The organism is Novosphingobium sp. ZW T3_23 (genome assembly GCF_044987305.1).
Classification (GTDB): Bacteria; Pseudomonadota; Alphaproteobacteria; order Sphingomonadales; family Sphingomonadaceae; genus Novosphingobium.
The window spans coordinates 55,325-107,294 of the sequence record NZ_JBJDRF010000011.1; the positions used below are offsets into that span (position 1 = coordinate 55,325).

At 63.2% G+C, this 51,970-nt stretch carries 50 protein-coding genes, 3 tRNA genes and 1 pseudogene (1 of these 54 only partly in view); 15 read left to right on the plus strand and 39 right to left on the minus strand.

Annotated features, from left to right (window positions below; translation table 11 throughout):
• Positions 1-801, minus strand: the 5' portion of a protein-coding gene (locus ACI3K3_RS08655) for a ComEC/Rec2 family competence protein (RefSeq protein WP_404913192.1). The gene continues 1,401 nt to the left of window position 1, outside the view; only the first 801 of its 2,202 coding nucleotides appear in the window; it begins with the start codon at positions 799-801; its stop codon lies off the left edge, out of view.
• A 29-nt stretch (positions 802-830) separates the two neighbouring features.
• Here ACI3K3_RS08655 and gltX point away from each other — a divergent pair, with 29 nt between their 5' ends.
• From gltX to ACI3K3_RS08675, 4 genes are all read left to right on the plus strand, one after another.
• Positions 831-2,285 carry a glutamate--tRNA ligase gene (gltX, locus tag ACI3K3_RS08660; RefSeq protein WP_404913193.1) on the plus strand — a complete coding sequence of 485 codons (1,455 nt, stop codon included), beginning with the start codon at positions 831-833 and terminating at the stop codon, positions 2,283-2,285.
• Between the two features lie 13 nt (positions 2,286-2,298).
• On the plus strand, positions 2,299-3,582 hold the full coding sequence (locus ACI3K3_RS08665; RefSeq protein ID WP_404913194.1) for a citrate synthase: 1,284 nt from the start codon (positions 2,299-2,301) through the stop codon (positions 3,580-3,582).
• A gap of 361 nt (positions 3,583-3,943) precedes the next feature.
• The gene (locus ACI3K3_RS08670; protein ID WP_404913195.1) at positions 3,944-5,143 is read left to right on the plus strand and encodes an amidohydrolase family protein; all 1,200 of its coding nucleotides are present in this window, start codon (positions 3,944-3,946) and stop codon (positions 5,141-5,143) included.
• Positions 5,144-5,194: 51 nt separating this feature from the next.
• On the plus strand, positions 5,195-5,416 hold the full coding sequence (locus tag ACI3K3_RS08675; RefSeq protein WP_313442712.1) for a hypothetical protein: 222 nt from the start codon (positions 5,195-5,197) through the stop codon (positions 5,414-5,416).
• Between the two features lie 19 nt (positions 5,417-5,435).
• On the opposite strand, the gene ACI3K3_RS08680 is transcribed toward ACI3K3_RS08675, so the two are convergent.
• The 4 genes from ACI3K3_RS08680 to ACI3K3_RS08695 form a co-directional block, all read right to left on the minus strand.
• Positions 5,436-6,812 carry a sensor histidine kinase gene (locus ACI3K3_RS08680; protein ID WP_404913196.1) on the minus strand — a complete coding sequence of 459 codons (1,377 nt, stop codon included), beginning with the start codon at positions 6,810-6,812 and terminating at the stop codon, positions 5,436-5,438.
• The gene (locus tag ACI3K3_RS08685) at positions 6,812-7,780 is read right to left on the minus strand and encodes a hypothetical protein (protein WP_404913197.1); all 969 of its coding nucleotides are present in this window, start codon (positions 7,778-7,780) and stop codon (positions 6,812-6,814) included. Before ACI3K3_RS08685 ends, ACI3K3_RS08680 begins: the two co-directional genes overlap by 1 nt.
• 35 nt (positions 7,781-7,815) lie before the next feature.
• Entirely contained in the window at positions 7,816-8,997 is a 1,182-nt protein-coding gene (locus ACI3K3_RS08690; RefSeq protein WP_404913198.1) for a hypothetical protein, read from the minus strand.
• Positions 8,998-9,105: 108 nt separating this feature from the next.
• A complete protein-coding gene (locus tag ACI3K3_RS08695; RefSeq protein ID WP_404913199.1) occupies positions 9,106-9,408 on the minus strand; it encodes an Hpt domain-containing protein in 303 nt (100 codons plus the stop codon).
• A 69-nt stretch (positions 9,409-9,477) separates the two neighbouring features.
• Here ACI3K3_RS08695 and ACI3K3_RS08700 point away from each other — a divergent pair, with 69 nt between their 5' ends.
• Positions 9,478-12,153, plus strand: coding sequence for an ATPase (locus ACI3K3_RS08700; protein ID WP_404913200.1), 2,676 nt, complete (start codon positions 9,478-9,480; stop codon positions 12,151-12,153).
• Between the two features lie 66 nt (positions 12,154-12,219).
• On the opposite strand, the gene ACI3K3_RS08705 is transcribed toward ACI3K3_RS08700, so the two are convergent.
• From ACI3K3_RS08705 to ACI3K3_RS08805, 21 genes are read right to left on the minus strand one after another with little or no spacing between them, the layout of a single operon-like run.
• Positions 12,220-12,510: a DUF1467 family protein gene (locus tag ACI3K3_RS08705; RefSeq protein ID WP_404913237.1), complete on the minus strand. Its 291-nt coding sequence runs from the start codon at positions 12,508-12,510 to the stop codon at positions 12,220-12,222.
• Between the two features lie 11 nt (positions 12,511-12,521).
• Positions 12,522-14,147 carry a ribonuclease J gene (locus ACI3K3_RS08710; RefSeq protein WP_404913201.1) on the minus strand — a complete coding sequence of 542 codons (1,626 nt, stop codon included), beginning with the start codon at positions 14,145-14,147 and terminating at the stop codon, positions 12,522-12,524.
• A complete protein-coding gene (locus tag ACI3K3_RS08715) occupies positions 14,144-14,923 on the minus strand; it encodes a type III pantothenate kinase (protein WP_404913202.1) in 780 nt (259 codons plus the stop codon). The genes ACI3K3_RS08710 and ACI3K3_RS08715 overlap by 4 nt, the downstream gene beginning before the upstream one ends.
• A 10-nt stretch (positions 14,924-14,933) precedes the next feature.
• Entirely contained in the window at positions 14,934-15,650 is a 717-nt protein-coding gene (locus tag ACI3K3_RS08720) for a biotin--[acetyl-CoA-carboxylase] ligase (protein WP_404913203.1), read from the minus strand.
• Positions 15,647-17,110: an NADH-quinone oxidoreductase subunit NuoN gene (gene nuoN, locus ACI3K3_RS08725; RefSeq protein WP_404913204.1), complete on the minus strand. Its 1,464-nt coding sequence runs from the start codon at positions 17,108-17,110 to the stop codon at positions 15,647-15,649. Before nuoN ends, ACI3K3_RS08720 begins: the two co-directional genes overlap by 4 nt.
• Positions 17,110-18,645 carry an NADH-quinone oxidoreductase subunit M gene (locus ACI3K3_RS08730; protein ID WP_404913205.1) on the minus strand — a complete coding sequence of 512 codons (1,536 nt, stop codon included), beginning with the start codon at positions 18,643-18,645 and terminating at the stop codon, positions 17,110-17,112. The genes nuoN and ACI3K3_RS08730 overlap by 1 nt, the downstream gene beginning before the upstream one ends.
• A gap of 4 nt (positions 18,646-18,649) precedes the next feature.
• Positions 18,650-20,773 carry an NADH-quinone oxidoreductase subunit L gene (gene nuoL / locus ACI3K3_RS08735; protein WP_404913206.1) on the minus strand — a complete coding sequence of 708 codons (2,124 nt, stop codon included), beginning with the start codon at positions 20,771-20,773 and terminating at the stop codon, positions 18,650-18,652.
• 4 nt (positions 20,774-20,777) lie between these two features.
• Entirely contained in the window at positions 20,778-21,083 is a 306-nt protein-coding gene (gene nuoK, locus ACI3K3_RS08740) for an NADH-quinone oxidoreductase subunit NuoK (protein WP_054437643.1), read from the minus strand.
• Positions 21,080-21,697: an NADH-quinone oxidoreductase subunit J gene (locus ACI3K3_RS08745; RefSeq protein WP_313441227.1), complete on the minus strand. Its 618-nt coding sequence runs from the start codon at positions 21,695-21,697 to the stop codon at positions 21,080-21,082. Before ACI3K3_RS08745 ends, nuoK begins: the two co-directional genes overlap by 4 nt.
• A 12-nt stretch (positions 21,698-21,709) precedes the next feature.
• Positions 21,710-22,195 (minus strand): NADH-quinone oxidoreductase subunit NuoI, encoded by a 486-nt coding sequence (gene nuoI, locus ACI3K3_RS08750; protein WP_132262574.1) that lies wholly within the window; start codon positions 22,193-22,195, stop codon positions 21,710-21,712.
• Positions 22,192-23,238, minus strand: a complete 1,047-nt coding sequence (nuoH, locus tag ACI3K3_RS08755; RefSeq protein WP_313441229.1) for an NADH-quinone oxidoreductase subunit NuoH — start codon at positions 23,236-23,238, stop codon at positions 22,192-22,194. The genes nuoI and nuoH overlap by 4 nt, the downstream gene beginning before the upstream one ends.
• Positions 23,235-25,253 (minus strand): NADH-quinone oxidoreductase subunit NuoG, encoded by a 2,019-nt coding sequence (gene nuoG, locus ACI3K3_RS08760; RefSeq protein ID WP_404913207.1) that lies wholly within the window; start codon positions 25,251-25,253, stop codon positions 23,235-23,237. Before nuoG ends, nuoH begins: the two co-directional genes overlap by 4 nt.
• Entirely contained in the window at positions 25,253-26,554 is a 1,302-nt protein-coding gene (nuoF, locus tag ACI3K3_RS08765) for an NADH-quinone oxidoreductase subunit NuoF (protein ID WP_159830242.1), read from the minus strand. The genes nuoG and nuoF overlap by 1 nt, the downstream gene beginning before the upstream one ends.
• Entirely contained in the window at positions 26,554-27,222 is a 669-nt protein-coding gene (locus ACI3K3_RS08770; protein ID WP_404913208.1) for a complex I 24 kDa subunit family protein, read from the minus strand. Before ACI3K3_RS08770 ends, nuoF begins: the two co-directional genes overlap by 1 nt.
• Positions 27,215-27,415 (minus strand): hypothetical protein, encoded by a 201-nt coding sequence (locus tag ACI3K3_RS08775; RefSeq protein WP_313441237.1) that lies wholly within the window; start codon positions 27,413-27,415, stop codon positions 27,215-27,217. Before ACI3K3_RS08775 ends, ACI3K3_RS08770 begins: the two co-directional genes overlap by 8 nt.
• Positions 27,416-27,426: 11 nt before the next feature.
• Complete coding sequence (locus tag ACI3K3_RS08780) at positions 27,427-27,702, minus strand: hypothetical protein (RefSeq protein ID WP_404913209.1); 276 nt, start codon at positions 27,700-27,702, stop codon at positions 27,427-27,429.
• Positions 27,699-28,034, minus strand: a complete 336-nt coding sequence (locus ACI3K3_RS08785; RefSeq protein ID WP_404913210.1) for a nuclear transport factor 2 family protein — start codon at positions 28,032-28,034, stop codon at positions 27,699-27,701. Before ACI3K3_RS08785 ends, ACI3K3_RS08780 begins: the two co-directional genes overlap by 4 nt.
• Positions 28,031-29,242, minus strand: a complete 1,212-nt coding sequence (locus ACI3K3_RS08790; protein ID WP_404913211.1) for an NADH-quinone oxidoreductase subunit D — start codon at positions 29,240-29,242, stop codon at positions 28,031-28,033. The genes ACI3K3_RS08785 and ACI3K3_RS08790 overlap by 4 nt, the downstream gene beginning before the upstream one ends.
• On the minus strand, positions 29,239-29,988 hold the full coding sequence (locus ACI3K3_RS08795) for an NADH-quinone oxidoreductase subunit C (RefSeq protein ID WP_404913212.1): 750 nt from the start codon (positions 29,986-29,988) through the stop codon (positions 29,239-29,241). Before ACI3K3_RS08795 ends, ACI3K3_RS08790 begins: the two co-directional genes overlap by 4 nt.
• Before the next feature lie 7 nt (positions 29,989-29,995).
• Positions 29,996-30,577, minus strand: coding sequence for a NuoB/complex I 20 kDa subunit family protein (locus tag ACI3K3_RS08800; protein WP_404913213.1), 582 nt, complete (start codon positions 30,575-30,577; stop codon positions 29,996-29,998).
• 8 nt (positions 30,578-30,585) lie between these two features.
• Entirely contained in the window at positions 30,586-30,960 is a 375-nt protein-coding gene (locus tag ACI3K3_RS08805; protein WP_313441246.1) for an NADH-quinone oxidoreductase subunit A, read from the minus strand.
• 438 nt (positions 30,961-31,398) lie between these two features.
• On the opposite strand from ACI3K3_RS08805, the gene ACI3K3_RS08810 reads away from it, so the two are divergent.
• Positions 31,399-32,592 (plus strand): acetyl-CoA C-acyltransferase, encoded by a 1,194-nt coding sequence (locus ACI3K3_RS08810; RefSeq protein ID WP_404913214.1) that lies wholly within the window; start codon positions 31,399-31,401, stop codon positions 32,590-32,592.
• 83 nt (positions 32,593-32,675) lie between these two features.
• Here the strand turns inward: ACI3K3_RS08810 and ACI3K3_RS08815 are convergent, their stop codons facing one another.
• The gene (locus ACI3K3_RS08815) at positions 32,676-33,143 is read right to left on the minus strand and encodes an SH3 domain-containing protein (protein ID WP_404913215.1); all 468 of its coding nucleotides are present in this window, start codon (positions 33,141-33,143) and stop codon (positions 32,676-32,678) included.
• A gap of 234 nt (positions 33,144-33,377) precedes the next feature.
• Here ACI3K3_RS08815 and ACI3K3_RS08820 point away from each other — a divergent pair, with 234 nt between their 5' ends.
• On the plus strand, positions 33,378-34,670 hold the full coding sequence (locus ACI3K3_RS08820) for an ammonium transporter (RefSeq protein ID WP_404913216.1): 1,293 nt from the start codon (positions 33,378-33,380) through the stop codon (positions 34,668-34,670).
• 8 nt (positions 34,671-34,678) lie between these two features.
• A complete protein-coding gene (locus tag ACI3K3_RS08825) occupies positions 34,679-35,176 on the plus strand; it encodes a DUF805 domain-containing protein (protein WP_404913217.1) in 498 nt (165 codons plus the stop codon).
• 2 nt (positions 35,177-35,178) lie between these two features.
• Here ACI3K3_RS08825 and ACI3K3_RS08830 read toward each other — a convergent pair whose 3' ends face one another.
• On the minus strand, positions 35,179-36,354 hold the full coding sequence (locus ACI3K3_RS08830; RefSeq protein ID WP_404913218.1) for a MaoC family dehydratase N-terminal domain-containing protein: 1,176 nt from the start codon (positions 36,352-36,354) through the stop codon (positions 35,179-35,181).
• Positions 36,355-36,545: 191 nt separating this feature from the next.
• Here ACI3K3_RS08830 and ACI3K3_RS08835 point away from each other — a divergent pair, with 191 nt between their 5' ends.
• The gene (locus ACI3K3_RS08835; protein ID WP_404913219.1) at positions 36,546-37,496 is read left to right on the plus strand and encodes an NAD(P)H-dependent flavin oxidoreductase; all 951 of its coding nucleotides are present in this window, start codon (positions 36,546-36,548) and stop codon (positions 37,494-37,496) included.
• A gap of 209 nt (positions 37,497-37,705) precedes the next feature.
• Here ACI3K3_RS08835 and ACI3K3_RS08840 read toward each other — a convergent pair.
• The 3 genes and pseudogenes from ACI3K3_RS08840 to ACI3K3_RS08850 all read right to left on the minus strand — a co-directional run.
• Positions 37,706-37,987: pseudogene (locus ACI3K3_RS08840) on the minus strand (AHH domain-containing protein); the annotation flags it as partial.
• A 42-nt stretch (positions 37,988-38,029) separates the two neighbouring features.
• On the minus strand, positions 38,030-38,791 hold the full coding sequence (locus tag ACI3K3_RS08845) for a hypothetical protein (RefSeq protein ID WP_404913220.1): 762 nt from the start codon (positions 38,789-38,791) through the stop codon (positions 38,030-38,032).
• Between the two features lie 125 nt (positions 38,792-38,916).
• The gene (locus ACI3K3_RS08850; RefSeq protein ID WP_404913221.1) at positions 38,917-39,345 is read right to left on the minus strand and encodes an NAD(P)H-dependent oxidoreductase; all 429 of its coding nucleotides are present in this window, start codon (positions 39,343-39,345) and stop codon (positions 38,917-38,919) included.
• A gap of 124 nt (positions 39,346-39,469) precedes the next feature.
• Here ACI3K3_RS08850 and recJ point away from each other — a divergent pair, with 124 nt between their 5' ends.
• From recJ to ACI3K3_RS08870, 4 genes are all read left to right on the plus strand, one after another.
• On the plus strand, positions 39,470-41,272 hold the full coding sequence (gene recJ / locus ACI3K3_RS08855) for a single-stranded-DNA-specific exonuclease RecJ (protein WP_404913222.1): 1,803 nt from the start codon (positions 39,470-39,472) through the stop codon (positions 41,270-41,272).
• A gap of 139 nt (positions 41,273-41,411) precedes the next feature.
• Positions 41,412-41,486 (plus strand) — tRNA-Glu (locus tag ACI3K3_RS08860).
• Positions 41,487-41,512: 26 nt separating this feature from the next.
• Positions 41,513-41,587 (plus strand) — tRNA-Glu (locus ACI3K3_RS08865).
• A gap of 35 nt (positions 41,588-41,622) precedes the next feature.
• Positions 41,623-41,697: transfer RNA gene (locus tag ACI3K3_RS08870), tRNA-Glu, on the plus strand.
• Positions 41,698-41,726: 29 nt separating this feature from the next.
• On the opposite strand, the gene ACI3K3_RS08875 is transcribed toward ACI3K3_RS08870, so the two are convergent.
• From ACI3K3_RS08875 to ACI3K3_RS08885, 3 genes are all read right to left on the minus strand, one after another.
• On the minus strand, positions 41,727-42,419 hold the full coding sequence (locus tag ACI3K3_RS08875; protein WP_404913223.1) for an extensin family protein: 693 nt from the start codon (positions 42,417-42,419) through the stop codon (positions 41,727-41,729).
• 88 nt (positions 42,420-42,507) lie between these two features.
• Positions 42,508-42,705, minus strand: a complete 198-nt coding sequence (locus tag ACI3K3_RS08880; protein ID WP_404913224.1) for a hypothetical protein — start codon at positions 42,703-42,705, stop codon at positions 42,508-42,510.
• Between the two features lie 188 nt (positions 42,706-42,893).
• Positions 42,894-44,411 (minus strand): amino acid permease, encoded by a 1,518-nt coding sequence (locus ACI3K3_RS08885; RefSeq protein WP_404913225.1) that lies wholly within the window; start codon positions 44,409-44,411, stop codon positions 42,894-42,896.
• Between the two features lie 216 nt (positions 44,412-44,627).
• On the opposite strand from ACI3K3_RS08885, the gene panB reads away from it, so the two are divergent.
• Positions 44,628-45,497 (plus strand): 3-methyl-2-oxobutanoate hydroxymethyltransferase, encoded by an 870-nt coding sequence (panB, locus tag ACI3K3_RS08890; RefSeq protein ID WP_404913226.1) that lies wholly within the window; start codon positions 44,628-44,630, stop codon positions 45,495-45,497.
• A gap of 56 nt (positions 45,498-45,553) precedes the next feature.
• On the opposite strand, the gene prsR is transcribed toward panB, so the two are convergent.
• The 5 genes from prsR to ACI3K3_RS08915 all read right to left on the minus strand — a co-directional run bounded on the left by prsR (position 45,554) and on the right by ACI3K3_RS08915 (position 51,390).
• Complete coding sequence (gene prsR, locus ACI3K3_RS08895) at positions 45,554-46,918, minus strand: PEP-CTERM-box response regulator transcription factor (protein WP_404913227.1); 1,365 nt, start codon at positions 46,916-46,918, stop codon at positions 45,554-45,556.
• 2 nt (positions 46,919-46,920) lie between these two features.
• Positions 46,921-49,068: an XrtA/PEP-CTERM system histidine kinase PrsK gene (prsK, locus tag ACI3K3_RS08900; RefSeq protein ID WP_404913228.1), complete on the minus strand. Its 2,148-nt coding sequence runs from the start codon at positions 49,066-49,068 to the stop codon at positions 46,921-46,923.
• Between the two features lie 38 nt (positions 49,069-49,106).
• Entirely contained in the window at positions 49,107-50,492 is a 1,386-nt protein-coding gene (locus ACI3K3_RS08905) for a TIGR03013 family XrtA/PEP-CTERM system glycosyltransferase (RefSeq protein ID WP_404913229.1), read from the minus strand.
• Between the two features lie 167 nt (positions 50,493-50,659).
• On the minus strand, positions 50,660-50,833 hold the full coding sequence (locus ACI3K3_RS08910) for a hypothetical protein (RefSeq protein ID WP_404913230.1): 174 nt from the start codon (positions 50,831-50,833) through the stop codon (positions 50,660-50,662).
• Entirely contained in the window at positions 50,830-51,390 is a 561-nt protein-coding gene (locus tag ACI3K3_RS08915) for a hypothetical protein (protein WP_404913231.1), read from the minus strand. Before ACI3K3_RS08915 ends, ACI3K3_RS08910 begins: the two co-directional genes overlap by 4 nt.
• A 196-nt stretch (positions 51,391-51,586) precedes the next feature.
• Here ACI3K3_RS08915 and ACI3K3_RS08920 point away from each other — a divergent pair.
• Positions 51,587-51,970, plus strand: a 384-nt coding sequence (locus tag ACI3K3_RS08920; protein WP_404913232.1) for a hypothetical protein, incomplete at its 3' end; no start/stop codon positions are given.

Here is a 51,970-nt window from a genome sequence, read left to right on the forward strand (position 1 = left end):
CGCAGCGATACCACCCCCGGAGCCGGGAAGTTGCCGATTGATGTGCTTCGAAAGCGCCAGGCGCTGTCGCGCAATCCAGTTCCCCCCGCTACCAGAAGCCAGAATCTCAACCGGGGAGGTGATCCTTCCTGTTGCCGAAAATCCGGAAAACCATGCAGATCGCGCGAAGTCATAGCCGCCGGGAAACATAGCCGATGCCGGAGGCGAAAGCCTGCCATGGAAGCGGATGAGCGTTCCGCTCGCAACACGATCGCCAACCCATGAAGCGGGAACATTCATCCGAACTTTGATCGCACGACGGCTTTCCGGGTAACGCAACGCCAGTACCAGGCGCACGCGTTCTAAGGCCGGTTGCTGTTCCCGCTCCAGTACGCGTGCTGTAAATAGACCCGTGACGGGCCGGGAGATCGCAGCCTGCCCGATGATTTCCGATCGGGTCCAGATCGTCAGACAGCCCGCCAGCACCATGAGCGAGAGTGCGAAAATCGCCCTTCCGATATAGGGGAAACGAGAAAGTTCGTTCTGTCGGGTTCGTGAAAAAACCGCAATCAATACGCATACTACGCAAACGCCCGCCCAAGCTTCGGATTGAGCCAAGGAAAACCACGCAATTATGCCGGTTCCGAAGGCAACTGTCAGCCACGGCGCCCGCGCGAAACCGCTGTTCGAAAGAAAACGCTCGACACCGGCCAAACTCCTCGACAAGTGGCTCTGGCTGATCCATGGGCGATGCTGCAATGCAGCGCCTCCGGTTAAAGCCGGAGGCTCGAAATCGACCATCGTGGCGGCGTTGCTGACCATGGTGAGCATAGGACAGGAAGGTTTTTACAATGGCAAGCGGCAGTGCATCGGGCGAAGCGGCGGCAGGCAAGACCGTTGTAACGCGCTTTGCCCCCTCGCCCACGGGATATCTCCACATCGGTGGGGCTCGTACCGCACTCTTCAATTGGCTGTTCGCCCGGCACAACGGGGGCAAGTACCTGCTGCGCATCGAAGATACCGATCGTGCCCGCTCCACCGAGCCTGCGATCGACGCGATCTTCGACGGCCTGACCTGGCTCGGCCTAGAAGGCGACGAGCCGGCGGTGTTCCAGTTTGCCCGCTCCGACCGCCATGCGGAAGTCGCCGCCGAACTGCTCGCCAACGGCCACGCCTATCGCTGTTACCTGACCACTGAAGAACTGGCCGAACGCCGCCAGAAGGCGCAGGAAGAGCGCAAGCCCTTCCGTATCGACAGCGAGTGGCGCGATGCCGACCCATCGACGTGGCCCGCCGACAAATCCTATGTGGTGCGCGTCAAGGCGCCTCGCGATGGCGAAACCACCATCAACGATCTCGTCCAGGGCGAAGTCACGGTCAAGAACGAGGAAATCGACGATTTCGTCATTCTTCGTTCCGACGGAACGCCAACCTACATGTTGGCGGTGGTGGTCGACGATCACGACATGGGTGTCACGCACGTCCTGCGCGGCGACGATCACCTCAACAATGCCTTTCGCCAGCTCGTGATCATCCGCGGCATGGCGTGGGACGAGCCGGTCTACGGGCATGTCCCCCTCATCCACGGCGCCGACGGTGCGAAGCTGTCCAAGCGCCACGGGGCGCTTGGGGTCGACGCCTATCGCGACGAAATGGGCGTGCTGCCCGAGGCGCTGTTCAACTATCTGCTCCGCCTGGGCTGGGGCCACGGCGACGAGGAATTCATCGGCCGCGACAAGGCGATCGAATGGTTCGACATGGCGGACGTGGGCAAGTCTCCCTCGCGCTTCGACCTCGCCAAACTCCAGAATCTCAACGGCCACTACTTGCGCGAAGCCGACGACCAGCGTCTCGCGCAATTGGTCGCGCCGCGCCTCGAGAAGGCCGGCTTTGAAAATCCCGACCTCGTTCTGCTCGCGCAGGCGATGCCGGTGCTGAAGGTCCGTGCAAAGGACCTCAACGAACTTGCAGAAGGTGCAGAATTCCTGTTTGCCAAGCGTCCGCTCGCGTTCAGCGAGAAGGCGCAGGCGCTTTTGACGGACGAGGCGCGGGGGCGCCTCGCCGCCATGCACGAGCGTCTTTCCGGACAGTCCGAATGGACCCTGGAGGCATTGGAAGGCAACCTGAAGGCAATGGCCGAGGATCTGGGATTGGGCCTCGGCAAGCTCGCGCAACCCTTGCGGGCGGCCCTGACTGGTCAGACGACCTCTCCGGGTATTTTCGACGTATTGGTTCTGCTCGGCCGTGAAGAAAGCCTCGCACGCATTGGCGCGCAGGCGGACGCCACGACCGGGTCGCACATATAAGGAGTAAGAACTGGTGGGTGATCAGGTCAAACTGAATGCTGGTGGCACGGAATTCGACTACCCCGTGCTCAAGGGCAGTGTCGGCCCGGATGTCATCGATATCCGCAAGCTCTATGCCCAGACGGGCAAGTTCACGTACGATCCCGGCTTCACCTCGACGGCCAGCTGCGAAAGCGCGCTGACCTACATCGACGGTGACGAAGGCGTCCTGCTCCATCGCGGCTACCCGATCGGCCAGCTGGCCGAAAACTCGTCGTTCATGGAAACCAGCTACCTGCTGCTGAACGGCGAACTGCCGAGCGCAGCCGAACTGTCGACTTTCGAGAACACCATCACGCGTCACACCATGCTGCACGAGCAGCTGGCGAACTTCTATCGCGGCTTCCGCCGTGACGCACACCCGATGGCGATCATGTGCGGCGTGGTCGGCGCGCTTTCTGCGTTCTACCACGACTCGACCGACATCTCCGATCCCGAGCACCGCAAGATCAGCTCGCATCGCTTGATCGCCAAGATGCCGACGATCGCGGCAGCAGCCTACAAGTACTCCGTCGGTCAGCCCTTCGTCTATCCCGACAACAAGCTGAGCTACACCGGCAACTTCCTGCGCATGACCTTCGGCGTGCCCGCGGAAGAATACGAGGTTGTCCCGGCCGTCGAAAAGGCGATGGACCGCATCTTCATCCTCCACGCCGACCACGAGCAGAACGCCTCGACCTCGACCGTGCGTCTTGCCGGTTCGTCGGGCGCCAATCCGTTCGCGTGCATCGCGGCAGGCATCGCCTGCCTCTGGGGCCCTGCCCATGGCGGCGCGAACGAAGCCGCGCTGAACATGCTCAAGGAAATCGGCACGCCGGACAAGATCCAGCACTACATCGACCGTGCGAAGGACAAGAACGATCCGTTCCGCCTGATGGGCTTCGGTCACCGCGTCTACAAGAACTACGATCCGCGCGCCACGGTCATGCAGAAGACCGTCCGCGAGGTGTTCGACGCGCTCAAGGTCACCGACCCGCTCTTCGAGACCGCCCTGCGCCTCGAGGAAATCGCCCTCAGCGATCCGTACTTCGCAGAGAAGAAGCTGTTCCCGAACGTCGATTTCTACTCGGGCATCATCCTCTCGGCCATCGGCTTCCCGACCACGATGTTCACCGCGCTCTTCGCCCTCGCCCGCACCGTAGGCTGGGTCGCGCAATGGAACGAAATGATCTCGGATCCCGGCCAGAAGATCGGCCGCCCGCGTCAGCTCTACACCGGTCCGACGCAGCGCGACTACGTGCAGATCGGCCAGCGCTGAGCTTCCCGCTCGCAAGAGCGGCAGCGGCAGTTTGTCGGCTTACAGGAAGGCCCTCGCGAAAGCGGGGGCCTTTCCTTTTTCGGGCGACGCTCCGTAAAAGCCACGTATCTGACCTTCTCAAGTGTAAGTGCTTGATATGGAAAAGACCCTGTTATAGTATTTGCGAAGATCCAGAATATTACAGCGGGGGCGTTGGCGAATGATCCCAAGTGGTTTCGGAGCATTTACCGCAGTTTTGCTATCAGCATCTCTGGTTTTTCCTGCAAAGGCGCAAGACGCGAAGCCACCTCAGGCAGAGACGATATTTCGGAACGTGCGCGTTTTCGATGGCCAATCGGATCGACTTTCAAATCCGACCAATGTGATCGTCAAAGGCAACGTCATCTCGGCGATCGGCCCTGCGATTCCGACACCGAATGGCGCCAGGATCGTCGAGGGCAAGGGCGCCACGCTCATGCCGGGCATGATCGACGTACATGTCCACCTTACGTTCAGCGCCCTTACCGAACCTCAGCTTCTCGCACCCGATCTCACGCCGCAATCGGCGGAGGCGGCGGCAGCCGTGCAAGCCAAGGCGATGCTTCTGCGCGGCTTCACTGCGGTGCGTGACATGGGCGGCCCGGCCTTCGGCCTGAAAGCGGGCATTGACGCTGGAAAGTACCAGGGGCCGCGTATCTGGCCCTCAGGCGCGGTCATCAGCCAGACCTCGGGTCACGGCGATTTCCGCCTACCCAACGAACGTTCGCGCCGGTTTTTCGGAAAGCCCGCCCGAGCCGAGGAACTGGGCGCAACGTTCATCGCCGATGGCCGCGACGAAGTACTCACCGCCACCCGCGAAAACTTGCGCTTCGGTGCCAGCCAGATCAAGCTGATGGCGGGCGGAGGCTCTTCGTCCGAATACGATCCCCTCGACGTCACCCAATATCTTCCGGAAGAAATTTCGGCGGCCGTCGCGGCTGCGGAGGATTGGGGAACTTACGTCGCCGTCCATGCCTACACGCCGCGCGCCGTGCGTCGCGCGCTGGAGGCCGGGGTCAAATCGATCGAACACGGACAGTTGCTGGATGAAGCCACGATCCAGCTCATCGGCACGCGCGGCGCCTGGCTTTCGCTTCAGAACCTGCCGCCGCCGCTTCCCAGCGACCCGCCGGAGCGCCTCGCAAACAAGATGAAGGTCCGCGAAGGGTCCGATCATGCCTGGGCATGGGCCAAGAAGCATCGCGTGAAGCTTGCCTGGGGTACCGACTTCCTGTTCCGGCCGGAGGAAAACAGCGAACAGAACACCTATATCCTCAAGCTGAAGCAGTGGTTCACGCCCGCCGAAATCCTGAAGATCGTCACCCACGACAATGCCCAGCTTCTCGCCCTGTCCGGCGAACGCTCGCCCTACAAGGGCAAGCTGGGCGTCGTCGAGGTCGGAGCGCTGGCGGACCTCATTCTGGTGGATGGCGATCCGATTGCCGACATCGACCTGATCGGGAACCCGGATCGCAATTTCCGCGCGATCATGAAGAACGGTGTGTTCTATCGCGAACCGGCTTCTGCGCGGAGGGTACCTTGAAACGACCACATCGCCACGTCATTCTCTGATTATTGCTTGGGAGGAATTGTAATGCCGTTCCTCAGGATACTAGCCATCGTCGTCGGACTATCGGGGATCGTGATCGGCCTGCTCTGGGTCGGCCAGGGCACCGGCATAATCTCCTGGCCGGCACAGAGCATGATGATCGACGATCGAAGTTGGGCCGTGCGCGGAGCGATCATGGCGGCGGTCGGATCGGTCCTGCTCTGGCTTGCGCGTCGCGGCAACGGGAGCAATGACAACCGTCTCTGACGGTTGGAACTGCCCCCGATCAAGCCTCCAGATCGGCGGGAACGTCCAGGATGAACCGCGCGCCCTGCCCCGGTGCGCTTTCGACGACAAGATCGCCGCCCATCGCCCGGGCAAGGCTGCGCGAGATGTAGAGGCCGAGGCCCGATCCGCCGTCGCCACTTCGGCCAAGGCGTTCGAACTTCTCGAACACCCTGCCCTGCTGATCCTCCGAGAGGCCCGGCCCCTGGTCGGCCACGATGATCCTGGCGCGCTCTCCGATCGCTTCCAGCCTGATCCAGACCTGCGAACCTTCCGGCGAATAACGGATCGCGTTGCCGATCAGATTGAGCAAAACCTGCAAGACGCGTCGGTATTCCGCGATGGCCGGAAGATTTTCTGCGGGATGCGGGGCCTCTATGAAGATGCCTTTTTCCCGAGCCCGCACGTTGAGAATGCCCGCCGCCTGCCGCGCCAGTTCTGACAGATCCACGCGGTCGGGCGCTGTGCTGAAGCCTTCCGTTTCCACCACCTCCAGGTCCGCGAGATCTTCCAGCAGCCCCAGCAAAAGCTTCCCGGCACCCGCGATTTCGCCCGCGTACTCCGCATAGGCATCCGGCAGGGGCCCGGCGAGCCGGGTACGGATCGTTTCCGCATTGGCGATTATCCGCGAGATCGGCTGACGCAGGACCGGTGCCAGATCCTGCCCCACCAAGCTGCGGCGCAGCAGCGGCTCCATCGGCTCGCGCAAGGTCGCCGCCGAACCGGCCGGCGTATCGGAAACCAGCAGCAACTCGAAGCCCGCCGGATCGAAGCCGGGGCGCATATGCGGCACGAGAGAAATGCGCCAGGCCCGTCGCGATCCGGGAACGACCACCCGCGCGCCATCCAGCAGGCGCCAATGCAGCGGCTGCTTGTGGGCGATCTTCTCGGGCGGCAGAAATTCCGTCCAGGCACGACCGAATCCCGCGCTCATGGACGCGGCGAGAGAGGCCAGTTCCGCGCTGTCCGAAGAGACGGCCAGCAGGCGCTGCTCGGCGTCCAGCTGGGCCGACAATTCGGCGAGATGACGATCGGTCATCGTGCGCCGGCGCTCTACCGCTGCGGCGTCTTCCATGGGCGCCGGCGCCGTCTGCCAGTTCCGCACGACGATCTGGCAACCTTCGCCGAACCCTTGCGGCTCGACTTCCACCCATGCGGTTATGACGTCGTTGCCGTCATGCGCGGCCACGGCGCGGGCGAGCCGGAATCCATAGCGGCGCGCCTTGCGTACGAGTTCCAGCAGTTCCGGCACGGCAATCGCGCCAGGAAGTCCCCCCCCGCATCGTTGCTGAAGGCCGGCAAGAGGCTCGTCGGCTTCCAGCAGCCGGTCTTGTGCATCGCTGACCCCGCGAGCAAGGATCGTGCCTTCCATCAGCATCAGCCGCCCTGCCGTCCACTGGCCAGGATCGACACGGCCACATCGACTCCCAAACGTTCAAACCCTTCGGGCAGCATCGCTTCGGGATGGATGGCGAGAAACTGCTTCTCGATGTCAGGCGCATTGAGACCCGCCGCGCGCAAGGCCAGCGCAAGGCGCGCCAGTTGCGCCTCGTGGGTGGCGAGCACCGCGGCTTCCCGCCTCAGTCCCGAGCCCGTGGCGAGCGCCGTGAAGAACAACGCCACACCGGCGTGGCCCACCGACAATGCAATGTGAGATGCCCCTCCGAGACCCGTCAACAGGCGCGAGGCGAGACCCAGTCGCGTTGCGCCTTCATCGTAGCGACGGCGAATACCCGCTTCGGCGGCGGCAAGCCGTTCGGCCGCTGTCTTTCGCAAGGTTCCGGCCCTCACCGCCATCATGCCGCGAACCGCCAGCAGCACGCGATGAAGCAGATCGCCGGGAAGCTCGCCCAGGGGCAGGCTCATCCCGCGTTGCGCCTGACACCACCGCGCCTGCGCAGCCAGCCAACTGACGGCCAGTCCATGGATCGGCCCCTCTGCCGACGCGAGCATGGCCTGGACCAAAGGAGACACCACCGGATCGAGCGCCAGGCGCCCCTGAAGGCGCTCCGTCATCTGCCATTCCAAAGCCATGGAATGAATGTGCGACAGTAACAGCGCGTCCGCCATGAAAGTGCGCGAAAGGTCTTCCAGATCCTCTGCGAACTGCCCGGCGTCGGCTTCGCCCAGATAGAGCTGCTCGACGATCTGACGGGCCAGATCCGCAACCATTCCGCGCACCCGCGCCAGAATCTCGTCGCTGAACAGCGCACTGTCTTCCGCCGCGAGCAGGTACTGCAAGATGGGCAGCACACTGTCGGCCATGGCATCGCCGCGCGCCAGATCAGCACGGAGCAGAGCCTCCGCGGTCTGGTCGTCGGCCGGATGAACAGCGTTGTCGATCATCCGTCCCGTTTACCCTGTATCTGGTTAAGCCCCGGTTAGTCCTTCCGACGTAGCGGAAGAGCCATGCCGATCACAATAAGCGCGATCGCCAGAACTTCCACCACGGGCTCAACTTGCCCGAATCCTGCGGCAAAAGCCAGCAGAAGTCCCAATGTGGCACGGTCTGCCGCAAGCGATGCGACCTTACCTGTCACGTAGCGCGGAATCAGCGCCAGGAGCATCATCAGCATGGCCGCCGGGAACATCCACGAGATCAGCGATTCGCCGCCGAGCCGAGGTATGCCGGCCAGTACGGAAAGCCCGAATGCGGCATCCAGCAGCCAGCCCAGAACGTTCGCGCGCGGGATTGCCGGCGGCAACTGTCCAAGCGCGTGTCGCTCGACCGAGCGCAGCAGGCGGCTTGCCTCGACCAGCAGTGCAGCCACGCCAAGCAGGAGAAACGCGGGGACGAGAAGTTCGAACCAGGCAAGACCGCCGGCTATGGCCACCGAACCGACAACGCCCAGGCTCAGCATGTTGCTGGCATTGCCTGCATGGAGCAGCGTGGAGCCGAAGCGGAGCACGCCCCGCCGCGCTACCACGCGACCGGGCGACACATATCCGCCATCGGCAAACCGTTCGTTGAGCCAATCCAACTCCACCGCGTGCGCTTCGCTCTCGTCGCGAATCAGGCGCCAGTCCACACCGCTTCGAACGGCGGCGGGAACGTCTCGCATGGGCACTGCCGACTGCAGCGCGATTCGCGTCAAGGCCGAGTGCACATCGCAATCTGCCGGCAACTCCTGAAGATTTTCGACAAGATGTCCGGGAATGCGCATCAGGCCTGCACTTGCGCGATTGATGTCAATCCGTTCGAAACCCGCCGCAAGCCCTCCTTCCACCGGCTGCACCAGTACCGCTGGAGAGCGGCCCTCAAGCAGCGGCAAGACACCGGCCGGCTCCACGAACAGGCCCTCGCCGATGACCACCAGTTCGTCGCTGGCCGTGACCAGTCCGGACAGCGCCCTGGCTCCTGATGCGATGTAGAATTGCAGGCCGGCATCTTCCGCCATGCGCTGCACGGCGATCATTTCCGGCGATGTCCCGCGCGCCAGGCAGATGACCCGCTGGCAATCGAGTGCGAGCGCAAGCCCAAGCTGATGCTGTGCAAGCGTCGCCCCGCCGATGCGCAGAAAAGCGCGCGGCAGCGTCTGACCCGCCACGGCAGGCTCCATCATGGCGAGCAAGGCGATACGCAGTTCGATACACTCCAGCGACCTTCAACCCTTAGGCAAAGGCCTGGCCGGTGCCAAGCCGGGGCCCTCCAAATGGCTAAGGAAAACCTCTCAGGTGGGGGTCAACTCGGCAAGAAAGGCGCGCAACTGGCGCACGACCCCGGGCTCGCCCGGCGCACCGTCCAACGCACGCTCCGCCAGCGCCAGCAATTGCGCGGAATGGAAACTTGCCGCCAGCCCCTTGAGCCGCATCGCCGCAAGCTGCCAATTGCCGTCGCATCGGGATCGCGACAAAAGATCGACCTGTCGCGCCACGCTTTCCAGGAAGGATGCGCGCAACTCCGCGAAAAGCGTAGGATCTCCGCCCGCCGCAGCGGCCAGCGTCGCTTCAAGGGCACCTGCTTCATAAGCCATTTCCCCAGCTTAATGCCCAAACAGTTAAACCAGGCTTTATAGACGCCCCCTGCGTGTTATCCTGAAAGCATGGCTGGGGAACACAGGATCATCGCGTTCGGCGCGAACAGCAGCGAAGACAGTTCGGATCTTGCTTCGAACGGAAAATCGGAACACCGCATGGACGAAACCCTGGCGCTCGCCCGCTCACCGCAGGACGGCGGAGAAGACATTTCGGAAGACGCATGGCGCAGCGCGTGGGTCGCCACGGACGAGCCCGCCACGGCCTTGCAGTCCCGCGAATGGCTGGCGCCGGTCCTGGCCGGCTCCGTCGCCCTGGCCTGGACCGCGTTCTTCGTCTATGCACATGTGGCTGCCGAGGCTGCACCGATCGGCCTTGAAGCGCTTCCCGCAATGATCGCGCAATGGGCCGTGCCCATCGCGCTGATCGGCGTGGTCTGGCTGCTGGCGCTGCGAAACAGCAGCCGCGAGGGCCGGCGTTTCGGCAATATCGCACGCACCCTTGCAAGCGAATCCGCGCAACTCGAGGCCCGTCTCGTCACGGTCAATCGAGAACTCAGCCTTGCCCGAGAGTTCGTCGCCGCCCAGTCGCGCGATCTTGAGACACTCGGACGCCTGGCCGCCGAGCGGTTGTCCTCGAATGCCGAACGATTGCAGGATCTCATTCGAGACAATGGGTCACGCGTCGAATCGATCAGCGGCGTCAGCCAGGCCGCGCTCGACAATATGGAGAAGCTGCGTAGCCAACTTCCCGTCATCGCCAGTTCGGCCAAGGACGTCACCAACAATATCGGCAATGCCGGCCGCGCTGCCCATGTCCAGCTGGAAGACATGATCAATGGCTTCAACCGGCTCAACGAATATGGATCCGCCAGCGAGCGGCAGGTCGGGCAATTGCGCCAGTCTGTCGAAGGCGCCCTCGCAGAGATCCATGATCGCAGCGAACAGATCGGCGCCCTTGCCGAGACGCGTTTCGCGGCACTCGCCGAACGCGGCAGCGCTTTTCGCACGGAGCTGGACGGTCACGAAACCGCCGCGCTCGCGTCCCTCCGCTCCCGCGCCGGTATTCTGGAAGCCGAGATCAGCAACACCAGGGCTCAGCTTGACCTCCATGAGGAAGAAAGCCTCACTTCGTTGCGTGCCCGACTGGTCGCGCTGCGCGAGGAAAGCGATGTCGTTTCGCGCGCGCTCCGCGATGGCGAGGGCCGGGCTGCCGAGGCATGGCGGCAGGCGCTCGATGAAATCCACGGGGAACAGGCTGAGATCGCGCGGGGCATAGCCCAGACCCAGGAGGCGACGGTTTCCGCGCTGCGCGGCAGCCTTAACGTCATCGGCAGTGATGCCGAGGCACTGGACCGCGCAATTTCAGAGCGCCGGGAAAAACTGGCTGCCGAAACCGGCGAGCGCCAGGCCCGTCAGGCCGAGCAGGAGCGTCACGCGCTTGCCCGCATCGATCAGATGCTGGGAGACCTCGACAACGCCGTGGCCGAGCGCCTCGAACGGCATCGCCTCCAGGCCGCGGCCTTGAACGAGCGCGCCGCCGCGGTGACGGCGGAACTCGGCGATTACGAGGCACGGTTCGCGGCCATCGCCAATAGCAGCGAAACGCTCGAAGCGCGCCTGCGCGACAGTCTTGCGTCCCTGAGCGAGCGCCTGACCGCCGCGCGGGCAACCATGGCCGCCACCGATGGGGATGCCGAGAAGCTCACCGAAACCAGCGTGCGTCTGCTGGAACTCATCCAAGGCAGCGCACGCTACGCCCATCACGAACTGCCTGAAGCGCTCGCGGTGTCCGAAGGCCGCCTGGAGCGGCTGCAGTCCGGAATTACGACGGTGCTCGACGCTCTTGCCCAATCGGCGCGCAGCGGAGAGGAACTTGCGGAAGGCGTGGAGACTTCAGGCAACAATCTGAAGGATTTCGCAGACGAGCTTTCCGCCATGCACTCGGACCTTTCCGAACATGGCGCAGCGCATGCCAAGCTGCTCCAGGTGTTGCATACCTCGCTTACCGATATCGATGCCGCGACCGAGGCTGCAGCCGGCCGTGCGCGGAACGAACTGCGTGAAGCGATCGCAGCCCTTGGCGTGACGATCGATGAATCCGTGACTGCGATCGAAACCGATAGCGCCGCGCGCATCGCCAGGGTTGCCGAAAGCCTGGGCACGGAAAGCGCGCAGGCCATAGACCGATCGATGCGTACGCGCGTCGCGGAAGTGACCGGTCAGCTGGATCAGGCCGTCGCCCATGCTTCAGGCGCTACGCGCGAGGCGACGATCCAGCTTCGAGAACAGCTTTCCAAGGTGGACGACCTCGTCGGCAATCTCGAAAAGCGCGTCTCGCAGGCCCGCGAGAAGGCCGAGGAGCAAGTCGACAACGATTTCGCGCGCCGTGTCGCACTGATCACCGAGGCGCTCAACTCGAACGCGATCGACATAACCTCGGCCCTTTCCAGCGAAGTCTCCGACACCGCCTGGGCCTCTTACCTGCGAGGGGACCGCGGAATATTCACCCGGCGCGCGGTGTCACTGCTGGATGCCGGGGAAATCAAGTCTATCCAGCAGCTGTTCGAACGCGATGATACCTTCCGCGAGCATGTCAGCCGCTACATCCACGACTTCGAATCGATCCTGAGGCAGGTGCTCTCCACCCGCGACGGCAACGCACTGGGCGTGACCCTGCTCTCCTCCGACATGGGCAAGCTCTACGTCGCCCTGGCACAAGGGATCGAACGGCTGCGAAGCTGATCGACAGCGGCCGACATATCACAAGAAAAGAGGCCCGCCTTTGCAAAGGCGGGCCTCTTTTTTGTTTCAGTATCCGAGGTCTTCGACCGGCGGCTTTCCGAAGAAATTGAGATCGCCGACCGTGATCCACTGCTCGGCGTAGTTCGCGTAGTAGAGCCCGAACAGCACCACCGCCAGAACGGTGGCGCGCCGGGCGATCATCCGGGGGCGGAAATTGACCGGGGCGCTGTCGGCATGGCCTTTCTCGACCTTGTATCCTTCCACCTCGCTGGGGGTACGCAGGCCGAACGGCATGACCAGGAAGGCGCTCAAGACCCAGAACAGGCCGTAGATCGCCACCATCGAGGTCCATTGCATCGCCATTGCCGTCAATCCTCCAGCAGCATCACCTGCACTTGCGGTTTCTTGCCCGACCAGCGCGTGGCGGCGCGGCGAGCGGCAAGGCGAGCTGCTTCGACACGTACTTCGCGGTCGGACTTCTTGGCACGGCCCAGCGCATCGGCGACATCGCGCTGCGCCTCCTCGACGAACTTCGCGTAATCCTCGTCGAGCGGCAGGCCGATCGCCGCCACCTGAACATGCCCCTTGCGGTCTGCCGCGACCGAAACCACGCCGTTGAACGCGATGCGGCGGCGCATGACCATGGCATCGCCATCGGCGGGGGCGATGATATCACCGTCGAGGATCAGGCGGCCCGAATGAACCTCTCCGAACTTGCCGGGCTTGCCGGGCGCAAGACGGACGAGATCGCCGTTCTTCTGGAACACCGCATTCGGAATGCCGCTTTCCAGCCCAAGCCTGGCCTGTTCGCGCATGTGACGAATCTCGCCATGAACCGGCAGCAGGGTTTCCGGCCGCAGCCAACCATAGAGCGCGACCAGTTCCGGGCGTCCGGGATGGCCGGAAACGTGGATCATGCTCTGGCGGTCGGTGACGATGACGATCCCGGCGTCCGACAGGCGATTCTGGATGCGCCCGATCGGGATTTCGTTGCCGGGAATCTGCCGGCTAGAAAACAGGACGACATCGCCCTTCTCCAGCTTGATCGGGTGATTACCATCGGAAATGCGAGAGAGCGCCGCGCGCGGCTCGCCCTGCCCGCCGGTGGCGACGATCAGCACTTCGCCGCGCGGCAGGTCCATCGCCGTCTCGACATCCACCAGTTCGGGCAACTTCTTGAGATAGCCGCTTGCCTGCCCGGTCTCGATGATGCGGTCGAGCGAGCGCCCGGCCACGCAGAGCTTGCGGTTGGTCTTGCGCGCCACTTCCCCCAGCGTCTGGAGACGGGCGACGTTCGAGGCGAAAGTCGTTACCAGCACGCGCCGGCCGCGATGCTTCTTCACTTCTTCCAGCAGCCCGCGATAGACTTCGCCTTCGCTACCCGACGCCTCCGGGTTGAACACGTTGGTGGAATCGCAGACGAGCGCCAACACACCCTCGTCACCGATCGCCGTGAGTTCAGCCTTGGTCGCCGGGGTACCGACTTGCGGCTCGTCGTCGAGCTTCCAGTCGCCGGTGTGGAAGATCCGGCCGAACGGCGTATCGATCAGCAGCGCGTTGCCCTCGGCAATCGAGTGCGCCAGCGGCACGTAGCGAATGCCGAAAGGCCCGAGTTCGAAGCGGTCGAGGTGGTCGATGACGATCAGTTCGACCTGATCGAGAATGCCCGCTTCTTCCAGCTTCGCGGCCACCAGACGTGCGGTGAACGGCGTGGCATAGATCGGAACGTCGAGTTCCTGGGCAAAATACGGCACCGCGCCGATGTGATCCTCGTGCGCATGGGTGAGCACGATACCGAGCAGGTTCTCCCGCTCGCCTTCGATGAAATCGAGATCGGCGAAGACCAGATCGACGCCGGGATATTCGTTCATGCCGAAAGTCATGCCCAAGTCGACCATCAGCCATTTACCCTGGCAGCCGTAGAGATTGACGTTCATGCCAATCTCGCCCGAGCCCCCGAGCGCACAAAACAGCAGTTCGTTACCTGGAATCACGTCTTCGATGCCCTTTCGGCAAGAATGGCGAGGCCTTCGAGCGTCAGGTCGGGATCGACCGCGTCGAAAATATCGGAAGCCTCGTCGAACAATACGGCCAGCCCGCCGGTCGCGATGACCTTGGCGGGGCGCCCGATTTCGGCGCGCATGCGGGCGATCAGACCCTCCATCATCGCCACATAGCCCCAGAACACGCCGATCAGCATCTGGTCTTCGGTGTTGCGGCCGATCACGCTCTTGCTGGCGGGAACGGCGATGGCGATGCGTGGCAGCTTGGCGGTATTGCCCACCAGCGCGTCCAGCGAGAGGTTGATGCCTGGCGCGATGATGCCGCCCTTGTAGGCACCGTTGTAGTCTACCACGTCGAAAGTCGTCGCGGTGCCGAAATCGACCACGATCAGATCACCGCCATGGCGTTCATGCGCGGCGATGGCATTGACCGCCCGGTCCGCGCCCAGCGACTTGGGCTGGTCCACGTCGATATCGATGGCGTAGTCCGCCTTGCCGACGCCGGCCACGAGCGGCTCCACGTCGAAATAATGACGGCAAAGTATTTCCAGGTTGTGGAGCGCGCGCGGCACTACCGTGGAGATGATAATCCGGTCTATCTCGTCCGCCGCGACGCCGCGGATCGAGAGAAGCTGCATGAGCCAGACCGCATACTCGTCGCCCGTGCGGCGCGGATCGGTGGCGATGCGCCAGCGACCACGCAAGGTGCGGCCCTCGAACAGCGCGAAGACGACATTGGTGTTGCCGGCATCGATGGCAAGCAGCATGGAATTTCCTTCAGGCGAGCGAAACGTCACCGGCGTGGACGACACGTAGGGACCCGTCGGCCAGACGCAAGCGCAATGCTCCGTCCGGGTCAAGCCCGGCGAAGGTGCCAGGCACCAGCCCTTCCTCGTCCAAGGTGACCAGCAGCGGCGTTCCCTGAGGGTGCGCATGGCGCGTCCATGCGGCCAGCGTCGCGGCAAGCCCTTCCTGGCGCCACTGGACAAGGCGGTGCGTGAGACAGCTCGCGAGCCTTTCAAGAACGGCCTGTGCGTCGTTATCGTTATCGGGGTTTGCCGCAAGGAGTGAGGTGGTTGCGCGGTCGGGAAGATCGGGCGCGCTCACAACGTTCACGCCGATGCCGATGATGACATGATCGCCCGCGCGTTCCAGCAGGATGCCGCAAATCTTGGCGCCGCCGACCAGAACATCGTTCGGCCACTTCAGCTGGCAGTCAGCCCCGGACGGCAATTGCGACTGCATCAGGTCGTAGACGGCCAGTGCCGCAACGAATGCCAGCGTATGGACCGAAGGATCGTCCGCCCTCAGCGCAACGACAGTGCTGGCGTAGAGATTGCCTTCCGGCGAGGACCATTGGCGACCGCGGCGACCGCGTCCGGCGCTCTGCCTTACGGCGCGCAGCCAGAACCCTTCCGCGAGGCCCTCCCCGGCGCCGAGGCGCCGGGAAAGGTCCGCGTTGGTCGAAGCGGTCTCTTCGACGACCTCTATCAAAGGCCGGAGTAGAGTGCGGCCGCAGCCGTCTCGGTCAGGTGGCCAAGCCACTTGGTAAGCAGGAAGCCGAGCGGCGAGATGAACACGCACGACAGCACCAGGATCAACTTGTGCCAGACGTCGCTTTCACCCTTCACCACGTCAGCCGGTTCGTCGAAATAGACGACCTTGACGACCTTCAGGTAGTAGAAAGCGCCGATCACCGAAGCAGCGAAACCGATGGCTGCCAGAGCGATCATGCCGCCGTCCACGGCTGCCTTGAAGACCAGGAACTTGCCCCAGAAGCCGAACATCGGCGGGATACCGGCAAGGCTGAACATGACCATGGCGAGTGCCAGGGCGAGGCCCGGACGCGTGCGCGACAGACCGGCCATCTTGGCGAGATCCTCGACCGGGTTTCCGTCAGCGTCCTTCATCATCAGGATCACCGCGAAACCGCCTGCTGACATCGCTACGTAGATCGCGAGGTAGAACAGCATGGCCGAGACGCCCTGCGGCGTTGCCACCGCGAGACCGACGAGCATGAAGCCGACGTTGTTGATCGACGAATAGGCCATCAGGCGCTTGATGTTGGTCTGGCCGATGGCACCGAGAGCACCGACGACGATCGAGGCGAGCGCGGCGAAGACCACGATCTGCTGCCAGGCAGCGGCCTGGTCGCCGAAGGCCTCGATGGCGACGCGCATGGTCAGGGCCATGGCGGCAACCTTCGGAGCCGTCGCGAAGAGCGTGGTCACCGGGGTGGGTGCGCCCTCGTAGACGTCGGGGGTCCACATGTGGAACGGAACTGCGCTGATCTTGAAGGCAAGACCGGCGAAGACGAAGACGATGCCGAACAGAGCGCCGTTCGAGAGGCCCTGTGCCATTGAGGCACTGATACCCGCAAACGAGGTCGTGCCTGCGAAGCCATAGGTCAGGCTCATGCCGAAGAGCAGGATGCCCGAAGCCAGCGCGCCCAGTACGAAGTACTTGAGGCCCGCTTCGGCCGAACGCCCATCGGTACGCAGGAACGCCGCCAGGACATAAGCCGCGAGCGAGTTCATCTCGAGGCCGATGTAGAGCGTCAGCAAGTCGGTGGCCGAAACCATCATGCCCATGCCGATCGAAGCCAGCAGCACGAGGACCGGGTACTCGGCCCGCATCGCCCTGAAGCGGTCGAAGTAGGCCGGAGCCACCACCAGCGACACCGCCGCCGAGAGATAGATCAGAATCTTGGCATAGGACGCGAATGCGTCGGCACGGTACTGGCCGAAGAAGGCCGAAGTTTCGGCACCCATCGCGCCGCCGCAAAGCGCGGGAGCGACCAGGATGCCGGCGGCGACGAGCGCTGCCACGGCGAGAACGGAGATCAACTTCGCCGCCTTGTCACCGCCCCAGGCGGCGACAAGGAGCAAGACCAGGCTTGCGACGCTAAGCGTTTCTTCCGGCGCGATAAGGCGCAGTGACTGTGACCAGTCCATCAGTGTGCCCCCTCATGCGCGGCTGCTTCTTCATGTGCAGGCTTTTCCTTGCCCATGGCCAACTTGGCGTCTCCTTCCGGCTTTGCGCGAGCGAGCCGGGCGTCGAGCGCGGCGATGTCCGCGCGCATCGGAGCAATGAAGCTCTCGGGATAGACGCCCATCCACAGCACCGCGAGGCCGAGCGGGATCACCATCAGGTATTCACGCAGGTCGAGGTCGGCCATGGCGGCGGCATCGGCATTCTTCTGGTCGCCAAAGACGACACGGCGATAGAGGTAGAGCATGTAGGCAGCGCCCAGGATGATGCCGGTGGTGCAGATCAGCGCCGCCCAGCTCGAAACCTGGTAGATACCGCCGAGGCTCAGGAATTCGCCGACGAAACCGCTGGTGCCCGGAAGGCCGATCGAGGCCATCGTGAAGAGCAGGAAGAACAGCGCGTAACGCGGCATGTTGATGGCAAGACCGCCGTAACGGCTGATCTCACGGGTGTGCAGGCGGTCGTAGATGATGCCGACGCAGAGGAACAGCGCGCCCGAAACCAGGCCGTGGCTTAGCATGACCAGCATCGAGCCTTCGAGGCCCTGCACGTTGAAGGCGAAGAGACCGATGGTCACGACAGCCATGTGGGCGACCGACGAATAGGCGATCAGCTTCTTCATGTCGTCCTGCACCAGCGCGATAAGCGAGGTGATGACGACGGCGGCCATCGACAGGCCCCAGACCAGCGGCGCGAAGTAGGCTGAGGCTTCGGGGAACATCGGCAGCGAGAAGCGGATGAAGCCGTAGCCACCCATCTTCAGCAGCACGCCCGCCAGGATCACCGAGCCTGCGGTCGGCGCCTGAACGTGCGCTGCCGGAAGCCAGGTGTGGACCGGCCACATCGGCATCTTCACCGCGAAGCTGGCGAAGAAGGCGAGCCACAGCCAGGTCTGGACCTGCGGGTCGAAGTCATAGTTCATGAGCGTCGGGACGAAGGTCGTGCCGGCGGTGTGGACCATCCACAGCATCGCCACGAGCATAAGCACCGAGCCGAGCAGCGTGTAGAGGAAGAACTTGTACGAGGCGTAGATGCGATCCGCGCCGCCCCAGATGCCGATGATCAGGTACATCGGGATGAGGCCGGCTTCGAAGAACATGTAGAACAGGAAGATATCCTGGGCCGTAAAGACGCCGATCATCAGCGTTTCAACGAGCAGGAAGGCAGCCATGTATTCGCCCACGCGCTTCTCGATCGAGTTCCAGCTCGCACCGATGCAGATCGGCATGAGGAAGACGGAAAGCTCGATCAGGAGCAGTGCGATGCCGTCGATACCGAGGGCGTAGGAGAAGCCCGAGAACAGCTCGTACCGTTCCTGGAACTGCCACTGCGCACCGCCGACATCGAAGTTGAGCCAGAGGACGATGCCAAGGGCAAGGTTCGCAAGGGTGGCAAGAAGCGCCACCATGCGTGCCGATTTGGCATCAAGGTAGAGACATGCCAGTGCCGCCGCGAGCGGCACCAGCAACATCAGACTGAGGATCGGAAAACCACTCATCATCTTATCCCGCGATCACCCAGCTGATGGCGCCGACAAGGCCCAGCAGCATGACAAGAGCGTAGCTGTACAGATAGCCCGACTGGACCTTCTGCGCGTAAGTCGAACCCCTGGCGACGACCCAGGCGGCACCGTCGGGACCGAACTTGTCGATCACGCCGATATCCAGGACCTTCCAGAACACCTTGCCGAGCCAGAAGGCCGGGCGGACGAAGATGTTGTGGTAGAGTTCGTCGAACATCCACTTGCGGAACACGAAGGTGTAGACCGGTCCGAGTTGCTCGGCGACTGCCTTGGGGAACGAGAGGTTCTTGATGTAGCCGTACCATGCGATCAGCAGGCCCAGCGACATCACCGTGAACGGAGCCCACTTCACCCAGGTCGGAACGCCGTGCATCGCGTGGATCAGGTGTTCGTGGAACACCAGGGCGCCCTTCCAGAATTCGCCGGTCCCTTCCGAGACGAAGGCGTGGTTGAAGACGAAGCCCGCAGCGACGGCGCCGACAGCAAGGATCAGCAGCGGCAGCAGCATGACCAGCGGGCTTTCGTGCGGATGGTATCCGCCCGTGCCGTCGCCGTGCTGCGTGTAGTCCGGGCCGCGCGAACCGAGTTCAGGTGCGGCATGGGCATGCGCATCGTCGGCATGATCGTCGTGAGCATGGGCATGATCGTCATGACCGTGATCATCGTGACCATGACTGTGCGCATCGTGACCGTCCGCATCGTGAACGGCGTGCTGGATATGCTCCGACTGGATCCAGCGCGGCTTGCCGAAGAAGGTCAGGAAGACCAGACGCCAGGAGTAGAAGCTGGTCATCAGCGCGGCGGCGATGCCCATCCAGAAGGCGAAACCGCCCACTGCCGTGCCCGAACCGAAGGCTGCTTCGAGGATCGCGTCCTTCGAGTAGAAGCCCGCAAAGCCCACAAAGCCCGCGATACCGACGCCGGTGATGGCCAGCGTACCCGCCGTCATCGTCCAGAACGTGATCGGGATGTGCTTACGCAGCGCGCCGTAGAAGCGCATGTCCTGTTCGTGGTGCATCGCATGGATGACCGAGCCGGCACCGAGGAACAGCAGCGCCTTGAAGAACGCGTGCGTGAACAGGTGGAACATGGCCGCGCCATAGGCGCCGACGCCGGTGGCGAAGAACATGTAGCCGAGCTGCGAGCAGGTCGAATAGGCGATGACGCGCTTGATGTCCCACTGCGTGCAGCCGACGGTGGCGGCGAAGAAGCAGGTGCAGGCGCCGATGAAGGCGATGAAGTGCATCGCCGTCTCGCTGGTTTCGAACAGCGGCGACAGGCGGCAGACCATGAAGACGCCTGCGGTGACCATCGTGGCCGCGTGGATCAGCGCCGAAACCGGGGTAGGGCCTTCCATCGCGTCCGGAAGCCAAGTGTGCAGGCCGAGCTGCGCCGACTTGCCCATCGCACCGATGAACAGGAGGATGCAGATTACAGTCATAGTGTCGAAGCGGTGGCCGAGGAAGCCGATCGTCGAATTGGCCATGCTGGGCGCGTCGGCCAGGATCTCGGGGATCGAGACGGTGCCGAACACCAGGAAGCAGCCGAAGATGCCGAGCATGAAGCCAAGGTCACCGACGCGGTTGACCACGAAGGCCTTGATCGCGGCGGCACCGGCCGAAGGCTTGCGGAACCAGAAGCCGATCAGCAGGTACGAGGCCAGGCCCACGCCTTCCCAACCGAAGAACATCTGTACCAGGTTGTCCGCGGTCACCAGCATGAGCATGGCGAAAGTGAACAGCGACAGGTACGCGAAGAAGCGCGGCTGATCCGGCTCCTCGCTCATGTAGCCCCAGGAATAGAGGTGAACGAGCGCGGAAACCGAAGTGACCACCACGAGCATGACCGCCGTGAGCGAATCCACCCGCAGCGACCAGTCCCACGTCATGGCGCCCGACTGGACCCACTTGAGGACCGGCACGACGCTGGCTTCGGCGTTTCCGGTGAGGAAACCGATGAAGATCGGCCAGCTCAGCGCACAGGCAACGAACAGCGCGCCGGTCGTCAGGACCTTTGCGGGAACGTTGCCCAGCTGCTTGTTGCCCAGCCCGGCGATAATCGCTGCCAGTAATGGCAGGAAGACGATGAATAGGATCGGGTGCAAGGCCTTATCCCTTCATCCGGTTGACGTCGTCGACAGCGATGCTGCCGCGTCCGCGGAAATAGATCACGAGGATTGCGAGCCCCACTGCGGCCTCGCCGGCAGCGACCGTCAGCACGAACATCGCAAAGATCTGGCCCGTGAGGTCGTGCAGGAACGCGCTGAACGCGACGAGGTTGATGTTGACCGCAAGCAGGATCAGTTCGATCGCCATGAGCAGAACGATGACGTTCTTGCGGTTCAGGAAAATGCCGAGGACGCCGAGCACGAAGAGGATCGAGCTCACGACCACGTAATGTTCGACGCCGATCACAGCGAAACCCCCTTGCCCACTTCGGGCTTGACGTTGACGGTCGCCTCTTCGGGACGGCGCGCGACCTGCTTGCTGACCTTCTGGCCGCGCGTGTCACCACGCTGGCGATGGGTCAGAACGATGGCGCCAACCATCGCGACGAGCAGGATCAGGCCGGCCGCTTCGAACAGGAACAGGTAGCGGCTGTACATCAGGCCGCCGATAGCCTCGATGTTCGAAGCTCCGGCCGGGGTAGCCGCCGTACCGTCGGGCGTGCCGAGGTTCAGGGCGCCGGCCTTGTAGGCACCGATGCCGAGCACCATCTCGGCGAGCAGAACGACAGCTACCAGCATACCGAGCGGGAAGTTCTTGATGAAGCCTGCGCGCAGTTCGGCGAAATCGATGTCGAGCATCATGACGACGAAGAGGAACAGCACCGCGACCGCGCCTACGTAGACGATGATCAGCAGCATGGCGATGAACTCGGCGCCGGTGAGCATCATGAGCCCGGCGGCGTTGAAGAACGCCAGGATCAGGAACAGCACCGAATGCACCGGGTTGCGGGAAAGGATGGTGGCCGCCGCCGAAGCGATCGTCAGCACCGCGAAGAGGTAGAAGGCGAAAGTCTGGATCATGTCCGCGGCCCCCTATCGGTACGGTGCATCGGCTTCAAGGTTCGCGGCGATAGCCCGCTCCCACTTGTCCCCGTTCGCCAGCAGCTTGGCTTTGTCATAGAGCAGTTCTTCGCGCGTTTCGGTCGCATATTCGAAGTTCGGCCCCTCGACGATGGCGTCCACCGGGCAGGCTTCCTGGCAGAAGCCGCAGTAGATACACTTCGTCATGTCGATGTCGTAGCGCGTGGTGCGGCGCGAACCGTCGACACGCGGTGCGGCTTCGATCGTGATCGCCTGCGCCGGGCAGATCGCCTCGCACAACTTGCAGGCGATGCAGCGCTCCTCGCCGTTGGGATAACGGCGAAGGGCATGCTCACCACGGAAGCGCGGCGAAAGCGGGTTCTTCTCGAAGGGGTAGTTGATCGTCGCCTTGGGCTTGAAGAAATACTTCAAGGTCAGCCAGTGCGCCTTCACGAACTCCCAGAGCGTGAAGCTCTTTATGAGTTGTCCGACGGTCATTGGAAGTGTCCGGTAGCCATGAGGTAGCCGCTGACGATTACGACGAACAGCAGCGATACGGGCAGGAAGACCTTCCAGCCCAGGCGCATCAGCTGGTCATAGCGATACCGCGGAACGGTGGCCTTCACCCAGCTGAACACGAAGAAGAAGAAGAGGATCTTGAGCAGGAACCAAACGAAGCCCGGCACGAGATAGAGAACGGGAATATCGAGCGGCGGCAGCCAGCCACCCCAGAACAGCGTCGCGTTAAGCGCGCACATCAGGAGCACGTTGGCATACTCGCCCAGCCAGTAGGCAGCGAAGGCCATCGACGAATATTCGGTCTGGTAACCGGCGACGAGTTCCGATTCCGCTTCGGCAAGGTCGAAGGGAGCGCGCTGCGTTTCGGCGAGGCTCGAAATCAGGAACATCACCCACATCGGGAACAGCAGCGGGTTCGCGACGAAACCGTTGATGATGCCGAAGACGTGGCCCTTCTGCGCCCAGACGATGTCGTTCATGTTGAACGTGCCCGCCCAGAGAACGACGCAGATCAGGATGAAGCCGATAGAGACTTCATAGGAGATCATCTGCGCCGAGGCGCGCATCGCCGAGAAGAACGGGTACTTCGAGTTCGAAGCCCAGCCCGCCATGATCGTACCGTAGACACCCAGCGAGCTGATCGCGAGGATGTAGAGCAGCCCGATGTTGATGTCGGCCAGGATCGCGCCCGAGTTGAACGGGATGACCGCCCAGGACAGCAGCGCCAGCGTGAAGGTCACGATCGGCGCGATCAGGAACAGGCCCTTGTTCGCCGCCGAGGGAATGATGGTTTCCTGAAGGAAGACCTTCAGGCCATCCGCGAAGGACTGAAGCAGGCCGAACGGGCCGACCACGTTGGGACCGCGGCGAAGCGCCATGGCAGCCCAGATCTTGCGGTCGACATAGATGATCATCGCCACGGCAAGCATCAGCGGCAGCGCGATGAGCAGGATGCCGCAGATCGTGGACACGAACCATGCCCACTCGTAGCTCATCCCGAGTGTCTGGAAGAAAGCGGTCATTCCGCGGCCTCCGCCAGGTCTTCACCGTGAAGAAGTTCGGCCGAGCAGCGCTGCATGACGGCGCTCGCACGGGCGATCGGGTTGGTCATGTAGAAGTCCTTGATCGGATAGGCGATCTGGCCGGAAGCGGAACCGCCACCGTTCGGCAGAACGCTCCCGTAATCGGCAAGACCTTCGCTGCCAAGTGCAGGAACTTCCGCGATCATTGCGTTTCGCAGCTGATCGAAGGTGTCGAAACCGACAGTCACGCCGAAGGCATCCGCGAGCGCGCGCAGGATCGTCCAGTCTTCACGGGCATCGCCCGGTGCGAAAACGGCCTTGTCCGCCCACTGCACGCGACCCTCGGTGTTGACGTAGGTGCCCGCCTTCTCGGTATAGGCCGAAGCCGGCAGGATCACGTCGGCCGCGTGGGCGCCCTTGTCGCCGTGGTGGCCGATGTAGACGATCATCGAACCGGCGAACTGGGTGTAGTCCACTTCGTCGGCGCCGAGCGCGATGAGAACCTTGGGCTTGGCCGCGACGAGGTCGGCGATGCCGCCCTTCTGCGCGTAGCCGAGCATCAGGCCGCCCATCCGGGCCGCCGCCATGTGGAGGACGTTGAAGCCATTCCACTTGGTGCCGTCTTCGAGACCGCGAACGAGGTTGAACTGCGCAGCGAGCGCAAGACCCGCTTCCAGACCGCCACGGCCGAGGGCCGCACCGCCGAGGATGACGGCCGGACGCTTGGCGTTCGACAGCGCATCAAGGGCGTTCTGCGGCAGATTGCCGAGAACCGAGAGATCTTCGCCCAGGAATTCGCCGCCGAACGTGGTTTCCCACTCGGGACCGACGAGGAACACCTTGGCGCCGCGCTTCACCGCCTTGCGCAGGCGGACGTTGAGAAGCGGTGCTTCCCAACGCACGTTGCTGCCGGCGATCAGGATCGCATCGGCGGTCTCGATACCCGAGAAGGTCGTGTTGAAGTTGACCGCCGCGAGGCTGTCCGTCGCATAGTCCATCCCGGTCTGGCGACCTTCGATGAGCGTCGAACCGAGCACGCCCGCCAGCTTCTTGGCAGCGAACATCGTTTCGCAATCGACCATGTCGCCAGCGACGACAGCGATCGAATTGCCCGGGTTCAGCGTGGCGATGGCGGCGAAGGCCTCGTTCCAGCTGGCCGCGACGAGCTTGCCGTCACGGCGCAGGAAGGGCTTGTCGAGACGGCGCTTGGTAAGCCCGTCGACCATGTAGCGCGCCTTGTCGCTGATCCATTCCTCGTTGACGTCATCGTTGTTACGAGGAAGCACGCGCAGCACTTCGCGGCCGCGCGCATCGATGCGGATGTTGGCGCCGGTGGCGTCCGACACGTCGATGCCCAGCGTCTTCTTGAGTTCCCAGGGACGGGCCTCGAACGCGTAGGGACGCGAGGTAAGCGCACCGACCGGGCACAAGTCGATCACGTTGGCCGACATCTCGTGCTTCGCAGCATGTTCGAGATAGGTCGTGATCTGCATGTTCTCGCCGCGATAGAGCGCGCCGATCTCGTCCACGCCGGCGATCTCTTCCGAGAAACGCACGCAGCGGGTGCAGTGGATGCAGCGCGTCATCTGGGTCTTGATGAGCGGGCCCATGTACTTTTCAGTGACCGCGCGCTTGTTTTCGTCATAGCGCGAAGCGCCGCGACCATAGGCAACCGACTGGTCCTGAAGGTCGCACTCGCCGCCCTGATCGCAGATCGGGCAGTCGAGCGGGTGGTTGATGAGGAGGAACTCCATCACCCCTTCCCGCGCCTTCTTGACCATTTCGGAATCCGTGCGGATCTCCTGGCCTTCAGTGGCCGGAAGCGCACAGGAAGCCTGGGGCTTCGGCGGTCCGGGCTTCACTTCGACCAGGCACATGCGGCAGTTGCCGGCGATGCTCAGGCGTTCGTGATAGCAGAAGCGCGGGATTTCCTTGCCGGCAAGCTCGCAGGCCTGCAGCACGGTTGCGCCGTTGGGGACGTCGATCTCGACGCCGTCGACTTTGACCTTGGGCATTACTCGGCAGCCTCGCGGACGTTATCTGCGATCCGGCGCTCAAGCTCCGGACGGAAGTGCTTGATCAGGCCCTGGATCGGCCACGCCGCAGCGTCGCCCAGAGCGCAGATGGTGTGGCCTTCGACCTGCTTGGTCACCTGTTGCAGCATGTCGATTTCCTCGACTTCCGCGTCGCCGGTGCGCAGGCGCTCCATCACGCGCCACATCCAGCCCGTGCCTTCGCGGCAAGGGGTGCACTGGCCGCAGGATTCGTGCTTGTAGAAGTACGAGATGCGGCTGATGGCGCGGACGATGTCGGTGGACTTGTCCATGACGATGACAGCGGCGGTACCGAGGCCCGAGCCGACTGCCTTGAGGCCGTCGAAGTCCATCGGCGCGTCCCAGATGTCGGCCGCCGGAACCAGGGGAACCGACGAACCGCCGGGGATCACCGCCAGCAGGTTGTCCTTGCCGCCGCGAATGCCGCCGCAGTGACGCTCGATCAGCTCGCTGAACGGGATCGACATCTCTTCCTCGACCACGCAGGGACGGTTCACGTGCCCGCTGATCTGGAAGAGCTTGGTGCCCTTGTTGTTCTCGCGGCCGAAGCTGGAGAACCACGCGGCGCCGCGGCGCAGGATCGTCGGCGCGACGGCGATCGACTCGACGTTGTTGACCGTGGTCGGGCAGCCGTAGAGGCCTGCGCCCGCCGGGAACGGCGGCTTCAGGCGGGGCTGGCCCTTCTTGCCTTCGAGGCTTTCGATCATCGCGGTTTCTTCGCCGCAGATGTAGGCGCCGGCGCCGCGGTGGACGAAGACGTCGAAATCGTAGCCCGAACCGCAGGCGTTCTTGCCGAGAAGGCCGGCCGCGTAGGCCTCTTCACGGGCCGCGAACAGCGTCTCCGCCTCGCGGATATATTCGCCGCGAATGTAGATGTAGGCCGCGCGCGCACCCATGGCGAAGCCCGCGACGAGCGCGCCTTCGAACAGCAGGTGCGGATCGTGGCGCATGATCTCGCGATCCTTGCACGAACCCGGTTCGGATTCGTCCGCGTTGATCACGAGGAAGCTGGGCTTCGGGTTGCCGGCTTGGTCGAGCGGCGGCTGCTTGGGCATGAAGGACCACTTCATGCCGGTGGGGAAGCCCGCACCGCCGCGACCACGCAGGCCCGAGGCCTTCATCTCGTCGATGATGGCGTCACGGCCGCGCTCGATCAGCGCCTTGGTGTTGTCCCAGGCGCCGCGCGCCTGCGCTTCCTTCAGGTTCCACGGCTGATAGCCGTAGAGGTTGGTGAAGATGCGATCCTTATCGAGGAGAGCCATTACCACTCACTCCGATAGTCATGGTTTTCGGTGATCATGGCCGCCAGGTTGGTAGGCTCGCCCACCGGTTCCACGGTGTGACGGGCGGGATCCTGGGTGCCGGCCTTGGGCGTTTCACCACGGGCCAGCGCGTCGAGCACCGCGTTCAGGCGGTCAGACGTGAGGTCTTCGTAGTTGTCGTCGTTGATCTGGACCATCGGTGCCGAGGCGCAGTTGCCCATGCACTCGACCTCGGTGAACGACCACAAGCCGTCTTCCGAGATATGGCCCTTCTTCATCCCGCGCGACTTGCAGGTTTCCAGCAGGTCGTCCGAGCCGCGCAGCATGCAGGGCGTCGTGCCGCAGACCTGCACATGGAACCGGCCGATCGGCGCGATGTTGTACATCGTGTAGAACGAGGCGACCTCGACCACGCGGATAACCGGCATGTCGAGATAGGTGGCGATATATTCCATCACCGGGATCGGCAGCCAGCCCTGCGTGTTCAGCTCGGCACCGACCTGGCGCTGGGCCAGATCGAGCAGCGGCATCACGGCCGAGCGCTGGCGCCCTGCGGGATAGCGGGACACCACGTCCTTCGCCTTTTCGGCGTTCTCGGCGGTCCAGGCGAAATTGCCCCAACGGGCCCGAAGTTCGGGCGAGTCGGGTTCGATATAGCGGTCAGCCATGCTTACCCCTGCGCTTCAGCCACTGGTCCTGGCCGAAAAGAAACAATTCGAAACCGCCGATCGCGGTCACCAGCATCGGCAGCAAGGCCGTGGGCTGGAGATCGAGATAGACGGCGGCGAAGTACCAAACCGCCAGGGCCACGCCGGTGACGGCGGCCCAGATGCGGGTCAGTTCGAGCGTGTTGAACTTCATCGGACGCCCCCTCACCGGATGAACTCGACGCGAGAGCACTTGTCGCCCTCGAAGCTGTAGACAGCCAGAACGTCGAAAGGCGCGACCAGCTCGGAACCATCGGTAGCCGGGCCGCGCGTGACGTGCTCGCGAAGGACGACGTAGTTGTCGGTTTCCTCTCGCGAGACGATCTCGGCCTTGTTCTCGGGCCAGCGGACGAATGCCGTTTTGAGCCCGGAACGCGTGCCTTCCTTGCCCTCGCGAACGACGGCGCCGCGATAATTCGCCTCGCTCGCCTCGTCGGTCATGTAAGACACTTGTCGCCCTCGAAGCTGTAGACAGCCAGAACGTCGAAAGGCGCGACCAGCTCGGAACCATCGGTAGCCGGGCCGCGCGTGACGTGCTCGCGAAGGACGACGTAGTTGTCGGTTTCCTCTCGCGAGACGATCTCGGCCTTGTTCTCGGGCCAGCGGACGAATGCCGTTTTGAGCCCGGAACGCGTGCCTTCCTTGCCCTCGCGAACGACGGCGCCGCGATAATTCGCCTCGCTCGCCTCGTCGGTCATGTAAGACACGTAGAGGTCGACATCCTGCGCATTGTAGGCGGCGATCATGGCCTCGGCGATTGCGAGCTTGCTCAACGGTCGCACTCCCCGAACACGATATCCATGGCACCCAGGATCGCGGTGGCATCAGGCAGCATGTGGCCCTTGGCCATGAAGTCCATCGCCTGCAGATGGCTGAAAGCCGTCGGGCGGATCTTGCAGCGGTAAGGCTTGTTGGAGCCGTCCGACACCAGATAGACGCCGAACTCGCCCTTGGGGCTTTCCGTCGCGACGTAGACTTCGCCCGCCGGGACGTGGAAGCCTTCGGTGTAGAGCTTGAAGTGATGGATCAGCGATTCCATCGACTGCTTCATCTCGCCGCGCTTCGGAGGCGAGACCTTGCGGTCGGTGGAAGCCACCGGGCCTTCTGGCATCTCTGCCAGGCACTGCTTCATGATGCGGGCCGACTGGCGCACTTCCTCGGCACGGCACATGAAGCGATCGTAGCAATCGCCGCTGGTGCCGACGGGAACCTCGAAGTCCATGCGATCATAGACGTCGTAAGGCTGCGCCTTGCGAATATCCCAGGCGATGCCCGAGCCGCGCAGCATCGGGCCGGAGAAGCCCCAGGCCAGCGCATCGTCCTTCGACACCGTGGCGATGTCGACGTTGCGCTGCTTGAAGATGCGGTTGTCCGCAACCAGGCTGAGGGCATCCTCGAACAGTTCCGGCAGGCGCGTGTCGAGCCAGTCGGCGATGTCCGCCAGCAGCTTGAGCGGCACGTCCTGATGGACGCCGCCGGGGCGGAACCATGCCGAGTGCATGCGGGCGCCCGAAGCGCGCTCGAAGAAGTTGAGGCAATCCTCGCGGACTTCGAACAGCCACAGGTTCGGCGTCATCGCGCCGATATCCATGATGTGCGACCCCATGTTCATCATGTGGTTGCAGATGCGGGTCAGCTCGGCAAACAGCACGCGCAGGTACTGGCCGCGGATCGGCACTTCGAGGTTGAGCAGCTTCTCGATCGCCAGGACGTAGGAATGCTCCATGCCCAGCGGCGAGCAATAGTCCAGACGGTCGAAATAGGGCAGCGCCTGAAGGTAGGTCTTGTGCTCGATCAGCTTTTCGGTGCCGCGATGCAGCAGGCCGACATGCGGATCGATGCGCTCGATGATCTCGCCATCGAGTTCCATGACCATGCGCAGAACGCCGTGGGCCGCAGGGTGCTGCGGACCGAAGTTGATGGTGTAGTTGGTGATGACTTCATCGCCCGTGGTGGGCGACTGCTCGAGCAGCATGCTCATGCCTTGTCTCCCTTCTCGGACGGTCCAGTCGTCTTTTCGCTCGCCTTGTCGTTTGCCTTGTCACCGGCGCCGGTATCGGCCTTGCTTTCGGTGGTCTTGGGCTCGGCGACCGGCGGCGGAGCCGGCTGCTGTGCAACCTTCTCGTCACCCGGAAGGATGTATTCGGCGCCTTCCCAGGGGCTCATGAAGTCGAACTGGCGCAGGTCCTGCGCGAGCTGGACCGGCTCGTAGACGACGCGCTTGTCCTCTTCGGAATAGCGCAGCTCGACATAGCCGGTGAGCGGGAAGTCCTTGCGGAACGGATGGCCTTCGAAACCGTAGTCGGTCAGGATGCGGCGAAGATCGCGGTTGCCGGCGAAGATCACGCCGTACATGTCGAACACTTCGCGCTCGAGCCAGCCCGCGTTCGGCCACAGCGTGGTCACGGTCGGCACCGGCGTGTTCTCGGCGGCCGAGACCTTCACCATGATGCGATGGTTCTTCGTCACCGACAGCAGCATGTAGACGACGTCGAAACGCTCGGCCCGCGACGGATAGTCGACACCGGCCATTTCCATGAGCTGCTGGTATTCGTGATTGTCACGCAGCAGGCGCAGGGCGTTTTCGATCTGGTCGCGCGCGACGGTGAGCACGACTTCGCTGTGCTCTTCCTTGGTCGCGACCACCATGTCGCCCAAGGCAGCCGAGAGAGCTTCGATCACGCCGTCGTTCGACGCGAACCTGGGGGCGGAATGCAGAACGGTCATCGTGCCCTTACCTCTCGAGCGTGCCGGCGCGGCGGATCTTGCGCTGCAACTGCATCACGCCATAGAGCAGCGCTTCGGCGGTCGGAGGGCAGCCCGGCACGTAGATGTCGACCGGAACGATGCGATCGCAGCCGCGCACGACGCTGTAGCTGTAGTGATAGTAGCCGCCGCCGTTGGCGCACGACCCCATCGAGATCACGTACTTCGGATCCGACATCTGGTCGTAGACCTTGCGGAGCGCCGGAGCCATCTTGTTGCACAGCGTACCGGCGACGATCATAACGTCCGACTGACGCGGCGAAGCGCGAGGCGCGGCACCGAAGCGCTCCATGTCGTAACGCGGCATGTTGACGTGGATCATCTCGACCGCGCAGCAGGCGAGGCCGAAGGTCATCCACCACAGCGAACCCGTGCGGGCCCACTGGAACAGCTCTTCCGTCGAGGTGACGAGGAAGCCCTTGTCGGACACTTCCTGATTGAGATCCTTGAAGAACGCCTGATCCGGCGCGGTGATCGCGCCGTGGGCCGTTCCAGGGTGAGCGGCGGCAGCCAGGGGCTGGCCGGCGGAGTTCACGAGTGTAGAGTTCATGGCCGTGCTCATTCCCAGTCCAGAGCCCCCTTCTTCCATGCATAAGCGAGGCCGATGGCCAGTTCGCCGAGGAACACCATCATCGTCAGCCAGCCGGCCCAGCCGGTCAGCTTGAGCGATACGGCCCAGGGGAACAGGAACGCGGCTTCAAGGTCGAAGACGATAAAAAGGATCGCCACGAGATAGAAGCGGACGTCGAACTGGCTGCGCGGATCTTCGAACGCGGGGAAGCCGCACTCGTACTCGCTGTTCTTGTCGGCGCTTGGATTATGCGTGCCGGTGAGGCGGGAAACGCCCATCGGCAGCAGCACGATCACCGACGACAGCGCAAGCGCCACCGCGAGGAAGATCAGGATCGGCAGGTATTGTGACAGATCAGTCAATGGTTCTGGCCTCATACCGGATACGGCAGCCGGACTCATGCCGTGAAGACAGGGCCCGGTCGTTGCGGGCGCTCTTAGGCCAGCCCCTCCCCCTCCGCAAGGTGTCCGAAGGGAATAAATGGCGGAACTCTGCGGTGTTGCGAGCCATTCGCAACTAGCTGGATCGACGACACGCTTCGTTACAGCGTGACACCAAGCCGAAACCCGCAAAACACCGAAGGTCAGCCGATTTCAACGAGAAGATCGACCATTTGGGCACCGATGCAAGATTCGCCATCGGGGTTGCGAAAATCGACGCAGATCGCCCCCTCGAACCGCCACGGGGATGATGCATGATCCGCTCCGGCATGAAGGAGTCTGCAATTGCATTTGGTGCAGTGCAGCACTACCTCGTCTGCCAGGATACCTGATTTTCAACGCGTGAAAGGCATCATAATAATGGCCCAGATCTCGGCTTCCGACCCGATCGTCATTCTTTCCTACGCCCGCACCCCCATGGGCGGCCTGCAAGGCGCCCTTGCCGAAGTTTCCGCCACCGACCTCGGGGCCACCGCCGTCAAGGCCGCCGTCGAGCGCGCCGGCGTTTCGGGTGAAGACATCGAACGCATCTATATGGGCTGCGTGCTTCCCGCCGGCCTGGGGCAGGCTCCTGCTCGCCAGGCCGCACTCAAGGCCGGCCTGCCGAAGTCGGTCCAGGCCACGACCGTGAACAAGGTCTGCGGCTCGGGCATGCAGACGGTCATCATGGGCGCGGAAGCGCTTGCCTCTGGCTCTCTCGACTTGCTGATCGCCGGCGGCATGGAATCCATGACCAATGCGCCCTACCTGTCGAAGAAGCACCGTTCGGGCGCTCGTGCCGGTCACGATACTCTCTACGACCACATGTTCCTCGATGGCCTTGAAGACGCTTACGAGGGCGGCTCGATGGGCTCCTTCGCCCAGGTGACGGCCGACGAATATCAGCTGACGCGCGAAAATCAGGACGACTACTCGATTGAATCGCTTCGTCGCGCCCAGGAAGCGATCAAGAACGGCGCCTTCAAGGAGGAAGTCGTCCCGGTGACCGTCAAAACCCGCAAGGGCGAGGTCGTCATCGACAGCGACGAGCAGCCGCCGAAGGGCAATCCGGACAAGATCCGCACCCTGCGCGCGGCCTTCGCCAAGGACGGCACGATCACCGCTGCCAGCTCCAGCTCGATCTCCGACGGTGCCGCTGCCGTCGTCATGACGCGCGCCAGCGTCGCGGCCCAGAAGGGCCTTGCGCCCGTTGCCACCGTCGTCGGCGTCGCTGCCCACGCGCAGGAACCCGCCAAGTTCACCACCGCGCCCGTCGGAGCGATCACGAAGCTGATGGACAAGGTGGGCTGGCAGCTTGCCGACGTCGATCTCTTCGAGGTGAACGAAGCCTTTGCCTGCGTGGCCATGTTCGCCATGCACGACCTCGGCATCCCGCACGACAAGGTCAACATCCATGGCGGCGCGACCGCGCTCGGCCACCCCATCGGCGCTTCGGGCACGCGCATCATCGTGACCCTTATCAACGCGCTGAAGGAAAAGGGCCTGAAAAAGGGCGTGGCTTCGCTCTGCATCGGCGGCGGTGAAGCAACCGCCATTGCAGTCGAACTGCCCTGATCTCTCGTACCTTCTGAAAGAACGAAACCCCCGCTTTCCGGCGGGGGTTTTTCTTTATGTATCGAGAGCTTGAGGCAGGGACTTCACGGAGCCCCTGCGCCCCATAGCATGCTCTGCTCGACGAAGCCCTTGTGCCCCTGAACATCGAAGGGACACCAGCCATCCTTGCAGTCTCCCAGAATGCCGACCACTCCGGGCTGGATGCGCCAAAGCATGGGCGAGGCCGAACTGGCAGCGGCGTGCATTTCCGTCAGAGCCTTACCCCCCGGCCCTCTCACCAGCGCCGATCGCTGGCGGGACAGCAACAGGTCGCGCATCCACCCCTTCGCTCCATCCGGATCTTCCACGAGTCGCCACGGCCCTTCCCGTCTGAGCACTTTCACCGGCAGGTGGAGGCGGCGATAGACCCAGTCGATCCTATAGGACTCGCCCGGCCCGACGCGCAAATTGGCCAGATCGGTGTCCACCGATGCCCAGTAGGGAACCTTGTCATCGTCCGCCGCCTGGACGCCTCCGGCAAGGGTGCAGAGCGCCGCTGCGCAAGCGGCCATCAGGGACTGTCGGGCTTTTCGAGAAAACATCGTCATTTCATATCCTCTAGCAGCCCAATCCTTCAAGATTTCCTGCTTCACGATTGTGGAAGCCGGACGCCCCATCTGCGCATTCCATTGCCTATCCGAAATTTACTAAGGATAATCGCTTAGGGGCAACCGCTTGTGTCGTGCCGCTCGACTGCCCTAGAGGTTGCAGCAGACGGGATGTTGCGGCCGTTTCAGGGGGTATCGATGAAGCGATGGGGACTGTTGTCCATGTTCGGCGCGCTGGCGACTGCGCCGTGCCACGTCATGGCGCAAGACGGCCGACTCAGTCTGGCCGATAGCGGCGACACCGCCTGGATGCTTGCCGCCTCCGCTCTCGTCTTGCTTACCCTCCCCGGCCTCGCCCTGTTCCATGCGGGATGCGCTCGGTCGAACGTCCGGCTTTCCATCCTCGCGCAATCCGCCACGGTCGCCGCCGTCGCGACACTGCTTTGGACCGTAGTGGGCTATACCCTCGCATTCGGTGACATCTCGGGAGGGTGGATCGGCGCAGGCAATGCATGGATGCTGATGGGACTGGGCAGCGTGCGGGGCGGAACCAACACGCCGGAGAGCGCATTCGCGCTTTTCCAGATCGGCGTCGCCGCAATCCCACTTGTCCTGATGGTCGGCGCCTGGGCGGGGCGCGCTCGATTTGGCTGGGTCGTGACCTTCTGCGCGCTGTGGACGCTCGTCGTCCAGGCGCCGATCGCGCATTGGGCCTGGGGTGGCGGCTGGATGTCACGCAATCTCGGGCTTCTCGACTGGGCCGGCGGATTGCCGCTATTCACCAGCGCGGGCGTTTCCGCTCTCGTCGTGGTGTCGATGATGGGCCCAAGGTTGGCACTCCCCTACCCGGATAGCGAACCGTCCAGCCCTGCCGCGACGCTTTCGGGTGATGGACTGGTATGGCTCGGCGCGCTTGGGCTTTGTGGAGGCTGGGCTGTAGCCGCCAACGATGATGCCGCGGCGGCCATGATTTCCGCTCACGTTGCCATAGCCGCTGCTGCCGTAACGTGGGCCGGTATCGAGCGACTTGCCTCAGGCCGGATCACATTGGGCGGATTGGCTAGGGGTATCCTTGCAGGTATCGCCACGATCGCGCCGGCTGCCGGGTACGTATCGCCCGGCGCGGCAATCCTTTTTGGAATTATCGGAGCCTTGGCCGGATATCAGGCGCGCCACTTTGTCCGCAGATACCGTCTAATCGACGACGTTTCGGACGTCTTCGCGGTTCCTGGAATCTGCGGCGCAGTGGGATCGCTCATGCTCGCCGTGTTCCTGTCGAGAGACTTCGGAGGCGTGGGATATTACGATGACATGTCATTGCAAAGTCAGGCCTTTGCTCAAGGCATGGGGGTCGCGGTGGTCGTTGGCTGGTCCGCCATGGTGACGACAATCATTGCGTTGATGGCATCGCTGGTGTTTCCGATGCGCGTGTCGGAAGACGCGGAACGAGCGGGCCTCGACAGCACCCTTCATCATCCCTCCGACGATTGATCCTCTTGATGACGGCGCACCCTATCGACAGCCTTCGAAACACGCTCAGCTTCTCCTTCCAGCCCCGGGGACGCGCTGACCGTGGCGAGGCCTGGACGTACCTTCTGGCCGCCACTCTTTGCGCCACGCTGCTGTCAGGCATGGTTTCCGCGCTGACAACAGGGGCCCTTGCTGACTGTCTGTCGCTGGGTATCGTGGTCACCTGCGCCATTCCGGCGCCCGCACTTGCAGCGCGCCGGTTCCATGACTTTAATCGCAGCGGATGGTGGAGCCTGGCACTGGCTCCGGGGGCGCTTCGCCTCCTGCTTCTCGAAATCCTGCAACGGGGTTTCGGGTGGAGCGCCCGAGAGGTGGCCGAAGACGTGCTCCGCTGGATAGACTGGGCCATATTCCCGACCTTCGGCTTGGCCTATCTGGCGCTTCTTGCCTGGCCGGGCTCCTCCGGTGCCAATCGCTTCGTTGCCTCGTCAGCGGGGCGAGGACACGATCGTCCCGCGCCCCGCTAAGGTCAGCCCGGCTTCTTCGGCAAAGCGATCTCCGCCACGCCTGCGCACATCAGCGTGCCTTTCTGGTTCATCATCTTGTGCTTCACCTGCACGAGGTGACGTCCTTCCTCATCCACCATCGTATCGACCACTTCGGCGGTCTGGATGGTCACGTCTCCCGAGAGCGCCGGTCCGCGATAGTTTGCGGTGGAATGGACGACCATGCCCCATTCACCGGCCCAGCCTCCCAGGTAGTCCGTGACCCAGGCCCCCATCGAAGCGCCATAGCCATAAGCGCGCGGCATGCCGATCTTGCGCGCATACTTGGGGAAGAGATGTCCGCGCGAGGGCCCGAAATAGGCGCCGTCGGTCAATTCCGGATTGATGCGTTCCATGTGCGGATCGTTCTCGTGGCCCGCCATTTCCGGCGTGAAGCCCAGCGCCGCCAGATCGAGTTCGCGACGATCGAGCGTGCCCCATGTCGTGAACAGAAAAGCTCGCCATTCGGTCGTGAAGCTGGCGATCGTATGCGGCCCGAACACGCGTTCGGGTAACTGATCGCCTACCTTGACGTCATCCCACCAACGCTCCTTGTGGCCCAGGTCGTGTAGCATCTGGATCCAGGCGAACTTGCGGGCTTCCAGTTGCTCCAGCTCGCTATCCGTCCATTCCGGCTCCTCGAACTCCGCCGTGTTGACGGTGTCGCCGCCTGCATGCGCGAGATAGCGGATCGCCGTGGAGCGCTGCTTTGCGATCAATTCGCCGTCCTGATTGCGGTAATAGTTGTCCCCCCTCTGGAAACAGGTAGGTCCGAAACCGGTATTCTTGACGGTGTAGTCGAACGGAATGCGTTCGTTGGTCACCACATCTCCGCCGAAGATGCGCGGTCCGTAGTGCCAGAACTCGTCTCCGCCGAAGAGCAGATGCGAATTGGGGATGCAGCCTACACAAGAAGGTGCCGTACCATGACCGTCATCCATGACGATCGGAAAGCTTTGCGGCGCAACCAACCGACCGAAGCGGCTCTGGCCGGCATAGGCGGGATCGAAATGCAGAAGGTTCGGGTAGTGCATCGCCTGGGCCCAGCGACGGATATCGTTGTTCCCCAAGGGTTCGCGAATCGGTGACGAGTCGATGACCTTGCCCAGATACTGATCGATATCGGAGCAATCGAATTCGGCGACGGCGTGATCGGACATGAGGTTCTCTCCCGGCGACGGCTCATGGGCCGTTCTGATGATCGACACCGCTGTCTATTACAGCCTTCAGTCCTGGTCACGCGCATTGCGACGCACAAGGCCCGGCAACGCTCCGGCGTTACGTCGCCCCTCTCGACAGGATACCAGCGGCGATCTATGCCCGTTTAATCGATCACTTAAACGGACCGGAAATGACCTTGCCAGCGCCCTTCGCTTCCTTGCGCCTTCCCGTGATTGCAGCCCCGATGTTCATCGTCTCCACGCCTGAACTAGTCATTGCGCAAGTACGGTCTGGCGTGGTTGGCAGCTTCCCCGCACTCAACGCCCGCCCTGCCAGCCAGCTAGACGATTGGCTCTATGAAATTGAAGCAGGTACAGTGGGTTGCAAGGCGCCTTTCGCGGTCAATCTGATCGTGCACAAAAGCAATAACCGGCTTGAGGAAGACCTTAGCGTCTTGGAAAAGCACAAGGTTCCGCTGGTGATCACGTCCCTCGGCGCTATCCCAGAAGTTAACGCTGCCGTGCATGCCTGGGGCGGGGCGGTATTCCATGACGTGATCAGCGATCGGTTCGCCCGCAAGGCGGTTGAAAAGGGCGCTGACGGGCTGATTGCGGTGGCAGCCGGAGCTGGCGGACATGCCGGACCACAATCGCCGTTCGCGCTGATGCAGGAAATTCGCGCGTGGTTCGACGGCCCCCTGGCACTTTCGGGCGCTATCGCCTGCGGCCGCTCCATTCTGGCAGCGGAGGCCATGGGCGCGGATTTCGCTTATATCGGCACTCCATTCATTGCCACCAATGAAGCGAACGCGGATTCGAACTACAAACAGGCGATTGTTGACGGCGAGGCGGCGGACATCGTCTATTCCAGCCTCTTCACCGGCGTTCACGGCAACTATCTGCGAGCCTCGATCACGGCGGCCGGACTGGATCCCGACCGCTTGCCGGAAGGTGACAAGAACCAGATGGACTTCGGCTCGGGCGGCAATACCGCCGCCAAAGCCTGGAAGGACATATGGGGCTCCGGACAAGGGATCGGAGCGATCAAATCCATTGAACCGGTAGAAGCGCGCATCGCCGTATTCGAAGAGCAATATCGTGCCGCCCGGAACGAATTGTGGGCACGTACCGGCATGGAGTGAACGGCCGGGCTGGAAAGGCACTCGGTTCCGCGCCACAAGACGTCAGCCATTGCATCGAGTTCCGCGAAGTCGGCTTCGCTTCGGAGTGGATCGTTGCGATTGAGACGGGGGGCTGAAGCCGATCCCCCCAACAGAAGGCGGCGCAGGCCGCGCTGCAGCAGATCGACTCGCCATCGCGCTTCGACGCTTGCACGAGAGGCGTCAGCCTGTCGGTCCGACGACCATCGCGCTTCGATCTGTCCGACCCGTTCGCATACGATCGCGGTATATTGTCGATGCGGCCCCCGATGCAGAGGCAGGCCCATGCGGATCCCCGCGGCTTCGTCGCAAGGAAGCAGAAGTCCATTGCGACGAAAGTCGCCAAAACAACCATGCAGTCCGCCGACTGCCGCTATCAACGGCTGGAAACAGGCGCTGCGGCCGATTTGGAGCGGAAGCAGGTGGTGCCGTTGCAATCCACGATCGTGATCCGGCTGGCCGGAACGATTCACGGCTCGAAAAGGAAGATACTGTCTCAGCGGAAAGAGAGGAGGTCAGGGTTGCCGCCAGACCCAGACCTGCTTGCCCCCTTGGGACGGCTCCAGCAGCAGCTTTCCCCGAGGTGAATCAATCACCCGGGACTCTGCAAAAACACCTTGGCGAACGAGGTAATCGACCATGCGAATGGCCAGCTTCAAGGTGTCGGACGGTGTTTCTTCCACCGCGCCTTCTAGCTGCATTTCCCGACCGACGAACCGCGACAATCCTTTGGTGGAGATACTTCCATCTTCAGAGCGGAGCAAAGCCGTAAGGCCCAGCGCCGGGAAGGCGCCGCCTGCAAGCCAATTCACGATGATCTGCGCGAAATAGCGCGGTTCCATCAAGGTCTGCGCGGATCGCCAGCCAATGGCTGCGACCGGAAGTTTCAGGGACAGGCTGGTAGCCAGACCCACCATCGTTCGGTTTACCGGAAGCAGCCCCGAACCCCCGGCGATATGGCCGCCAGGAGAAAGTTCGACAGCTTCCAGTTCTTCGCAACGCGGCGTCTCATCGAAGCCATGGTATTGCAGGATGTCACCTGAAATGGCCGATTCGGCAGGCGCCAGCCCCGTCAGATCGAAGGTCAGACCGCTGGCAAGGAGTTCGAGCCAGCCCTCCTGCGGAGGCGGCCGATGCGTGATCCGCGCCATGATGTCAGCATTCGCCGTCGCCTCCATCAAGGCGCTGATGGCTTCCGTTGAAGGACGAGACCCTCGCCTGAAATAAAGCGATATGCCGTTGCCTGGCACGGCCGATGGCGCCTCTTGATCAGGCATGACTGGGCATGAAAGGGTCTGTTCCACGGATTGCGGCTCTATCGTTGTCTCCCCGCGATAAGGCAGCACTTGCGCGGCGACGTCGAGTCCGTTGGCTAACTAATGCAACCGGAACGGTTTCATCTTCAGAAGATGCCCATCCGCAAGCCTTCCGCAAAGGCAGATCCCAAGTCACGACAGAGCCCGAGGTCATGTTCCGAAACGGTCTTTTCGGAACGAATTTGCTCCGGGGTCTGCGCCCCCAGGTTGACTATCAAGGGCTCCGCCATCCGCCGGAGCCGCCAGCCTGTCACGATGCGATCGATCTGGGAACAGGCGCCAGTGCCATCCGATCCGGCGGAGATTGCCGTGGCGTAAGGTCGCCCTTCGACACGACCGAGCAGGGGATAATAGCAACGATCGAACATTTCCTTCATATGACCGGACATGGTTCCCAGGTTTTCGGGACAGACGAACACAAAGCCCTCCGCGCCCAGCAAGAGCGCCGGCATGGATTCGGCTGCGGTCAGCAGTACCGCCCCTTCACCGGCACCCTCGGCAATAGCCGCCGCCATGGCGCGCGATGCGCCGGTGCGGCTGTGCCAGATTATCGCCAACATCGACCCTTCTCCCCTTCGTCCGGCGCTGATGTCGCCCGCGACCTTTTCCCGGCCCCCGGCTTAGTCTAATCCGATCGCCATGGCTTCGCGACATGTTACTTCCGTATTCGGCATCGATCGTTCCCTCACCGGCAAGGCCTGGCGCTGGCGTGGGGGCAACATGGACATCTCCGACAGCGCATCGGCAGGTGCCGGCGGGCTTGAGGATGACATCGTCACCCAGATCCTGCTGTCTCGCGGCGTTCCCCGCGACGATCTGGAGCGCCATCGCTCTCCTTCGCTGCGTGCCTTCCTGCCCGACCCTTCTGAATTCCGGGATATGGATGCCGCCGCGGAACGGCTCGCCCAGGCCGTGATGACCGGCGAGACGATGACGGTCTATGGAGATTACGACGTCGACGGCGCCACCAGCGCCGCCCTGCTGATCCTGCTTCTGCGGGGCCTCGGGCACGACGCGAAATACTACATCCCCGACCGCCTGCTCGAAGGATACGGCCCCAGCGGCGAGGCGCTCGTGCGGATCGCAGGGGAAGGATCCAGCCTCATCGTCACCGTCGATTGCGGCGCCATGGCGCATGAAGCGCTTGAAATGGCGCATGGCGCGGGCGTCGACGTGATCGTGGTGGATCACCACAAGTGTGCGCCAGAGCTTCCGCGCGCCGCCGCACTGGTCAATCCCAACCGCCTCGACGAGAGCGAGATCGCCGCCGGACACGGCCATCTCGCCGCTGTCGGCGTCGCATTCCTGCTCGCGATAGCGACGGTGCGAACCTTGCGTCGCCAGGGGTTCTTCGAGCAACGACGCGAGCCCGATCTTTTCGCGCTGCTGGATCTTGTCGCCTTGGGAACGGTGGCGGACGTTGCCGCGTTGCACGGCCTCAACAGGGCGCTCGTGGCACAGGGCCTCAAGGTCATGGCCAGGCGCGACAACATCGGCATGGCCGCGCTGATCGATGCAAGCCGCCTCAGCCGGGCCCCCACCTGTTCGGATCTCGGTTTCGCGCTGGGACCGCGCGTCAACGCCGGCGGCCGCGTGGGAGAAGCCACACTGGGGGTACGCCTGCTGACGACGACCGACCCCGATGAGGCCCAGAGCATCGCCGCTCAACTTTCACGCCTCAACGACGAGCGACGCGGTATCGAGCAGGTCGTGCAGGAAGCGGCCGAAGCCCAGATCGAGCGACAGCACAACCGCTCGGTCATGGTTCTTTCCGGGGCCGGGTGGCATCCGGGGGTGATCGGCATCGTCGCGGGCCGGATCAAGGAAAAGACCGGAAAGCCGACGCTCGTGATCGCCATGGATGCCGACGAAGCCGGCAACGGCAAGGGTTCCGGCCGCTCGATCCCCGGCGTCGACCTTGGCGCGGCCATCATCGCCGCCCGCCAGGCCGGCCTGCTGGTTGCCGGCGGCGGCCACGCCATGGCCGCCGGCCTCACCGTGGCGCCTGACAAGCTTGATGCCCTCGCCGAATGGCTGGATTCGCTCCTTGCCTCCGAAGTGTCCCGCGCCAGTGCCAGCCAGTCGATGCAGCTGGACCTGGCGCTTGCCCCGCGCGGATTGACGCCGGAGCTTGTAGAGAAGCTCGAAAGTGCCGGTCCTTTCGGCATGGGCTGGCCCGGACCGCGCGTCGCCGTGGGGCCTGTCCATGTCATCAAGGCGGACATCGTCGGTGTGGACCATGTTCGCCTGATCGTCGGAGGGCAGGATGGCGGTCGCTTCAAGGCCATGGCCTTCCGGTCTGCCGAAACGGAGATGGGGCAAGCCCTGCTGCACGCCTCGCAAGGGCGCAGGCTCTGGCTGGCCGGACGCGCCAAGATCGACGACTGGGGCAGCCGCCCGCAAGCCGAACTTCACATCGACGACGCAGCCTTTGCAGCCTGAAATCTGCGAATTTCGGCACCGGCCGCGCCGGTCCCTGCAAGGCATGTCATAGAGAGTTCAAATTATTCGCTATGAGGGGGTTGACCCCCCATCGGACCCCCGCTAGAGGGCCGGTCCTGCCTCCGGCGCAACCCGGTACGGCCCCTTCGTCTAGCGGTTAGGACGCGGCCCTTTCACGGCTGAAACACGGGTTCGATTCCCGTAGGGGTCACCATCCGGTGGCAGATAAAATGGCTTCATGGCCCCTTCGTCTAGCGGTTAGGACGCGGCCCTTTCACGGCTGAAACACGGGTTCGATTCCCGTAGGGGTCACCATTTTTTACCGCCACGCGCGGACATTCTGGCTCTACGGCCCCTTCGTCTAGCGGTTAGGACGCGGCCCTCTCACGGCTGAAACACGGGTTCGATTCCCGTAGGGGTCACCAGAAGCTCAGGCAATAGCCTCCCCTTCACATCAGCGACAAGCACGCCAGCCACCGGACCTGATCGCCTGATCCAGATGCAGATGATCGGCATGTGCCGCATTGTAGTCCGGAGAGAGCACGGTAGCGAAGGCCGTGCATGCCGAATCGCGCACGGCATGAAGGAAAGCGCTTTCCTCCACGGATCCCTTCCATCCCCTGCGAACGCCGATGCGCCTGCCGTCCGCGAGGATGAAGGCGGAAACGTCTATGGCATTGCCTGTCGCATGCTCGCTCCAGGATCCGCTATCGCCATTGCCGATACGTCGGCAATTATAGGTGCCGAGTTGTTCGATCCGAACGATCCTGGCGCCCAGGATCGCCTCCGCCTGCGGCTGGACACCTTTGCGCAGCCACCAGGCCAATCCCGCATCTACTGCGCAAGTGGCCTCTGCTGAAGGCGGAGAAAGGCTGACATCGAAGGCCTGAAGAGCAGCCAGGCGCTTGCGATCATCGCGACGGCACGTTCCGCTGCCTGTCGGCGGTAACGCCGTCACGTCGATCCCGCTACGCTCCAGAAAGCCTCTGCACATCGCGCGATCGGTCCTGACCGCCATAAACTTGCGCGGGGTCGCCCACCCCGGCTTCTCGTCAAGCGTAAGCGGCGCCCAGGGATCGTATCCCGGATGCTCGCGCAACCAGCCCCTGCCGGCCAGGAGCACGCATGCAAGCAGAAGTGCGGCCACGACATAACGGTCAAACGCGAAGGACATCTCCGGAGCAACGCTCTGGCGGGTCGCCGGCTCCCGTCAGTCTGCCAAGTCCGTCAGGCCGTCACTCCATCATCGCGAACAGCGCCCAGGCCAGTCCTGTGGCACCGCAGAACAGGGGCCAGGACCAGTAGAGTTCGTGGCCTTGATAAAAGGTATGCGTAATGTCGAGCAGGCCTCCGCGCGATCCCTGCGATCCGATGATCAGGGAGACGATCCAGGTAAGCAGGAAGCCGGGAATCAGTGCCTTGATGGCTGACATGGTGACGCTCGAGTTTTCTATGGCCCTGTGGGAATTCTGCCCGAGAGAGGTAAATTTCCTCCTACTCCCGCCTTTTACAACCCTGTGGGAAACTCGGGCACAAGCTGGGGCTGAACTGTGGATGGGCTGCGGGCACAAAAAAAGGGGAGCACGATGGCTCCCCTTCCCTTTGATGCTGTCGCTTCGTGTCAGACCGGCGGGACCGGCTGCGGCGGCGCATCGGCATCGACTTCATGCGTCTCGATCAGTCCGCGGCCTACATGGCTGCGCGAGCGGCTGTAGGTGTAGTAGACGATCAGCCCCAGAAGTGCCCAACCCACGAACAGCGAGATGGTCTGGAACGAGAGGCTGAAGAACAAATAGATGCATCCGGCAATGGCCAGCGGCGCGGTCAGCATCACGCCCGGCGTGCGGAACGGGCGCTTGCGGGTCGGGTCCGTCTTGCGGAGCACCATCACCGCGATCGACACTGCGGCGAAGGCGAACAGCGTGCCGGAGTTCGAAACGTCCGCCAGCAAGCCAACCGGGAAGAATGCCGCGAACAGCGTCACGAACAGGCCGGTGAGCAGCGTTATGACATGCGGCGTGTGAAAGCGCGGGTGCACCTTCGAGAAGAACTCCGGCAGCAGGCCGTCGCGGCTCATCACGAAGAAGATGCGGGTCTGGCCGAACATCATCATGAGGATGACGGAAGGCAGCGCGATGATCGCGGCGGCGCCGACCAGCCAGCCCACCATGGGATAGCCGACCTGGCGCAAGGTCCAGGCAAGCGCTTCCTTAGAGCAGACCACGGCATTCTCGTGAATGGCGGCGCAGGCCTGCGACAGTTCCGGCGTGCCCGGCGACAATGCAACGCCATTGGCATCGAGTACCGGCTGGGCGCCCACGGTGCCGATCACGCCCGATGCGACCAGCATGTAGAAGATCGTGCAGATGCCAAGGCTGCCGATCAGGCCGATGGGCATGTTGCGCTGCGGGTTCCGGGTTTCCTCGGCCGCCGTCGATACGGCGTCGAAGCCGACATAGGCGAAGAAGATCGAAGCGGCGGCGCTGGAGATGCCGGCGAAGCCGAGCGGCGCGAAGGGCTTGAACTGGCCGCTGCTGATAACGGGGATCGTCAGCACGACGAACATGACGAGCGCCAGGATCTTGATGCCCACGAGCACCGCGTTGACCGTGGCGCTTTCCTTCGTGCCCTTGATGAGGAGAGCGGTGACGGCAGCCGCGATCAGCATCGCGGGGATGTTGATCACGCCTCCGTCGAACGGCCCGCGCACGAAATCGAGCGGAATGTTCATGCCGAAACTGCTGTTGAGCCAGCCCACGAAGTAACCCGACCAACCGACGGACACAGCGCCCGCGGCAATCGCATATTCGAGGATCAGCGCCCAACCGACCATCCAGGCGACGGTTTCGCCCATGACGGCGTAGCTGTAGGTATAGGCCGAGCCCGAGACCGGCACCATGGCTGCCATCTCGGCGTAGCAAAGCGCCGCTACCCCGCAGACGAAGCCGGCGATCACGAAGGACAGCATCATGCCGGGCCCGGCTTTCTGCGCCGCCTCGGCGGTGAGAACGAAAATACCCGTGCCGATAACGGCGCCGATGCCCAGCATCGTCAGCTGGAACGCACCCAGCGACCTGTGAAGAGATTTCTTTTCCGCCGTCGCCAGAATGGCGTCGAGCGGCTTAACGCGTCCGAACATGCGGTGGACCCCTGAATTCCTTTTATGGCGTGACGCTAGCGGGCTGCCGCGCCTTGGCAAGCCCTAACGCTTCTGGCTCCCCGGCTTTGCTGAAATTGGCCCATGGGAACCGGGCGTTGCGATGTGCCCGAAAACACGGCGACGTTGCGCTGTTCAGGCCATCGGCATTGAAAATGCACTTTTGCGCATCTGCAAACCCCGCGCTAGAAGCGGGGCATGTCCACGACCTTTCAGCTCGATACCGCGACAAGTCGCGCCAATCCCACGCCCGCGCCGATGAAGCGCCTGACGGTTCCCGCCATTCAACGCCGCAAGGTGGAAGGGAAAACCGTCGAGCCGCTCGTCATGCTGACGGCCTACACGGCACGCCAGGCCCAGCTTCTCGACCAGCATTGCGACATACTGCTGGTGGGAGACTCGCTTGCCCAGGTGATCTACGGGCTGCCCTCCACCCTGCCCGTCACGCTCGACATGATGATCGCGCACGGAGCCGCAGTGGTGCGCGGCAGCTACCACTCGCTCGTCGTGGTCGACATGCCTTTCGGCTCCTACGAGGAAAGCCCGCAGCAGGCCTTTGCTTCTGCGGCGCGGATCATGGCCGAGACCGGCTGCGCGGCCGTCAAGCTCGAGGGCGGCATCGCCATGGCGGAAACGATCGCCTTCCTCACGCAGCGCGGCATCCCCGTCATGGCGCATATCGGCCTCACGCCGCAGGCGGTCAACGCACTGGGCGGCTATGGAGCGCGTGGGCGCAGCCAGGAAGAACATGCCAAGATCGTTTCCGACGGCAAGGCGGTGGCCGATGCAGGAGCCTTCTCGGTGGTCGTCGAGGGGGTGGTCGAACCGATCGCCATTTCGCTTACACACAGCCTCGACATCCCGGTGATCGGCATCGGCGCCTCGGCGCAGTGCGACGGTCAGGTGCTGGTTGCCGAGGACATGCTGGGCATGTTCGACCGCGTTCCCCGGTTCGTGAAGCGTTATGCCGACATGGCGGGACTGGTTTCGGAAGCGGCGGCCAAGTACGCCGAGGAAGTCCGCGCCCGCAACTTCCCTGGACCGGATCAGACCTATCAGCCCAAATAATCGGCCCAAAACTGTGAACCAGGCGCGGGGACCGGCTCGGTTCCCCGCGCAACGGCTCAGTTCTGCAGGTCGTACTGCTTCAGCAGGTCGTAGAGCGTGGGGCGGCTGATCCCCAGCATCTTGGCGGTGCTGGAGATATTTCCTTCGCTTCGCGCAAGGGCATGGCGGATGACCTTGCGGTCGGCCTGTTCGCGCGCGGACTTGAGGTTCAGGGCGTTGATCACTTGCTCGTCGGGATCGGCAAGGTCGAGATCGGCGGCCCCGACCAGCTTCTCATCCGCCATGATCACGGCGCGCTTCACCCGGTTCTCCAATTCGCGAACGTTGCCCGGCCAGTGCCAGGCATCGATCGCCGCCAGCGCATCGGCCGCGAAGCCGCGCACGCTCGGGTTCATGTCCCTGGCATGGCGATGGAGGAAGGCCTTGGCCAGCAGGGCGGCGTCTCCCGGACGTTCGGAAAGACTGGGAATCCGCACCACGATTTCCGCCAGGCGATAGAACAGGTCCTCTCGAAAGCGCCCTTCCCCGATCATCGCCTCCAGATCCTGGTGCGTGGCGCAGACGATGCGCGTGTCCACCGGTATCGATTCGCGCGATCCGACCCGCTCGATCACCCGTTCCTGAAGGAACCGCAGGAGCTTGACCTGAAGCTGAAGCGGAATGTCACCCACCTCGTCGAGGAAAAGCGTGCCGCCGGCCGCCAACTCGATCTTGCCCGGCGTCGTCTTTACGGCTCCCGTGAAGGCACCCTTCTCATGCCCGAACAATTCGCTTTCGAGCAGGTTTTCCGGAATCGCCGCGCAATTGATCGCCACGAATTCGCGCTTGGCCCGATCGCTCGCTTCGTGGAGCCCCCGGGCCAGCAGCTCCTTGCCGGTGCCGCTCGCGCCGAGGAGCATGACGGAAACATTGGTGTTGGCCACACGCTCGATGGTGCGCGCCACGCGGAGCATTTCCGGCGCGGTGGTGATCAGCCTGCCAAGGACTTTCTCGTCCTTCTCGGCCCGTGAGGCCAGGCGGCGGTTTTCCTCCTCAAGCCGGTGCAGCTGCAAGGCCCGCCGCACGATCAGCCCCAGCGCATCGATATCCACCGGCTTCGGATAGAAGTCGTAGGCGCCGCGCGCGATGGCCTGGAGCGCCGATTCCCGCGCGCCGTGGCCCGATGCGACGATCACCTTGGTGCCCGGTTTCAGCGCCATGATCTCGTCCAGCACCGCGAAGCCCTCCGTCGTGCCGTCGGGATCTGGCGGCAGGCCGAGATCGAGGGTCACCACGTCCGGCATTTCCGCACGGAGCAGCGTCAACGCCGAGGCCCTGTCTCCGGCAACGATGACGTCGAAATCCTCGTAAGCCCACTTAAGCTGCGCCTGGAGGCCGGGATCGTCCTCGATGACGAGCAGCTTGGGTCGGGTCTCGGTCATTGTCAGGCTACTTTCTGGTCCTGGGAGGTGCTGTCGAATGGCGCGCCGGCGCCGATACCGCTCGACAGAGCCAGTGGAATGCGGACGATGAAACGGGAGCCCAACCCTTCGCGGGATTCGACGTCCAGCCGCCCCTTCATGGCCTTCACCAATTCGCGCGCCTCGAACGCCCCGATCCCGAAACCGCCGCTCTTGGTGGACACGAATGGCTTGAACAGACGGTGACGCACGAATTCGGCCGACATCCCCGTGCCGGAATCGACTACTTCGAACCGGGCGAACAGCCCGTCCACACGGAGGGAAACCAGCACCGGACTGTCGGCCCGGCTCGCATCGAGGGCGTTCTGCACGAGATGCACCAGAACCTGTTCGAGCGAATGGCCGTTCGCCGTCGCGAAGAGATCCTGGACTTCGGACAGGACGACCTGGGGACTGCCGCTGAACCGGGCGACGGCGCCGCGCAGGACGTCACCCGCCCGTACCGTTTCGAGCCGGTCCACCGCCCCGGCGCCATAGCGCGACAAGCGCGACAACAAGGCATTCAGCTTGTCCGAGGAATTGCGCAGAGTGATCAGCATGTCGGCGCGGAATTCGGGTTTGTCGGCATGAAGCTCGGCATTGCGCGCAAGGAGGCTGAACTGGCTGGCCAGGTTCTTGATATCGTGCATCACGAAAGCCATGCGGCGGTGGAAATCCTCGAACCGGCTGGATTCCGCAAGGGCTTCCTGGCTGGCATTCTCGGCCAGATAGCTGGCGAGCTGCTGGCCGATCACGCGCAGCAGGTCGAAATCCTCCCAGTCGAATTTGCGTGCCATGGCCGGGCGGGCGAGCACGACCATTCCGACCAGGCGCTCGTAGTGAACCAGCGGCACCAGCGCCCAGGCCCGCCGTTCGTCACGCAGCCAGTCAGACACTTGCAGGTCGATGGGGTGCGCAGAAAATCCGTCGCGCAGATCGTCGATATCGGCGATATAGCTTGCCTGCTCGAACAGTCCGAGCATCGCGGCCGGAAAGGCCGTGGCGGGCACCTCCACATCCGGCCAGTTCCATCGCGCCGCGAGCGTCAGGTCGCCCTGTTCGCCCGGCGTCAGCAGGAGGCCGGCGGGACTGTCGGTGATATCCGCCACCGACTGGATCACCCGCTCTCCCAGAGGCGATGTCGCGTCGTCGTTCCTGCCGATCGTGCGGGTGAAGCGCAGCCACTCCTCGCGATAATCGTAGCGATGCTGGAAGAAGTGCTTGGCGAGGATGACCTTCAGCCAGCCGCGAACCCGGCGCGAGGGCAGCACCACCAGCGCGAAGGCACTGGCGAACGTGAGGAAGGCCATCTCTATCAGCCGCGCGAAGTTGCCTCCGACATAGGAAAGCCACTGCGCGACGGCGACCATGGCGACGAGATAGACGCCGATGACCAGTAGCGAGAACGTCTGAAACGTCACCGCGCGCGATGGCTTGAGCCGCAGTTCGTCGCGATTGCGCGAGGCGGCGATCGCCAGGCATGCGGCCAACGCCAGTGCCGCCCCGCCGCGCAAGGCGGCGATTTCGCCAGGCCAGCTTCGGGCGAGATAGGCGACGGTGTAGAGATTGAGGTCGAACGACCACAGGATGGCCAGTCCGATCGTCGGCCAGCGCAGCGCAGGGCGGAGTTCGCGGGGCGCGCCGGCATAGAGGTTGTGGACCAGCACCAGCCCGCCCACCGCCACGAGCAGACGCAGCATGACCTCGATCTCGAAGGCGCGGATCACCGCTCCACCCGTTTCCGGCACATAGGACAAGGCCAGTGCCAGGCCGAGGTGCAGCACACCCACGAAGGCAAGGGCCAGGATGACGGGGCGGATCGGGGCAAGGCTGGAATGACGCCCGTCGCCTGCGAACAGCCGATAGATCACCGCCAGCCATGCAAGGTTGCGAAGGCTTTCGGCAAAGGAAGCAAGGATCGGCGCCTGGCCAGTCATCGTTGCCGTCGTCGCCGCAGCCACGCACCATCCGGCGGTGAACAACAGGGACGCAACCACGCTTGCGCCTGCCGCATCGAAGCGCGCGCGCCTCGGCCAGAGCCAGAGGGCAAGGCTGGCAACGGCTATGGCGCCGGCCAGGTCAAACACGATGCCGATCGTCCGCCAGGCGTCCAGAGAGGGTGCGATGCTCACGGCAGGAGGCTCAAGGTGCGGGGCTCAAGGTGCGGGGCTCATCGGGCGCCCTCGCTCCAGAGAACGACGCGCAGGGTCTGGAGAATGATGATCAGATCCAGGAACGGCGTATAGTTCTTGGCGTAGTAGAGGTCATATTCCAGCTTGTGGCGGGAATCCTCTATCGAGGCACCGTAGGGATAGTTGATCTGTGCCCAGCCGGTTATGCCCGGCTTCACCATGTGCCTCTCGGCGTAATAGCGCAGCTGCTCTTCCAGTTCGGCCACGAACTGCGGACGTTCAGGACGCGGGCCCACGAAGCTCATCTCGCCCTTGAGAACGCTCCAGGCCTGCGGCAGTTCGTCCACGCGGACCTTGCGGATAAAGCGCCCGACACGGGTGACGCGGGGATCGTCCTTGGCCGCCCACTGCGCCCCCGCCGCTTCCGCGTCGGTGCGCATCGAACGCAGCTTGATGACGTCGAAGTTCTCTCCGAACAATCCGACCCGCTGCTGCCGGTAGAAGGCAGGACCGCGGCTATCGATCTTCACCAGCAGGGCGAAGAGCAGGATGATCGGCATCGTCAGGCAAAGCACCACGGCGCTGGCGAGAATGTCGAACAGTCGCTTCGCCACGCTGGAAATCATCCGACCCGAGGAAAAGCCGTCGGAGAAGATCAACCAGCTGGGATTGACCGTGTCGAGATCGACCCGCCCCGTCTCCCGCTCCAGGAAGCTGGAGAATTCGTTGACGTGGACGCCCGTGGTCTTGATCCGGAGCAAGTCCTTGAGAGGCAGGGCATTTCTGCGTTCTTCCAGGGCCAGGACGACTTCCGTGACGCCCAGATTGTCCACATAACGGGTAAGGTTGTTGATGGCCGCGCGGGGGATCGATTCCTCGATCGTTGGTGTGCCTTCGCTCATGCAGATATAGCCGACGATGACGAAGCCGCTTTCCGGCCGATCCGCCAGTTCCCGCACCCGCTGTGCCCGTCCGCCCGCGCCCAGCACCAGAACGCGGCGACGGAACGCCGACGTTCCCAGGAAGGCTCCGAGCAGGAGGCGGTTCGCCACCAGCAGCACGATGGCGATGCCCATGGAATAGGCCAGAGTGGAGCGCCAGAAGTTCTGCGCCGCGAACACGAAATCGAAGAATGCGAGCGCGATCACGCCCAGGGATATGGCAACCAGAAGGCGGGCTGCCGCGAACCGCATCGAGCGCAGCGCTTCCGCACCGTAGACACCGACCGCAACCATCGAGAGCGAGAGAACGATCGCAAAACCGGCATGGAGCCCGATGCGCGCGCCGATATCTCCCAGCGCCATGCCGATCTGCCCGGCGCGCAGACGCCAGGAAAGCTCATTCGCGCCGATCAGCAGAAGCATGTCCACCAGCCACAGCAGGGCCACGGCGTGAGGAATGTAGTGTTTGAAAAGACGAATCATCGTCGCGGCCGCCATTCTACGAGCCGAAACCGGCAATGCCTTCGTTCTAGGATAAAGGCGTAAACTGTCGGTGAATCTGACACAGGTCCAAAAATCCGGATGATCGAGAGTTCGCCGGACGCCACCACCTGCTTCCCGCAGCGTCGGACAGCATTACAGATTCCGGATCATTTCCGAGCCATCAGTCGCATGGCGGTCAGCGTCAGGGCCTCGCTGCCCGACGCGATCACCTTGTCCGCCTGCGGTGCCCAGAACGGGCTGTGAAGCGAGGGCAGCGCCGGGCCGCCCGCCTTCGCGGCTGCGATCTTCTGCGGGTCTGCACCGCCGATCCAGAAGATCACCGACTTGCACGCACCAGAACGCCGTCGCGCTCGCTCCCCGGCCAGTAGATGATCACGAGAGAGGCGGCGAGCGCCAGCGCCGCCAGGAAACCCCACGAACGGCGCCTAAGATTGAGTGCGCTGGAAGACTGGACGATATCCTCGTTACGAGGACCATCGGGGGCCGGTCGAACCGTGTCCGGTTGGAAATCGGGCGCTTCTCCCTGTGGCTCCGACACCGCCTTCGCGACACGCTCCAGGACTGGCGCATAGGAACCGCGCGGCACCACGATGCGGCATGGATCGCCAGCACCCTCTCCTACGTAGTATTCGATCAGCGCCTTGCGCAGGCGGGTCATCTGCACCCGCACGATCGAATCGGAAGAAGCGTCGAAGTCATCGCCGCGTCCAAAGACGTCAAGCGCGATGGGATAACCCTTCAGCCTGTCACCATGCCCGGATAGCTTTTGGTCTACGAGATAGGACAGAAGTTCCGCCAACTTGGGCGAAGACCGGAAAGTAGAAGAAGCGACGACGCGCGATAGGGCGTCGCGATATTCGTCGGCGGTGGGTTCCATGTCGTCCCCCTCCGAACCTTATTAGTCCGGAGGGGGATATTTGGCAAACGCGCTTCTTTGTTGCGACCCGAAGCGGCTCTCCAAAAACCTGTTCAAATTCCAGCGGTCTTCCTGGACCCTCGCTCTGCCGCAAAGGGAGCGGAAGGCGGGACCGGCCGGAACTGCTGGAAGCGCGTCGGCGGTCCATCGGCCACCGATGCCCCGCAATCTCGTCTCCTCGATTCGGAACGGGCTTCCAGCAGACCTCGAGGTCGATCACGTCCCAAGGGACGACAGACATGCCACCGCGTTGCCGCGCTGGAATTTCAAGGATGTTACCAGTGTAGAAAGATTACCGGCGGAATCACCGTGTTTAACTGTTAAATTCCGTCCATTTCCAAGAGATAGCCCCAAAAGCCGAGGCGGCCCAACGCTTTTGTTCACTATTGAACGCAACGCAGACCGGTCACTTGCCGCCATCGCCTTGCACAAATCACACAGCAAAAAGCCGCGAACCCTTGGTGGGTTCGCGGCTTTTTGCTGTGTGGTGCCCCTGGCCCGACTCGAACGGGCACGCCTTTCGACAAACGATTTTGAGTCG

Coding starts and splice junctions, on each gene's coding strand:
- gltX (WP_404913193.1), top strand. CDS start 831: ATGGCAAGCGGCAGTGCATCGGGCGAAGCGGCGGCAGGCAAGACCGTT.
- ACI3K3_RS08675 (WP_313442712.1), top strand. CDS start 5,195: ATGCCGTTCCTCAGGATACTAGCCATCGTCGTCGGACTATCGGGGATC.
- ACI3K3_RS08680 (WP_404913196.1), bottom strand. CDS start 6,812: ATGCTGATGGAAGGCACGATCCTTGCTCGCGGGGTCAGCGATGCACAA.
- ACI3K3_RS08685 (WP_404913197.1), bottom strand. CDS start 7,780: ATGATCGACAACGCTGTTCATCCGGCCGACGACCAGACCGCGGAGGCT.
- ACI3K3_RS08690 (WP_404913198.1), bottom strand. CDS start 8,997: ATGATGGAGCCTGCCGTGGCGGGTCAGACGCTGCCGCGCGCTTTTCTG.
- ACI3K3_RS08695 (WP_404913199.1), bottom strand. CDS start 9,408: ATGGCTTATGAAGCAGGTGCCCTTGAAGCGACGCTGGCCGCTGCGGCG.
- ACI3K3_RS08700 (WP_404913200.1), top strand. CDS start 9,478: ATGGCTGGGGAACACAGGATCATCGCGTTCGGCGCGAACAGCAGCGAA.
- ACI3K3_RS08705 (WP_404913237.1), bottom strand. CDS start 12,510: ATGCAATGGACCTCGATGGTGGCGATCTACGGCCTGTTCTGGGTCTTG.
- ACI3K3_RS08715 (WP_404913202.1), bottom strand. CDS start 14,923: ATGCTGCTTGCCATCGATGCCGGCAACACCAATGTCGTCTTCGCGCTG.
- nuoN (WP_404913204.1), bottom strand. CDS start 17,110: ATGGACTGGTCACAGTCACTGCGCCTTATCGCGCCGGAAGAAACGCTT.
- ACI3K3_RS08730 (WP_404913205.1), bottom strand. CDS start 18,645: ATGAGTGGTTTTCCGATCCTCAGTCTGATGTTGCTGGTGCCGCTCGCG.
- ACI3K3_RS08745 (WP_313441227.1), bottom strand. CDS start 21,697: ATGATCCAGACTTTCGCCTTCTACCTCTTCGCGGTGCTGACGATCGCT.
- nuoI (WP_132262574.1), bottom strand. CDS start 22,195: ATGACCGTCGGACAACTCATAAAGAGCTTCACGCTCTGGGAGTTCGTG.
- nuoH (WP_313441229.1), bottom strand. CDS start 23,238: ATGACCGCTTTCTTCCAGACACTCGGGATGAGCTACGAGTGGGCATGG.
- nuoG (WP_404913207.1), bottom strand. CDS start 25,253: ATGCCCAAGGTCAAAGTCGACGGCGTCGAGATCGACGTCCCCAACGGC.
- nuoF (WP_159830242.1), bottom strand. CDS start 26,554: ATGGCTCTCCTCGATAAGGATCGCATCTTCACCAACCTCTACGGCTAT.
- ACI3K3_RS08770 (WP_404913208.1), bottom strand. CDS start 27,222: ATGGCTGACCGCTATATCGAACCCGACTCGCCCGAACTTCGGGCCCGT.
- ACI3K3_RS08775 (WP_313441237.1), bottom strand. CDS start 27,415: ATGAAGTTCAACACGCTCGAACTGACCCGCATCTGGGCCGCCGTCACC.
- ACI3K3_RS08780 (WP_404913209.1), bottom strand. CDS start 27,702: ATGACCGACGAGGCGAGCGAGGCGAATTATCGCGGCGCCGTCGTTCGC.
- ACI3K3_RS08790 (WP_404913211.1), bottom strand. CDS start 29,242: ATGAGCATGCTGCTCGAGCAGTCGCCCACCACGGGCGATGAAGTCATC.
- ACI3K3_RS08795 (WP_404913212.1), bottom strand. CDS start 29,988: ATGACCGTTCTGCATTCCGCCCCCAGGTTCGCGTCGAACGACGGCGTG.
- ACI3K3_RS08800 (WP_404913213.1), bottom strand. CDS start 30,577: ATGAACTCTACACTCGTGAACTCCGCCGGCCAGCCCCTGGCTGCCGCC.
- ACI3K3_RS08810 (WP_404913214.1), top strand. CDS start 31,399: ATGGCCCAGATCTCGGCTTCCGACCCGATCGTCATTCTTTCCTACGCC.
- ACI3K3_RS08815 (WP_404913215.1), bottom strand. CDS start 33,143: ATGGCCGCTTGCGCAGCGGCGCTCTGCACCCTTGCCGGAGGCGTCCAG.
- ACI3K3_RS08820 (WP_404913216.1), top strand. CDS start 33,378: ATGAAGCGATGGGGACTGTTGTCCATGTTCGGCGCGCTGGCGACTGCG.
- ACI3K3_RS08825 (WP_404913217.1), top strand. CDS start 34,679: ATGACGGCGCACCCTATCGACAGCCTTCGAAACACGCTCAGCTTCTCC.
- ACI3K3_RS08830 (WP_404913218.1), bottom strand. CDS start 36,354: ATGTCCGATCACGCCGTCGCCGAATTCGATTGCTCCGATATCGATCAG.
- ACI3K3_RS08835 (WP_404913219.1), top strand. CDS start 36,546: ATGACCTTGCCAGCGCCCTTCGCTTCCTTGCGCCTTCCCGTGATTGCA.
- ACI3K3_RS08845 (WP_404913220.1), bottom strand. CDS start 38,791: ATGCCTGATCAAGAGGCGCCATCGGCCGTGCCAGGCAACGGCATATCG.
- ACI3K3_RS08850 (WP_404913221.1), bottom strand. CDS start 39,345: ATGGCGGCGGCTATTGCCGAGGGTGCCGGTGAAGGGGCGGTACTGCTG.
- recJ (WP_404913222.1), top strand. CDS start 39,470: ATGGCTTCGCGACATGTTACTTCCGTATTCGGCATCGATCGTTCCCTC.
- ACI3K3_RS08880 (WP_404913224.1), bottom strand. CDS start 42,705: ATGTCAGCCATCAAGGCACTGATTCCCGGCTTCCTGCTTACCTGGATC.
- ACI3K3_RS08885 (WP_404913225.1), bottom strand. CDS start 44,411: ATGTTCGGACGCGTTAAGCCGCTCGACGCCATTCTGGCGACGGCGGAA.
- panB (WP_404913226.1), top strand. CDS start 44,628: ATGTCCACGACCTTTCAGCTCGATACCGCGACAAGTCGCGCCAATCCC.
- prsR (WP_404913227.1), bottom strand. CDS start 46,918: ATGACCGAGACCCGACCCAAGCTGCTCGTCATCGAGGACGATCCCGGC.
- ACI3K3_RS08905 (WP_404913229.1), bottom strand. CDS start 50,492: ATGATTCGTCTTTTCAAACACTACATTCCTCACGCCGTGGCCCTGCTG.
- ACI3K3_RS08915 (WP_404913231.1), bottom strand. CDS start 51,390: ATGGAACCCACCGCCGACGAATATCGCGACGCCCTATCGCGCGTCGTC.